52 protein-coding genes (2 of these 52 cut by a window edge) are annotated in these 57067 nt (G+C 70.1%); 31 read left to right on the top strand and 21 right to left on the bottom strand.

The annotated features are described in order from the left end of the window. Positions 1–136, bottom strand: partial view of a DUF6542 domain-containing protein gene (locus ACIBJH_RS01550; protein ID WP_399114840.1) — the beginning only. The gene continues 440 nt to the left of window position 1, outside the view; 136 of the gene's 576 nt are visible here — the first part of the coding sequence; it begins with the start codon at positions 134–136; its stop codon lies beyond the left edge, outside the window. 209 nt (positions 137–345) lie between these two features. Here ACIBJH_RS01550 and ychF point away from each other — a divergent pair, with 209 nt between their 5' ends. Beyond that, positions 346–1434: a redox-regulated ATPase YchF gene (gene ychF / locus ACIBJH_RS01545; RefSeq protein ID WP_399114839.1), complete on the top strand. Its 1089-nt coding sequence runs from the start codon at positions 346–348 to the stop codon at positions 1432–1434. Between the two features lie 135 nt (positions 1435–1569). On the opposite strand, the gene ACIBJH_RS01540 is transcribed toward ychF, so the two are convergent. The 4 genes from ACIBJH_RS01540 to ACIBJH_RS01525 all read right to left on the bottom strand — a co-directional run bounded on the left by ACIBJH_RS01540 (position 1570) and on the right by ACIBJH_RS01525 (position 2875). Beyond that, the gene (locus ACIBJH_RS01540) at positions 1570–1833 is read right to left on the bottom strand and encodes a type II toxin-antitoxin system RelE/ParE family toxin (RefSeq protein WP_399114838.1); all 264 of its coding nucleotides are present in this window, start codon (positions 1831–1833) and stop codon (positions 1570–1572) included. Continuing rightward, positions 1826–2092 carry a type II toxin-antitoxin system Phd/YefM family antitoxin gene (locus tag ACIBJH_RS01535; RefSeq protein ID WP_399114837.1) on the bottom strand — a complete coding sequence of 89 codons (267 nt, stop codon included), beginning with the start codon at positions 2090–2092 and terminating at the stop codon, positions 1826–1828. Before ACIBJH_RS01535 ends, ACIBJH_RS01540 begins: the two co-directional genes overlap by 8 nt. Before the next feature lie 139 nt (positions 2093–2231). Next, on the bottom strand, positions 2232–2582 hold the full coding sequence (locus ACIBJH_RS01530) for a hypothetical protein (RefSeq protein ID WP_399114836.1): 351 nt from the start codon (positions 2580–2582) through the stop codon (positions 2232–2234). Continuing rightward, entirely contained in the window at positions 2573–2875 is a 303-nt protein-coding gene (locus ACIBJH_RS01525; RefSeq protein ID WP_399114835.1) for a hypothetical protein, read from the bottom strand. Before ACIBJH_RS01525 ends, ACIBJH_RS01530 begins: the two co-directional genes overlap by 10 nt. Positions 2876–4218: 1343 nt before the next feature. Here ACIBJH_RS01525 and ACIBJH_RS01520 point away from each other — a divergent pair. The 8 genes from ACIBJH_RS01520 to ACIBJH_RS01485 all read left to right on the top strand — a co-directional run bounded on the left by ACIBJH_RS01520 (position 4219) and on the right by ACIBJH_RS01485 (position 11532). Then, positions 4219–5310, top strand: coding sequence for an ATP-grasp domain-containing protein (locus tag ACIBJH_RS01520; RefSeq protein WP_399114834.1), 1092 nt, complete (start codon positions 4219–4221; stop codon positions 5308–5310). Positions 5311–5591: 281 nt separating this feature from the next. Beyond that, positions 5592–6953 carry an ATP-binding protein gene (locus tag ACIBJH_RS01515; RefSeq protein WP_399114833.1) on the top strand — a complete coding sequence of 454 codons (1362 nt, stop codon included), beginning with the start codon at positions 5592–5594 and terminating at the stop codon, positions 6951–6953. Then, the gene (locus ACIBJH_RS01510; RefSeq protein WP_399114832.1) at positions 6950–7375 is read left to right on the top strand and encodes a roadblock/LC7 domain-containing protein; all 426 of its coding nucleotides are present in this window, start codon (positions 6950–6952) and stop codon (positions 7373–7375) included. The genes ACIBJH_RS01515 and ACIBJH_RS01510 overlap by 4 nt, the downstream gene beginning before the upstream one ends. Next, complete coding sequence (locus ACIBJH_RS01505; protein ID WP_399114831.1) at positions 7372–7728, top strand: DUF742 domain-containing protein; 357 nt, start codon at positions 7372–7374, stop codon at positions 7726–7728. Before ACIBJH_RS01510 ends, ACIBJH_RS01505 begins: the two co-directional genes overlap by 4 nt. Further along, entirely contained in the window at positions 7706–8299 is a 594-nt protein-coding gene (locus ACIBJH_RS01500) for a GTP-binding protein (protein ID WP_399114830.1), read from the top strand. Before ACIBJH_RS01505 ends, ACIBJH_RS01500 begins: the two co-directional genes overlap by 23 nt. Continuing rightward, on the top strand, positions 8296–9510 hold the full coding sequence (locus tag ACIBJH_RS01495; RefSeq protein WP_399114829.1) for a cytochrome P450: 1215 nt from the start codon (positions 8296–8298) through the stop codon (positions 9508–9510). Before ACIBJH_RS01500 ends, ACIBJH_RS01495 begins: the two co-directional genes overlap by 4 nt. An 8-nt stretch (positions 9511–9518) precedes the next feature. After that, the gene (locus ACIBJH_RS01490) at positions 9519–10757 is read left to right on the top strand and encodes a cytochrome P450 (protein WP_399114828.1); all 1239 of its coding nucleotides are present in this window, start codon (positions 9519–9521) and stop codon (positions 10755–10757) included. Between the two features lie 73 nt (positions 10758–10830). Continuing rightward, positions 10831–11532: a TetR/AcrR family transcriptional regulator gene (locus ACIBJH_RS01485; RefSeq protein ID WP_399114827.1), complete on the top strand. Its 702-nt coding sequence runs from the start codon at positions 10831–10833 to the stop codon at positions 11530–11532. Between the two features lies 1 nt (position 11533). Here the strand turns inward: ACIBJH_RS01485 and ACIBJH_RS01480 are convergent, their stop codons facing one another. Together ACIBJH_RS01480 and ACIBJH_RS01475 are read right to left on the bottom strand one after the other, a co-directional pair. Continuing rightward, positions 11534–12289, bottom strand: a complete 756-nt coding sequence (locus ACIBJH_RS01480) for an SDR family oxidoreductase (RefSeq protein ID WP_399114826.1) — start codon at positions 12287–12289, stop codon at positions 11534–11536. After that, positions 12274–13791, bottom strand: coding sequence for an FAD-dependent monooxygenase (locus ACIBJH_RS01475; RefSeq protein WP_399114825.1), 1518 nt, complete (start codon positions 13789–13791; stop codon positions 12274–12276). Before ACIBJH_RS01475 ends, ACIBJH_RS01480 begins: the two co-directional genes overlap by 16 nt. A gap of 57 nt (positions 13792–13848) precedes the next feature. Here ACIBJH_RS01475 and ACIBJH_RS01470 point away from each other — a divergent pair, with 57 nt between their 5' ends. The 3 genes from ACIBJH_RS01470 to ACIBJH_RS01460 all read left to right on the top strand — a co-directional run bounded on the left by ACIBJH_RS01470 (position 13849) and on the right by ACIBJH_RS01460 (position 16047). Then, positions 13849–14460, top strand: coding sequence for a TetR/AcrR family transcriptional regulator C-terminal domain-containing protein (locus ACIBJH_RS01470; RefSeq protein ID WP_399114824.1), 612 nt, complete (start codon positions 13849–13851; stop codon positions 14458–14460). A gap of 175 nt (positions 14461–14635) precedes the next feature. Then, entirely contained in the window at positions 14636–15322 is a 687-nt protein-coding gene (locus tag ACIBJH_RS01465) for a glycoside hydrolase family 11 protein (RefSeq protein ID WP_399114823.1), read from the top strand. Positions 15323–15345: 23 nt separating this feature from the next. Further along, entirely contained in the window at positions 15346–16047 is a 702-nt protein-coding gene (locus ACIBJH_RS01460) for a polysaccharide deacetylase family protein (protein WP_399114822.1), read from the top strand. Positions 16048–16073: 26 nt separating this feature from the next. Here ACIBJH_RS01460 and ACIBJH_RS01455 read toward each other — a convergent pair whose 3' ends face one another. After that, positions 16074–17519 (bottom strand): NAD(P)/FAD-dependent oxidoreductase, encoded by a 1446-nt coding sequence (locus ACIBJH_RS01455; RefSeq protein WP_399114821.1) that lies wholly within the window; start codon positions 17517–17519, stop codon positions 16074–16076. A gap of 68 nt (positions 17520–17587) precedes the next feature. Continuing rightward, entirely contained in the window at positions 17588–18004 is a 417-nt protein-coding gene (locus ACIBJH_RS01450) for an SsgA family sporulation/cell division regulator (RefSeq protein WP_399114820.1), read from the bottom strand. 208 nt (positions 18005–18212) lie between these two features. On the opposite strand from ACIBJH_RS01450, the gene ACIBJH_RS01445 reads away from it, so the two are divergent. Continuing rightward, on the top strand, positions 18213–19679 hold the full coding sequence (locus ACIBJH_RS01445; protein WP_399114819.1) for a sigma-70 family RNA polymerase sigma factor: 1467 nt from the start codon (positions 18213–18215) through the stop codon (positions 19677–19679). Here ACIBJH_RS01445 and ACIBJH_RS01440 read toward each other — a convergent pair. Further along, a complete protein-coding gene (locus ACIBJH_RS01440) occupies positions 19664–21193 on the bottom strand; it encodes a hypothetical protein (protein WP_399114818.1) in 1530 nt (509 codons plus the stop codon). The genes ACIBJH_RS01445 and ACIBJH_RS01440 overlap by 16 nt on opposite strands. Before the next feature lie 113 nt (positions 21194–21306). After that, positions 21307–22218, bottom strand: a complete 912-nt coding sequence (locus tag ACIBJH_RS01435) for a LysR family transcriptional regulator (RefSeq protein WP_399114817.1) — start codon at positions 22216–22218, stop codon at positions 21307–21309. A gap of 99 nt (positions 22219–22317) precedes the next feature. Here ACIBJH_RS01435 and ACIBJH_RS01430 point away from each other — a divergent pair, with 99 nt between their 5' ends. After that, positions 22318–23148, top strand: coding sequence for an oxidoreductase (locus ACIBJH_RS01430; RefSeq protein WP_399114816.1), 831 nt, complete (start codon positions 22318–22320; stop codon positions 23146–23148). A 52-nt stretch (positions 23149–23200) separates the two neighbouring features. On the opposite strand, the gene ACIBJH_RS01425 is transcribed toward ACIBJH_RS01430, so the two are convergent. After that, positions 23201–25804 carry a discoidin domain-containing protein gene (locus ACIBJH_RS01425; RefSeq protein ID WP_399114815.1) on the bottom strand — a complete coding sequence of 868 codons (2604 nt, stop codon included), beginning with the start codon at positions 25802–25804 and terminating at the stop codon, positions 23201–23203. A gap of 335 nt (positions 25805–26139) precedes the next feature. Next, entirely contained in the window at positions 26140–27324 is a 1185-nt protein-coding gene (locus tag ACIBJH_RS01420; protein ID WP_399114814.1) for a serpin family protein, read from the bottom strand. 127 nt (positions 27325–27451) lie between these two features. Here ACIBJH_RS01420 and ACIBJH_RS01415 point away from each other — a divergent pair, with 127 nt between their 5' ends. The 6 genes from ACIBJH_RS01415 (at position 27452) to ACIBJH_RS01390 (ending at position 34259) form a co-directional block, all read left to right on the top strand. Then, entirely contained in the window at positions 27452–28786 is a 1335-nt protein-coding gene (locus ACIBJH_RS01415; protein ID WP_399114813.1) for a DUF4190 domain-containing protein, read from the top strand. A 147-nt stretch (positions 28787–28933) separates the two neighbouring features. Then, positions 28934–29686, top strand: coding sequence for a GntR family transcriptional regulator (locus ACIBJH_RS01410; RefSeq protein ID WP_399114812.1), 753 nt, complete (start codon positions 28934–28936; stop codon positions 29684–29686). Between the two features lie 345 nt (positions 29687–30031). Next, positions 30032–30223, top strand: a complete 192-nt coding sequence (locus tag ACIBJH_RS01405) for an SPOR domain-containing protein (RefSeq protein ID WP_019072018.1) — start codon at positions 30032–30034, stop codon at positions 30221–30223. 22 nt (positions 30224–30245) lie between these two features. After that, positions 30246–30686, top strand: a complete 441-nt coding sequence (locus ACIBJH_RS01400) for a (deoxy)nucleoside triphosphate pyrophosphohydrolase (RefSeq protein WP_399114811.1) — start codon at positions 30246–30248, stop codon at positions 30684–30686. Positions 30687–30911: 225 nt separating this feature from the next. After that, entirely contained in the window at positions 30912–31319 is a 408-nt protein-coding gene (locus ACIBJH_RS01395) for an ATP-binding protein (RefSeq protein ID WP_399114810.1), read from the top strand. 273 nt (positions 31320–31592) lie between these two features. Further along, the gene (locus tag ACIBJH_RS01390) at positions 31593–34259 is read left to right on the top strand and encodes a SpoIIE family protein phosphatase (protein ID WP_399114809.1); all 2667 of its coding nucleotides are present in this window, start codon (positions 31593–31595) and stop codon (positions 34257–34259) included. 40 nt (positions 34260–34299) lie between these two features. Here the strand turns inward: ACIBJH_RS01390 and ACIBJH_RS01385 are convergent, their stop codons facing one another. Next, positions 34300–35754: a hypothetical protein gene (locus ACIBJH_RS01385; protein WP_399115572.1), complete on the bottom strand. Its 1455-nt coding sequence runs from the start codon at positions 35752–35754 to the stop codon at positions 34300–34302. Positions 35755–35995: 241 nt separating this feature from the next. Between ACIBJH_RS01385 and ACIBJH_RS01380 the strand changes: the two genes are divergently transcribed. The 3 genes from ACIBJH_RS01380 (at position 35996) to ACIBJH_RS01370 (ending at position 38997) form a co-directional block, all read left to right on the top strand. Continuing rightward, positions 35996–37237, top strand: a complete 1242-nt coding sequence (locus ACIBJH_RS01380; RefSeq protein ID WP_399114808.1) for a hypothetical protein — start codon at positions 35996–35998, stop codon at positions 37235–37237. Between the two features lie 480 nt (positions 37238–37717). Next, complete coding sequence (locus ACIBJH_RS01375; protein WP_399114807.1) at positions 37718–38005, top strand: hypothetical protein; 288 nt, start codon at positions 37718–37720, stop codon at positions 38003–38005. Continuing rightward, entirely contained in the window at positions 38002–38997 is a 996-nt protein-coding gene (locus tag ACIBJH_RS01370) for a phosphotransferase family protein (RefSeq protein ID WP_399114806.1), read from the top strand. Before ACIBJH_RS01375 ends, ACIBJH_RS01370 begins: the two co-directional genes overlap by 4 nt. Here the strand turns inward: ACIBJH_RS01370 and ACIBJH_RS01365 are convergent. Genes ACIBJH_RS01365 through ACIBJH_RS01350 form a run of 4 tightly spaced genes read right to left on the bottom strand, consistent with a single transcriptional unit; the run spans position 38981 to position 42831 of the window. Then, positions 38981–39748: a succinate dehydrogenase/fumarate reductase iron-sulfur subunit gene (locus ACIBJH_RS01365; protein WP_399114805.1), complete on the bottom strand. Its 768-nt coding sequence runs from the start codon at positions 39746–39748 to the stop codon at positions 38981–38983. The two genes, ACIBJH_RS01370 and ACIBJH_RS01365, sit on opposite strands and share 17 nt — an antisense overlap. Next, entirely contained in the window at positions 39745–41688 is a 1944-nt protein-coding gene (locus tag ACIBJH_RS01360; protein WP_399114804.1) for a fumarate reductase/succinate dehydrogenase flavoprotein subunit, read from the bottom strand. The genes ACIBJH_RS01365 and ACIBJH_RS01360 overlap by 4 nt, the downstream gene beginning before the upstream one ends. Further along, on the bottom strand, positions 41688–42509 hold the full coding sequence (locus ACIBJH_RS01355; RefSeq protein ID WP_399114803.1) for a hypothetical protein: 822 nt from the start codon (positions 42507–42509) through the stop codon (positions 41688–41690). The genes ACIBJH_RS01360 and ACIBJH_RS01355 overlap by 1 nt, the downstream gene beginning before the upstream one ends. A 31-nt stretch (positions 42510–42540) precedes the next feature. Continuing rightward, positions 42541–42831, bottom strand: a complete 291-nt coding sequence (locus ACIBJH_RS01350; protein WP_399114802.1) for a hypothetical protein — start codon at positions 42829–42831, stop codon at positions 42541–42543. Positions 42832–43123: 292 nt separating this feature from the next. Between ACIBJH_RS01350 and ACIBJH_RS01345 the strand changes: the two genes are divergently transcribed. Then, positions 43124–45307: an ABC transporter family substrate-binding protein gene (locus ACIBJH_RS01345; protein WP_399114801.1), complete on the top strand. Its 2184-nt coding sequence runs from the start codon at positions 43124–43126 to the stop codon at positions 45305–45307. 88 nt (positions 45308–45395) lie between these two features. Here the strand turns inward: ACIBJH_RS01345 and ACIBJH_RS01340 are convergent, their stop codons facing one another. Further along, a complete protein-coding gene (locus tag ACIBJH_RS01340; protein WP_200713304.1) occupies positions 45396–45980 on the bottom strand; it encodes a hypothetical protein in 585 nt (194 codons plus the stop codon). A 301-nt stretch (positions 45981–46281) separates the two neighbouring features. On the opposite strand from ACIBJH_RS01340, the gene typA reads away from it, so the two are divergent. From typA to ACIBJH_RS01310, 6 genes are all read left to right on the top strand, one after another. Further along, positions 46282–48189: a translational GTPase TypA gene (gene typA / locus ACIBJH_RS01335; protein WP_399114800.1), complete on the top strand. Its 1908-nt coding sequence runs from the start codon at positions 46282–46284 to the stop codon at positions 48187–48189. 837 nt (positions 48190–49026) lie between these two features. Next, complete coding sequence (locus ACIBJH_RS01330; protein WP_399114799.1) at positions 49027–50061, top strand: ABC transporter permease; 1035 nt, start codon at positions 49027–49029, stop codon at positions 50059–50061. A 124-nt stretch (positions 50062–50185) separates the two neighbouring features. Further along, entirely contained in the window at positions 50186–51991 is a 1806-nt protein-coding gene (locus ACIBJH_RS01325; protein WP_399114798.1) for an ABC transporter substrate-binding protein, read from the top strand. A gap of 93 nt (positions 51992–52084) precedes the next feature. Continuing rightward, positions 52085–53065 carry an ABC transporter permease gene (locus tag ACIBJH_RS01320; protein ID WP_399114797.1) on the top strand — a complete coding sequence of 327 codons (981 nt, stop codon included), beginning with the start codon at positions 52085–52087 and terminating at the stop codon, positions 53063–53065. Between the two features lie 8 nt (positions 53066–53073). Beyond that, positions 53074–54135 carry an ABC transporter ATP-binding protein gene (locus ACIBJH_RS01315; protein ID WP_399114796.1) on the top strand — a complete coding sequence of 354 codons (1062 nt, stop codon included), beginning with the start codon at positions 53074–53076 and terminating at the stop codon, positions 54133–54135. Between the two features lie 11 nt (positions 54136–54146). After that, positions 54147–55268, top strand: a complete 1122-nt coding sequence (locus tag ACIBJH_RS01310; protein ID WP_399114795.1) for an ABC transporter ATP-binding protein — start codon at positions 54147–54149, stop codon at positions 55266–55268. Between the two features lie 51 nt (positions 55269–55319). Here ACIBJH_RS01310 and ACIBJH_RS01305 read toward each other — a convergent pair whose 3' ends face one another. Next, positions 55320–56081: a class I SAM-dependent methyltransferase gene (locus ACIBJH_RS01305; protein ID WP_399114794.1), complete on the bottom strand. Its 762-nt coding sequence runs from the start codon at positions 56079–56081 to the stop codon at positions 55320–55322. Positions 56082–56219: 138 nt separating this feature from the next. On the opposite strand from ACIBJH_RS01305, the gene ACIBJH_RS01300 reads away from it, so the two are divergent. Beyond that, entirely contained in the window at positions 56220–56606 is a 387-nt protein-coding gene (locus tag ACIBJH_RS01300) for a VOC family protein (RefSeq protein WP_201054267.1), read from the top strand. 134 nt (positions 56607–56740) lie between these two features. Here ACIBJH_RS01300 and ACIBJH_RS01295 read toward each other — a convergent pair whose 3' ends face one another. Beyond that, positions 56741–57067, bottom strand: the 3' portion of a protein-coding gene (locus ACIBJH_RS01295; protein ID WP_399114793.1) for an ABC transporter ATP-binding protein. It continues 720 nt past the right edge of the window; only the last 327 of its 1047 coding nucleotides appear in the window; the start codon falls outside the window, past its right edge; it ends in the stop codon at positions 56741–56743.

Below are 57067 nucleotides of genomic sequence, written 5' to 3'. Positions count from 1 at the left end.
CGGTGCCGCGAACCTGGGGTCCGGGCCGGGGCGTACGGGCCGGGCCGCCGTTCGGGCCCCGGCCCGCCTGCGGGGGCAGCGGCGGGGCCCCGCGTCTCGCGCCGGGCTGTGGGGGTCGTGTCCTGTGTTGCTCCACTGGACCAACTTAGGTCGGTTTATGTGCCGAATAGGCCCTGAGACACGCCGATGAGCAGAGCTTGGCCAGGTGTTCGACGCGGAGCCGGGGCGGGGCGGCTCACGCCGTAGACTGGTTGATCGGCCCCGGGCCCAGTCCCTGTCGGCCCGCGGTCCCCCTCCACTGCTCCTCCATCGCTCTCACGCCTCTCACGTACGGGAAGTCGCAACGTGTCGCTCACGATCGGAATCGTCGGTCTGCCGAATGTCGGCAAGTCGACCCTGTTCAACGCCCTGACCAAGAACGACGTGCTGGCGGCCAACTACCCGTTCGCCACGATCGAGCCGAACGTCGGCGTGGTCGGCGTCCCCGACCCGCGCCTGACGAAGCTGGCGGAGATCTTCTCCTCGCAGAAGATCCTCCCGGCGACCGTCGACTTCGTCGACATCGCGGGCATCGTGAAGGGCGCCTCCGAGGGCGAGGGCCTGGGCAACAAGTTCCTCGCCAACATCCGTGAGTCCGACGCGATCTGCCAGGTCATCCGCGCCTTCAAGGACGAGAACGTCGTCCACGTCGACGGCAAGGTCTCGCCCAAGGACGACATCGAGACCATCAACACCGAGCTGATCCTCGCCGACCTGCAGACCATCGAGAAGGTCCTGCCGCGCCTCCAGAAGGACTCGCGCATCAAGAAGGACGTCGTCCCGAAGGTCGCGGCGGTCGAGGCGGCGAAGGAGATCCTGGAGAAGGGCGACACCCTCTTCTCGCAGGGCATCGTCCAGGGCTCGGGCAAGGAGGAACTCCTCCACGACCTGCACCTGTTGACGACCAAGCCCTTCCTCTACGTCTTCAACGTCGACGAGGACGAACTGGTCGACGAGGACTTCAAGACCGAACAGCGCGCCCTGGTCGCCCCCGCCGAGGCGATCTTCCTCAACGCCAAGCTGGAGGCGGACCTCGCCGAGCTGGACGAGGAGGACGCGATGGAACTCCTGGAGTCCGTCGGCGCCGAGGAGCCCGGCCTCGCCACCCTCGCCCGCGTCGGCTTCGACACCCTCGGCCTGCAGACGTACCTCACCGCCGGCCCCAAGGAATCCCGAGCCTGGACCATCAAGAAGGGCGCCACCGCCCCCGAGGCCGCCGGAGTCATCCACACCGACTTCCAGAAGGGCTTCATCAAGGCCGAGGTCATCTCCTTCTCCGACCTGGTGGAGATGGGCTCGGTCGCGGAGGCCCGCGCGAAGGGGAAGGCGCGGATGGAGGGCAAGGAGTATGTGATGCAGGACGGGGATGTGGTGGAGTTCCGCTTCAACGTGTGAGCGGATGAAGCAACACCACGTCGCTGATCCGGCAAACATGCATGTCGGAAGGGGTTGGGCTCATGGGAGCCCAACCCCTTCGTCGATCCCGTGCTGGATCGGTGCTGGATTCTCTGACCTGGCGTCAGAGGTTTGTCAGCTGCCGTAGACCGTGGAGCGATGCCCCACATGGACCACCCACACCACCAGTTCGCCGTTGTCGACGGTATAGATCACTCGGTGGTCACCGACCCGGAGGCGACGCCTGTCGGGCTGGGACACGAGGGCGGTGGTGTTGAAGCCGAATGGTTCAGTCTCCAGCTCGGTCAGCTTGGCCAGGATGCGTAGCGCCGTGTCACGGGGAATCTTTCGGAGCTCAGCCTGAGCCTCGGGCCGGAAGACGGTGCGGTACTCACTCACTGCGTGCCAGCGTCTCCTTCATGACGTCCTCGATGGGGACGCCACCAGCTGGGTTCGCCATGCGCTCGTCGATGATCCGGTTGATCTCGCGCTCTTCCCACTCCTGGTACTTGCGCAGCGTCTCGATCGACACGACGGCTGCGACCTGCTTACCGCGGCGGGTGATCACGGTGGGTACGTCGTCGCGGTCGGCCCGTTCGACCACATCCGCCAGATGTGCGCGGACCTCGCGGATGGACTCTATGGGCATCTGTGTCATGCACCAAGAGTACATAGTGTTCCATGTGTACACAAAGGAGTGGCCCTGCGTGCGTGAGCCTGCCTGGGCTTTCAGACTGTGCTTGCGAGTCCCCGACTCAACCCGATCTCCGGCGCGGTACCGCGACTCGGTCGTCACGTCAGCCGGGTGATTCCACGGAGGCCGCTCCCCGGCGATCGAACCAGAGCGCTGTTTCGGCCACGGTGGTCACGATCAGCAGCGCCAGACAGCACGCGAAGCCGATCAGTCCGGCCTCCAGCCAGTAGATCCCACGCCAGTCCACGCACTCCAGGGCCGGTGAGCAGCCGACGGTTCCGGGACTGATCTGTGGTCCCTTCTCGCGGTACCCGATGAGGAGGCAGGCCACCGAGACGACGGCCGCGGCGGACAGCAGGCACCACCGGATCCGCCGTGTTCCCCACCACGACAGGATCCAGCCGACGACGGTCACGGCCGGCAGGATCCACACGTATCCGCTGACTATTGCCACGCTGCATCGGTCCGTGACATCGAGTTCCGGCGCCTCGGATCGAGCCGGTCACCGGGCTTGAGCTTCACCGTTGTGCTCCACCTGGTGTAGTACCACCGCTTTTCGTTCCCCCACTCGTGGCGGCCCCAGACACCGCCCACGGTGACGGTTTCGGCCAGCGTGACCGTGCAGGTCGCGAGCGTCGTCCTGGGGTCGGTGGTGATCGTGCTTGTCGTGCGCAGTCGGCGGTCGTCGACGGTGGCCATCGCGGCGGGCGGCGGGGAGCGGAGCCGAGGGTCGTAGGTGACGGTCACTTCGGTCCCGGCCGGAAGACTCGCGCCCGCGTGCTGACCTGTACGGCCAACTGTCCGGGGGACGCCGCCGGTTGGGCACCGACGCCGGCAAGGACCGCGACCGGGCTCGCGCCGACCGGCACCGTTTGTAACAGCTGGGCCTCCCGGTAACTGTGTGGTTACAGATCGCTTGACGTGTCCGTGGCCGGAGTTCCATGCTGAGGGCGAAAGAGTAGACTGATCGGTCTCGATCGGCGTCTGAAACCTAAGAAAGTATCGGACATTTCCCCTCACGTGAGACGAAGGTGTCGACATCCATTACCATTCAGCCCGCCTCCCGGTCGATGGAAGTGCCCGTTTTTGCACGGGTTCCAGGGTGTTGTGGAATGCCGGGATATGGTCGACGACTGTGGAACCGGATGAGACTGTTCAGTCTCCTTGAGGTGGAATGGTCTTCTCACGAGGAGTCGGCCAGACGGCCAAGGCCCCGAGCCGCGACAGCGGCACCAGGGGACCGCATGCTCCCTGACCCCGACGACCGGCCCCTGACCGGTCGGCGCACACAGCACCGCGGGACGGGCATGGGCCACGGCCACAGTGCGCGACCCCGTTCCGCCGGACCTGCCCGGCACCGCACGAACACACACCCCCGCACCCAGGAGACCGCCGTGCCCTCGCCACCCACCGTCCGAGACCACGACACCCCTTGCGACCAGCCCACCACCGGCAACCCGTACCGGACTCGCCCGGCGCGGCACGAACCGCGGACGGCAATGCCTCCGCCGCGAGCCGGGCCGCCCCGAACGGACGGCATCACCACCGGAATCAGGCAACAGCCGGGCCACCGTCCGCATCCCCGGCGCACAGTCACCACCCGAGACACCTGTGCCGCCGGTTCACCGTCGCGCCAACGCCCCGGACGCTCCCGCCGACCCGACAGTCCCTCATCGGGCAGGTCGGCGCAGGCATCGTGCTCGACCTCGCCGACTCGCCACACCTGCCCGTTCATGCCGAGACCCGAGGGTGGATCGACCTGCTGCTGAGACCGGAACCGCGCGCCCATGCGTACGTGCTGTTCCGTCCCCGGCGCCAAGCCCGGGAACTCAACGCTGCGGGGCCGCGGCCGGACGCGCTCCGGACCGCCCCGACGACCGCTGCGGACCGGTCCCGACCACCGCTCCGGTCTCACCCTCATCGCTCCCGTCCTCAGTACTCCCGTTCAGCCGACTCCGACTCCGACTCCGATCCCGCACCCTCCACCCCGGTCCGACGATCCCCACTCCAAGGACGACGATGGCACTCAACGCAGCAGCTCACCCCCTCCTGGTTCTGAGGGCGGGCCTTCAGGCCTACAGCGACAGCTCGTGGCGATCGATCCCGCCGACCGTGAGGCCGCCGCGGCGGCCGTCGACCAGGTCGCCGCACACACGCCGCTCGCCGAGGTCCGCACTCGCATGGAGGACCGCGTGGAGCTGACGACACGGCCGGTGACACAGCTCCGATTACCCGGCAGTTGCCCGTTGCCGTCGGCAGTCTGTCGGCACAAGGACCACGGGCGGTTCGGTGACCATGGCGTGTTCCACGTCCGGTCCGTCCCGGCCTGCGACGAGGACACAGCGGTCGAGCAGGCCCGGCGGCTCGGCTATCCGGTCGTCGTCAAGCCCGGAGGCCGGGCGGGCAGTGCCGCGACACTGCGGGCGGACAATGACGCGGAGGTCCGCCAGGCCTACCGGCAGGCGGGCTGGGAGACGCTCTTCGGGCTGGAGGATCCGGGTGTCGTCGGGGTTCTGATCGAGGAGTGCCTGGCCGGATCGGCGATCGGTGCGGAAATCGTCGTCCTCGACGGCGGCTTCCACATCGTCGCGGTCACGCGCGCGCAACTGGGGCCGGAACCGCACCACTTGAAGACCGGCTACACCGTCGACGCACGCGATCCGCTGCTCGACGCTCCTGAGGTGACGGAGGCGGTCGACCACGCTGTGCGCACCCTGGGCATCGAACGGGGCGTACTGCACGTCGAGTTGCGGCTGACCGCGCCAGGGCCCGCACTGACCGAGGCCGACGCGAGCCCGGACGGCGACCTCGTCCCGCTGCTGGTGGAACTGGCCACCGGCATCGACCTCCGGGCGGCGACCGCCGCCCTCGCCGTCGGCACCAGGCCCGACCTGGCACCGACCCGCCGACGGGCCGCCGCCGTGCAGTTCCTCTACCCGGCGGCCGCCGGCCGCCTCGGCCCCGTCCCTCCCCTGACCGCGCTGCGCGCCCGGCCGTGGCTGGAGCGGCTCGTATGGACCCGTCGTACGGGCGAGCAGGTCACCGCCCCGCCGCACACCTCGATCGCGGACCGGCTGGCCCACTGGGTGGTCACCGGCGACACCACGACCGAGTGCCGGCGGCACCTCGCCGACGTACTGTCCCAGGTCGCCGATCCCGTGGGACGGACCACTCCACACTGACCGACCCATGCCACGCCTTCCCGCCCATCGGAGCACGCCTTCATGGCCATCACCACCCAGGTCGCCGTCCCGTGCAACGGCGACAGCCCGTCCCCGCGGCCCCTGGCCCGGCACGGCTCGCGGACGACCGCCGGCATCCCGGTGACCGCGCGTCCACGCGCTCACCCGGACACAAAGGCGGCTGATCCACACACCGGCCCGGTCGTGCGCCGCCGTGCGCTGCCGCCGATACGCCCGGAACCGGCTTCCGACCCCGTCGACACCCGCATGCGAGGTTTTTGATGAGCTTTTGGATACAGGCCGGCGCGACAGCGGTGCCGTGGGTGGCGGCCCTGGCAGGCGGTTCCGCGGCATGGCACTACCGCGGCAGCGCCGGCGCGCACGAGCGTGCCGCGGAGCGGTCGCGCCGGCAGAGCCAGCTGCTCGCCGAGCAGCTGCGCGCCGTAGAGGAGGCGGTCGGGACGCTGGCCCGGGATGTCGTTCCCGCGCTGCGGGCGCAGGCCGCGGGCGGGGGGCGGCAGGACGGCTTCCCGCTCTCGCTGCCGGGCGAGCTGATCGGCTCGCCCGTCGCCGACCAGCTGGGAAAAGTGGCCGAGGCGGTGGCCCAGGCCGTTCGGCAGGTGCGGCACGAGTCGGACATCGCCGGCAGTGCGCAGGTGGCCGAGGTGCAGCGGGCCGCCGAGGCCGCGGCCGCCGAGTCGCGGCGGACCGCCGAGGAGACCACGCGGGCGGCCGTGCGCGGCGTGGCATCCTCGCTGGTCGCCATCGCGTCCCGGCTGAGCAGGCAGGTCAGCGCGGGAGTCCGCAAGCACGCCGGTGACGAGGCGTACGCATCCCTGGTGACCATCGACCGGCACGGGCAGCAGCTGCTGCTCGCCGCCCAGAGCTATGTGGTGCTCAGCGGCGGCAAGTTGTCCCGCCGCTGGCCGGACTCCTCGGTCACCGACGTGGTGCGGGCCGCCATGGGACATCTGGACCAGTTCGAACGGATCGAGCACGAGGAGTCCGACACCGCGGTGACCGCCCGTGCCGTGGGTCCGGTCATCCACGCACTCGCGCTGCTGCTCGACAACGCCCTGCGGTATTCGCCGCAGACGGCCCGGGTGGAGATCCGTCTGCACGAGGGACATCACGGCATGACCGTGGCCATCGACGACGCCGGACTGGGCATGAGCCTGGAGCAGTTGCGGGCGGCGCGCCGGATTCTGTCGGCGGACCAGCTCAACGACGTCACCCGGCTCGGCGCACAACCGAGCGTCGGATTCCGCGTGGTCGCCGCTCTGGGCCGCGACTACGGGTTCCAGGCCGACGTGGAGGCGCCGAACCACTACCACGGGGTGCGCGCGCTGCTCTTCCTGCCGAACGCGCTGCTGACCACGCTGACCCCGGACACCCCTGTGGCACCAGTGTCACCGGCACCGGCACCGGCACCGGCGGCAAGGCCGGCGGCCACCACCGCGAACGGCCTGGCGGTACGACAGCGCCGCACACACGCGAGTACGACAGGCCCTGCCATCGAGCAGGACGAACACACCCCTGCCCAGCCGGGCCGTCCCGAGGTGGCCGCGGCATGGGCGCGGGGGATCGCCCGGGCGCGCAGCGCTTCGACGCCGACAACAAGTAACGGGGAACGTCCTTCATGACCTACTTCACGTCCACGCACGCCAACGCTCTCGGCTGGCTGCTCGACGCCGAACTCGGCAGCCTCGACGGGGTCAGGTGCGCCGTCCTGATCAGCTCCGACGGTCTGCTGTTCTCCCGGACGGACTCCCTGACGCAGGAGGAGGGCGAGAAGCTGTCCGCCATGGGGTCCGGCTTCCTCGCGATCGCGCGGGAGTACGACAACCACTCGGCCGGCGGCGGCGTCCGCCAGGTGCTGGTCGAACTCGACGCCCACATCTGCCTGATCGGACAGGCCGGCACCAACATGCTGCTGCTGGTGGAGACCTCCGGCCCCGACGCCGACGTCGCCACGATCGCCCAGCAGATGGCGGCGCTCGCCCAGCGCGTCGGCCACGAGATGGCGGTCGCCGACAGGCAGCCGGTGGAGGCCCCACGGACATGAGCGGTCCGCGGCGAGACCCGGACATGATCCGGCCCTACGTCCGTACCGGCGGGCGAGTACGCCCCACACGGACGGACGTACGGCTGGAGACCCTGGTGAAAGCCGCCGGCGTCCCGAACGGCACTCTGCCGCCGGACGCCCGCCGAGTGCTGACCCTGGTCGGCGATGCCCCGGGCGCGCTCGCGGTGGCGGACATCGCCGCGGCCCTGGATCTGCCCCTGTCCACGGTCCGCATCCTCGTCTCCGACCTGCTGGACAGCCGCCATCTGGCCACTCCGGTCGACGTCCGGTCCGGCCGGCCCGACATCAGCATCTTGCAGGAGGTACTGCGTGGGCTCCGCGCCAAGGTATGAACCCGTCCCCACGACCGCCGTGCGCTCGGCGAAGATCGTCGTCGCGGGCGGCTTCGGGGTGGGCAAGACCACCTTCGTCGGTGCCGTCACCGAGGTGGCGCCGCTGCGCATGGAAGAGCCGATCACCGAGGCCAGTGCCGGCGTGGACGATCTGCGCGGCACGCCCCACAAGACCACCACCACCGTCGGGCTGGACTTCGGCCGCGTCCACATCAACGACGACCTCGTGCTCTACGTGTTCGGCACGCCCGGACAGGCCCGGTTCAGATGGCTCTGGGCCAGCCTGACCGAGGGCGCGCTCTGCGCTCTGGTCCTTGTCGACACCCGCACCCTTGAGGCCTCCCACGAAGTGCTCGACCTCGTGGAAGAACTCGGCGTGCCGTACGCGGTCGCGGTCAACCGCTTCGACGGCGCGCCCAGTTACCCGGCCGCGGAGGTCCGCCAGGCCCTCGCCCTGGAGGACGGCATCCTGCTCACCGAATGCGACGCCCGCGACCGCCGCTCAAGCCTCCTCGCCCTGATCGAACTCATCGAGCACCTGGCCACCCGTCATCTGGAGCCCCAGCCGTGACCCCGCCCCGCGCACAGACCGACAAGCCCCTTCCCCCTCCCTTCCCGCTGTACGAGGAGGAGTTCGCCGCCGACCCGCACAGCGCCTACGCGCGCATGCGCACCGACCACGGCCCCCTCGTCCCCGTCGAACTGGCGCCGGACGTGCCCGCGACGCTGGTGATCGGCTACGCCGAAGCCCTGCAGGTCCTCCGTGACGAATACCGCTTCCCCGCCGATCCGCGGGCGTGGCAGCGGACGGTCCCCGACAGCTGCCCGGTCAAACCGATGATGGAGTGGCGCCCCAACGCCATCCGCTCCCAGGGGGCGGAGCACGCCCGCTACCGCGAGGCGAACACCGCCGCCATCGACGCCGTCGACGAGCACAAGTTGCAGGACCTGGTCGAGCGGATCTCCCACCGCGCCGTCGCCGGGTTCCGCCAGGCCGGCCAGGCCGATCTGCTGACCCAGTTCGCCTGGCCGCTGACCTTCCAGGTGCTGAGCGACCTCCTGGGCTGCCCCGACTCCATCGGGCACCGCATCGCCGACGGCATGAACAAGCTCTTCGACGGCGGCGACACCGCCATCCGCGGCAACGAGATCCTCGGCCGGGCGGTGGCCGAACTCGTCGCGCTCAAACGGCACCGCCCCGGGCCCGACATCACCTCACGCCTCATCGCGCACCCCGCCCGGCTCGACGACACGGAGATGAGCCACCAGATCGTCACGCTCTACGGCGCCGGCATCGAGCCCGTGGTCAACCTGATCACGAACACGGTGCTGACGCTGCTGACCGACGCCGACTTCTCCGGAGACGTCCACGCCGGCGACGCCTCCGTCCGGGAGGCCCTGGACTTCGTCCTCTACCGGGACCCTCCGCTGGCGAACTTCTGCTTCGCCTACCCGCCGCACCCGGTCAGTCTCGGCGGATACTTCCTCCCCGCCCACCAGCCGGTCGTCATCTCCATGGCCGGCTGCAACAACGACCCCGCCCTGGGCGACCCGCACAACGCCTCCGGCAACCGGGCCCATCTCGCGTGGAGCGCAGGACCGCACGCCTGCCCCGCCCGCTCCCAGGCCTACCTCATCGCCGAGGGCGCCATCACCCACCTGCTCGACGCGCTGCCCGAGATGGAACTCGCGTGCGCCCCGCGGGAGCTGACCTGGCGCCCGGGTCCTTTCCACCGGGCCCTCGCCCACCTGCCCGTCGTCTTCCCCCGCGTCGACCAGTAAGGACCGCAATGCCTCCCCAGCACTCCGAGCCCGTCGTCCTCGACCCCACCGGCGCCGGCCGGCGCGCCGAGCACGCGCTGCTGCACGCCCACGGATCCACCGCCCTCGTCGACATCCTCGGCGTGACCGCCCACGCCGTCAGCGACCCGGCCCTGCTGAAGGAACTGCTGACCAGTCCCGACGTCTCCAAGGACGGCCGCGCGCACTGGCCGCGCTTCGACGAGGTCGTCCGGACGTGGCCGCTCGCCCTGTGGATCAATGTCGAGAACATGTTCACCGCGGCCGGCGGCGATCACCGCCGACTGCGCCGGATGATCGCACCGGCCTTCGCGGCCCGCCGTATCGCGGCCCTCACCACCATCGTGGAGAGCACCGTCGACGGCATCCTCGACACCCTGGGAACCCGTCCCGCCGGCGAGATCACCGACCTCCGCCAGCAGCTCGCCTACCCGCTCCCCATCACGGTCATCGGCCACCTCCTGGGCCTGCCCTCCGATCAGTTGGACGGCTTCCGGACCATCGTCGACGGAGTCTTCGACACCACCCTCACCGGCGTCCAGGCGGACGACAACAACCGCGCCCTGTACGGGGTCATCACCCAGCTCGTCGCCGCCAAGCGGGCCGCACCCGGCGAGGACCTCATCTCGCACCTGATCGGTGTCCGCGACAGCGAGGGCGACGGCGACGGCCTCACCGAGGCCGAACTGCTGGGCACCATCGTGCTGGTGCTCAGCGCCGGCTACGAGACCACCGTCAACGTCATCGACCAGGCCGTCAGCCTCCTGCTGACCCACCCCGAACAGCGTGCCCTCCTGGCCGCGGGCGACGCCGACTGGAGCGACGCCGTCGAAGAGACACTCCGCCTCGAACCCCCCGTCACCCATGTGCCTCTGCGGTACGCGATCAACCCCATCGACCTGCCGGACGGTACGTCCATCGCGCGGGGCGACGCCATCCTGGCCTCCTTCGGCGCGGCCAACGTCCACCCCGACTGGCACGGCGAGACCGCGGGCGACTACGACATCACCCGCGCGAACAAGGATCACCTCGCCTTCGGCCACGGCATGCACTTCTGCCTGGGCGCGACGCTGGCCCGCCTGGAGATCACCACCGTGCTACGGGCGTTGTTCGACCGGTTCCCCGAGATCGAACTCGCCGTGCCCGCCGCCGAGCTGAAGCCGCTGAACTCCCTCATCAGCAACGGACACCAGGCACTGCCCGTCCGCCTCCGCCCGGCCACGGCGTGAGATACCTTTGCCCATTCCGATAGGGCTCACCGGCGGCGACTCTGCGGGTGGGGGAGAGGAGGGGATCGATTCAATGACTGAGCAGCCTGAGCAGCAGAAGCCGCCTCGAAAAATCCAGAAGCGTACGATCGACGGCAGAGAGCGCATCATCAATTCCGCGGCACGGAAATTCGTGGAGGAGGGCTACAAAGGGGCCAGCCTCAGCGACATCATCCTTGATGCGGATTCCAATAAGAGGTTCTTCTACAATCAGTTCTCCGAGGGGAAAAGAGACGTAGCCAGAGCCATCATGGCGAACACTCTGACCATGAACGGTCTCGTGCCGCAGCGATTGAAAATCCAGGAAATCTACGATATCGGCATGATTTTAGCGTACCGAGTGGCCCGCGAGGATGCCCTCCTCGCCGCCGTGAAGCTTTCGTTCGAGTTCGGCTCCTATGAGGAGTACGGGACTCCGTGGGGCGACTGGGTCGCCTTCAATACCGGCCAGCTTGAGGATGCCCAGCGACAGAAAGAGATCCGGCCGCATGTCGTCCCGGCGGAGCAGGCCCGTCAGCTGTCCGGTTTCTGGTCCGGGCTGGTGCTCACCGCGATTGTCGTCGACGGCGGTCTGCACGAGGTCGAGGCGCACATATCGCGGGGATATCAGAATCTGATGGCCGCGATCGCGGTACCCGAAGTCCTCCCCTTCGTAGACTTCTCGGTGGACCGCGGCGAGAAGCTCTACGTAAGTTTCCTGGAAAGCCAGGCACAGAAGGAGTCCGCCGAGGAGTGAGTCAGAATCCCCGCCGTACCCCGCCGTCCACCGACAGCATCACCCCGGTGATGTACGAAGCCGCCGGTGACAGCATGAACGCGCCCGCGCGGCCGAACTCCTCAGGGGCTCCGTAGCGGCGGAGCGGGATGGCGGACTCGTTGGCGGCGCGCTTCGCGGCGGGGTCGGGGGCGAGGCCGTCGAGGTCGCGCATGCGGTCCGTGCCGATGCGGCCGGGGAGCAGGCCGAAGACGCGGATCCCGCGGGGGCCCAGTTCGTCCGCGAGGGACTTGGCGAAGCCGGCGAGTCCGGGGCGCAGGCCGTTGGAGATGGTCATGCCGGGGGTCGGTTCGTGTGCCGTGACGGAGAGGACGAGGCCGATCGCGCCGCCCTCCCTGAGTTCCGTGGCGGCTGCGCGGGCGAGGCGTACCGCGCCGAGGAACACCGACTCGAAGGCCTCCTGCCACTGTTCGTCGGTGTTGTCGGCGACATTGCCCGCGGGCGGCCCGCCGACGCTGACGAGGATGCCGTCGAACGCGCCGAACAACTCCCGTGCGGTGGCGATCAGTTGCCGCGGTGCCCGCGGGTCGGCGTTGTCGATGCCGACCCCGGCGGCGTTCGGGCCCAGTTCGGCCGCCGCCTCGACGGCGCGCTTCTCGTCGCGGCCGGTGACGACCACCTTGGCGCCGTCGGCGATCAGTTCACGGGCGACGGCGTGGCCGAGGCCGCGCGTGCCACCGGTGACGACGTACACCCTGTCCTTCAGTCCGAGATCCATGAGTGCGGTCCCTTTCCGTGTGACTGGCGGGCGAGGGTCGTGGCGACGACCGAATCCACCTGTGCCGCCAGCTTGATGTCGTCCTGTTCCGTCCAGGCCCACGCGACATGTCCGTCGGGGCGGATCAGCGCGGCGCGTACGTCCTCCCAGGCGTCCCGGGTCCGGTCGGGCGCGCCGCCGTGCACGGTGATCCGCTGCTCGGCGCGGTCGGCGAGCGCGCCGTCGGCCGTGAGGTCCAGCAGGAGGTACGCGTCCGCCCGCAGCGCGCCGAACAGGGTGCTGTCCGTGCCGGGGAGGGCGAGATCGGGGGCGCGGGTGCCGGTCACCGGGTGGGCAGCGGGGTCGGTGCTCGGGTAGGCGACGTCGAGCGCGGTGAGGCGGCCGGCCAGTACGTCGCTGAACTCCCTTGATGCCGGGACCATTCGGCTCAGCAGGTCGCGCAGGGCGAGTCCCTCGGGCGTGAACGCGTGGAACAGGTAGGTCTGCGCGCGGCTGTGCTCCATCAGCTGCTCGCCGACCGGGTGGCGGTCGGTGTGGTAGGTGTCCAGCAGTCCGTCCGAGGCCCAGCCGTCGATGGTCGCGGCGAGTTTCCAGCCGAGGTTGAAGGCGTCCTGGAAGCCGACGTTCATCCCGACGCCGCCGGTGGGGTAGTGCTGGTGGGCGGCGTCGCCGGCGAGTACGACGCGGCCACGCCGGTAGTGGGTGGCGAGGCGGGTGGCATTGCCGTAGCGGGAGAGCCAGGACGGGTCGCGCAAGCCGAAGTCGTCGCCGGCGATGTCGACGACCTTCTGCCGCAGTTCGTCCATGGTGAGGTCGCCGGGCCACTCGGTGGTCGCGCTGTCGGGGCTGGTGCCGGCGATGCGCCAACGGTTGTCGGGCAGCGGCACGATCATCAGGCCGCCGCGCTCGGTGAAGCGGTTGAAGCCGGGTGCCGGCGGGTTGTCGAAGAGGACGTCACCGAGCCAGCCGAGGTAGCGGGAGTCCGTGCCGGGGAACTCGATGCCCGCCGCCTCGCGCACGGTGCTCCGGGTGCCGTCGCAGCCCGCGAGGTATTCGGTCCGGATCTCGTACGGCCCCTGCGGTCCTTCCACTTGGACGGTCACCGAGTCCGGGTGCTCGGTGAGGCCCGTGACGCGGTGGCCGCGCCGGATGCTCGCGCCGAGCCCGAGGGCGTACTCCTCGAAGAGCGCCTCGGTGCGGGCCTGGGGGATGAAGAGCGTGTAGGGGAAGGGGGTGTCGAGGACGGAGAAGTCGAGCCGGTTGGCGAGGTTGGCGAAGTGGCCGGTGGAGATCTTCAGGCTCTCGTCGAGGAAGCGCTGATGGATCCCGCGTGAGGCCAGTACCTCGATGCCGCGCGGGTGCACGGTGAGCGCCTTGGAGCGCTGGTCGATGTCGGTGCGCGTTTCCAGGACGGTGACGGAGATGTCGTTCAGCCGCAGTTCGGCGGCGAGCCAGAGCCCGACGGGTCCGCCTCCGGCGATGACGACCTGCTGTGTTTCCACGGGACCACCCACTTCTTGGTCGCTGACCAATGCTTGTGAGTGCAGTAAACTAGGTCGGTGACCAATAGGCAACAGGGCGACCGACTCGATCCGGCCATCGTGATTCGCGCGGGACTGGACCTCCTGGACGAGAAGGGCCTCGACGCGGTGTCCACGCGCGCGGTCGCCGACCGGCTCGGCGTGCGGATCAACACCGTGCAGTGGCATGTGAAGACCAAGGCCCGGATGCTCGACCTGATGGCGGACGCCGTACTCGGCGAGATCCCGCTGACCGACCTGCCGGCCGAACCCGCCGAACGGGCCCGCGAGTTGGCCCGGCGCTTCCGGCGCGGCCTGCTGTCCCACCGCGACGGCGCGGCCCTGGTGGTCGGCACCTACCCCGCCGAACCGGGCACCCTGGCCTTCGCGGAAGCGCTGGTGGAGGCGCTGCTCGCGTGCGGCCTGGGCGACCGCGAGGCGGCCTGGACCTCGTGGGCGGTCATCTACTTCGCCCTGGGTCTCACTCAGGAGGAACAGGCCGTCGACCACCGTCCGCTGGGCGACATCCTGGCCCGCGCGATCTCCCGGACGACCCACCCCGCACTGCACCGCGTGGCCGGGCATCTCGCGCCGGGGTCCTTCGACGAGCGGTTCGAGTTCGGGGTGGCGGCGATCCTCGCGGGGCGGTGAGGGGCGCTCGCGCCGATTCTTCGAAACATTCGCTCGAAACATTCGAGTACGGGCCCGGTCGGCTGGGTGAGCTGCTGATTGTCAGTGATCTCACCTGCCCATACGTCAGCGAATATTTCGTACCCAGCACCGAAACCATTGACAGTTGACAGGGACGTACCAACACTGTCGCGGCATGGAGAACACACCCGCACGCACGACAAAACGCTTACGGCTGTCCATCAGCGGTGCCTGCACCCTGCTGCTCGCCCTCCTCGCGGCGATGACCCTGCCCGGCACCGCCAGTGCCGCCACCGTGATCACCACGAACCAGACCGGCACCAACAACGGCTACTACTACTCGTTCTGGACCGACTCCCAGAGCACGGTCTCCATGACCCTCAACTCCGGGGGCAACTACAGCACCACCTGGAAGAACACCGGCAACTTCGTGGCGGGCAAGGGCTGGAGCACCGGCGCCCGCCGGACCGTGACGTACTCGGGCAGCTTCAACCCGTCCGGCAACGGCTACCTGTCGCTCTACGGATGGACGTCGAACCCGCTCGTCGAGTACTACATCGTCGACAACTGGGGCACCTACCGGCCCACGGGCACGTACAAGGGCACCGTCACCAGTGACGGCGGCACCTACGACATCTACAAGACCACGCGGTACAACGCCCCCTCGGTGGAGGGCACGAAGACCTTCGACCAGTACTGGAGCGTCCGGCAGACCAAGCGCACCGGCGGCACCATCACCACCGGCAACCACTTCGACGCCTGGGCCCGCGCCGGAATGCCGCTGGGCAGCTTCAGCTACTACATGATCCTCGCGACCGAGGGCTACCAGAGCAGCGGGAACTCCAACATCACGGTGGGCTGAACCGGTTCGGGAGGACACCTCGCATGAAGTCCGCACCGCACGTCTCGTCACGATCCCGGGTGGCCACGCCGGTCACCAGGCTCGCCGTCGCCGCCCTGGTCGCCGCGGGCACCCTCGCCGTCGGCGTCAACACCCCCGCGCGGGCCGCCACTTGCGGCGGCTACGTCGGGCTCACCTTCGACGACGGCCCGTCCGGCAACACCCCCGCCCTCCTCAACGCGCTGAAGCAGAACGGGCTTCGGGCCACGACGTTCAACGAGGGCCAGTACGCGGCCACTTACCCCGCACAGGTCAGAGCCGAGGTCGCCGCCGGCATGTGGGTCGGCAACCACAGCTACACCCACCCGCACCTCACCCAGCAGACCCAGGCGACGATCGACTCGGAGATCTACCGCACCCAGCAGGCCATCGCGGCCGCGGGCGGCGGCACGCCCAGACTCTTCCGCCCGCCGTACGGCGAGACCAACGCGACGGTGAAGGCCGTAGCGGCCAAGTACGGTCTGACGGAGATCATTTGGGACGTCGACTCGCAGGACTGGAACGGCGCGAGCACCGACGCGATCGTCGCCGCGGCCGGCCGCCTCACCGCCGGCCAGATCATCCTGATGCACGACTGGCCGCCCAACACGGTCGCGGCGATCCCCCGCATCGCCCAGGGCCTGACCGCCCGCGGCCTGTGCGCCGGAATGATCTCCCCGCAGACCGGCCGCGCCGTCGCTCCCTGACAGGGGCGCCAACGGGGGTACCCCGCCTATGAGTTGAGCCCGGGCAGCGTGATCCCGGCCTCCGCCAGCAACCGTCGCTCCCCGACCGTGAACGTCGGCCCGTCGAGCTGTGGCCGTAGCGGTCCGGGCAGCGCGGCCGTGATGACGCCAGGCCGGAGGAGGGCGGTGCCGGGGGACTTGAGGGTCAGGACCTCCGTCATCGCCGTCGCCACGTGGTACGAGCCTGTCGCGGTGTGGGAGAGGCGGCTGACGTAGCGCTGGAGGAGGCGGTCGGCCGGGCCGGCGTTCTTGCCTGTTGTGGTCGTGTAGTGGATGTCCTGGCCCACGGCGAGGCTCCAGGCGAGTTCGACGGGGGCGGCGATGGCCCGCTGGGCCGCGCGGGACAGGCCCCTGCCGAGGCCCAGGGAGGACAGTCGGTTGCGCAGGGCCACGGCGCCCAGGGCCGCCACCGACATGCCGTGGCCGTAGACCGGGTTGAACGCGGCGACCGAGTCGCCGAGGGCGATCAGGCCCTCGGGCCAGGACTTGAGGCGTTCGTAGTAGTGGCGGCGGTTGACCGTGCTGTGGGTCATGACGACGTCGGTCAGCGGTTCCGCGTGCGCCAGGAGGTCGGCGACGAGCGGGTGGCGGAGGGTGCGGGCGTAGTTCTCGAACTCGGCCGCGTCGCGCGAGGGTTGGCCGCCCGGGGTGCCCATCAGGCTGACGTGCCAGCGGCCGTCCTCGATCGGGACGATGCCGCCCGCGCGGCCGGGTTCGCCGCTCCGGGGGTCGGCCTGGACGCTGATCAGGGGCCAGTTCCGGGTGGAGACGGGGGCTCGGTAGATACGGCTGGCGTAGGCCATGCCGGAGTCGATGCGGGCCTCGGCCGGGGCGGGGACGCCCAGTTCGGCCAGCCAGCGCGGAGTGCGGGCCGCCTTTCCGGAGGCGTCGACGACCAGGTCCGCGGTGAGTTCGCTCTCGGTGCCGTCGGCCGCGCTCAGCCGTACCCCGGTGACCCGGCGCGAACTCCCCAGCAGGGCCGTGACCGTGGTGTGCGCACGTACATGGATGCGCGGGTCCTTCAGCACGTGCCGGCGTACGACGGAGTCGGTGAGGTCCCGGCTCGCGGCGATGAGGTAGTGGCTGTCCCGCTTCCAGCGGCGGTACCAGCCCGCGGGGGAGAAGAGCACCATGTTGGTCGTCATGGGTACGCGGTTGGCGCCCGCGGCGAGCAGTTCGGCGATCGAGCCGGGCAGCAGTTCGTCGATCGCGTCCGCTCCGCCGGACAACAGCACGTGGAAATGGGCCGCTTGGGGCACGCCCGGGCGTGACTCGGGGCCCTCCGGCAGCTCGTGCGCCTCGATGATCTCGACGCTGTCCACATGGTCCCGGACGGCGGCTGCGGCGAGCATCCCGGCGAGACTGCCTCCGACGACCACGGCACGGGTGGACGTCCGGGACAACTGGGGCAGCCGCTGCGGCGATTCACTCATGAAGGGAAGATAACAAGCCCAATTCGCCCGCCACAGAGGGCAGTTGGCCACCTGGTCCGGCTCTCGCGTCACGCGCCGTCGAGCAGCGAGGCGAGTCCTCGGTCGAGGGACGGCTCCAGGGCCTCCCGGCCCGGTTCGGTCACCCGGTAGGTGCGGCGCAGGAAGTGGTGCAGGGCGACCGTGTCGAAGCGGATCATCGCGATGCCCTCCGCCGAGTGGAACTCGACCGCCGTGTGGGCGGGGCCGTACGGCCTGATGTGCACGTTGCCCATTCCGGCGGGGGTGTCGAGACCCTCCTCAAGGAGTGCCCGCGCGAAGGTCCAGGTCACCTTCTTGCCGTCGAGCGATATCCAGGCGGGGAAGAGGAGTTGGACGGCGAAGGGGTCGCCGGAGGAGTAGCGGAGCGTGACCGTCACGGCCAACTCCTGGTCGTCGTCGGCGAGCAGGCGGGCACCGGTGGGCTGTTCCAGGGTGATGGGGCTCATGGTCGGTCTCCGATTCGGGCGGGGCGGCGGCCGTTGTGCCGACGCACCCTGCTTGATCACGCGGAGAGGCCTTTGATTACGCCATCGCGCAAAGTGATTTATGTGACCTGTGTCACCTTGGGTGACGGCTGCAACTTTAATTGAAAGTTTCGCCATCTAGGGTACGAACCCCTGTCCCCGCCCCACTGGCAACTGGAGCGTTGCTGCCATGAACGACGGCCCCACCGCCGCATACGCCCGGATCTACGAGGAGCAGCAGCCGCGCCTCGTCGCCTACGCCCGCTCGCTCACCCGTAACACCTGGGTCGCCGAAGACCTCGTCGCCGAGGCGCACTTCAGGGTGTGGCGCAGGCTGTCCGCCGGGCACGAGATCGACAACGTACCGGCGTACCTCATGACCACGGTGAAGCATCTCGCGAGCGCGGCGGGGAGCGCGGCACGCGAGACGCCGCTCGATCCGCAGGTCGGCGAACGGGTCGGCGAGCGGGTCGGTGCCGATCCCGGGCAGCTCCACGGGGACGATCCGGCCGAGCAGGTGTCTTCAACTGACCTGCTGGTGAGGGTACTTGAGCAGTTGCCGGAGCGCTGGGTGAAGGCGCTGTGGCTGGCCGAGGCGGAAGGGCTGCCGCTGGCGGCGATCGGACCCCAGCTCGGCACCAAGCAGGGGGCCACGGCCGTACTGCTGCACCGCGCGCGGGAGGGCATGCGGCAGGCGTTCCTGCGGGCGCAGACCGGTGCTCCGGACGATCCGGCGTGCCAGGTGCACTGGGCCCGGATGCCCGCGTATGTGCGCGGCGGCGCCACCGAGCGGCAGTCCGAACGGCTCCTCGGCCATGTCGACGCGTGCGACGACTGCCGGGCCCGGCTCGCGGCCCTGATGCGCGCCAACGACCGGCTGCCCGCGCTCGTGGCACCGGCCCTGCTGGTGTTCGCGCTCGGCGGCGCGGGGAAGTTCCTGCTGGCCTTCGGCGCGGGATCCGCGGGCGCGGTCACCGCGGCGAGCGCGCACGGCGGACTGCTGCACGGCGTACGGCACGCGGCGGTCGGCGCCTCCAAGACCCAGGTGGGGGCGGCGGTCGGCGCGGCCGTCGCGGGCGCCGTCGCGGTGATCGTCGTCCTCGGCGGCGGCGACTCCGCCGAGGTCCCGGTGGCGAAGGGCCCGGTGGCCGAAGTCCCGGTCACCCAGGCGCCGGTGGCATCGCAGCCGGGGGCGGGGAAGCCCACGAAGACGCCGGGCGGCGGCGGTTCGACCGTGTCGGCACCGGACGGGTCCGCGACCGCCGTACCTCCGGCCGTACTTGGCGACAGCGGACCCGGGACGGTCGCGATACCCGTGGGCGACAGCAGCCCGACACCTGCTCCTACGGCCCCGGTCGAGACGCCGACTCCCACGCCCACTCCCGAGCCCACACCGCCGGTGACTCCGGAGCCGACACCGACTCCGACGCCACCGGCTCCCACGGATCCGGAGCCGACGCCCACGGAGCCGACGCCCACGTACCCGGCTCCGAGCGATCCCGTGAAGGAGCCCCCGGAGCCCACGACCCCGTCCGAACCGTCACCCGAACCCTCCGTCGTGACCCCGACTCCCGCCGAACCCACGCCTGTTGAGACCCCGGGCGGCGGCGGCCGTCCCTGTGGCCGGATGGCCGAGGTGGATCAGCCGATCGCGTAGGCGCGGTAGACCGTCTCCGTCGACGTGCCACCGGCGGAGTCGGTCACCTGCGAGCGCAGGGCGACCGCGCCGGACGCCGGGTTGTGCACGGCGGCCTTCCAGGAGGAACCGGAGCGGGTGACGGACACGGCCTTCCAGGTCGTACCGCCGTCCGAAGACGCCCAGACCTTCAGGGACTTGACCGTCGACTTGGTGAACTTGACGTCGGGGCCCTGGGATCCGCGGCCCGCGCTGACGGTGACCGACGTGATGCTGCTCGGTTTCGCCCGGTTGCGGCTGTCGAGACCGGCCGGCAGGAAGCGGGTCATGAAGACGGGGGCGACCACCGACTTGGCCGGGTCCGCCTTGAACCGCCAGTCGAGGGTCACGCGCGAGGACAGCATGCCGGACGGGAAGGTGATGCCCGGACGGTAGCGGTGGGCGTCGACGGTCAGCCGGTAGGTGCCGGCCGAGGTGATGCGGGCGGCGAAGGCGTCGCTGGAGTTGCCCCAGTTGGTCAGGGTCTGCTTCTTGACGGTGGTGCTCCCCTTGGACAGGACCACCGTCTCTTTCGTCGGGTCGGAGCCCCAGACGCCCACGTCGGGGTCGCCGATCAGCGCGTCCGGGATGAAGTTCACGGACTTCTGCCAGACCATCGGCAGGTAGTGCATGGGCCCCCATGCGGCACGCCCGAAGGACTGGGTGAAGCTCTGCCCGGCCTTCAGCGTCCTGGTCGCCGGGAAACCGCCGCTGACGACATCGCCGTTGTTCGCGATCACGTCGCCGCGCGGCTGCCAGGTCCCGGGCGTCACATGGACCGTGGTGCTGAACGGCGCGCTGTCGTCGCGGACTTCGGAGTACAGGTCGGTCGTGCAGTCGTCGGTCTTGGGCGCGGCCTGGAGGGCGGTGTCGGTCTGGGTGCCCATCTGCGTCCCGGCGCGCACCGAGAACCGCAGCGTCGCCAGCTGCGACCGCTTGAACGAACCGCCGGGTGCGGCCGGGATACCGGTCGTCTTCTTGACCGCGACGTAACTGTCGTTGCCCGACCACTGCGCCAGGTACCCGAACTGGAGCAGCTTGGAGGAGTTGGGGATGGCGTAGAGGGCCCCCGCGTCGTTCCAGCCGCCCGCGCTGTACGCGGAGGGCATGTCCAGGTTGGCGGCACACACCTGCGCGCTGATCCGGGCCGGCCCGGTCACATCGGCCGGGGTGTCCAGCGACACCTTCACGGCCTTGCCCTTGCGGGCGTCCAGCGTCACGGACTTGGCGCCCGACACCGACACGACCGTCGCGCCGATGGTGTCGGTGCCCAGACCGTCCGTGGCGCTCTCGTAGATGTCGGTCATCGCGAGGTACTTGCCCGCGGGCAGGCTGAGCTTCTTGCCGGACTTGACGGTGCGTCGCTCACCCGACGACGCGTTGACGACGACCACCGTCGTCGCCACCTTCGCGCCGTGCCGCCCCAGCGTGGTGACGGTCAGCGAGCCCGACGCCGCCTGCGCGGAAGCGGCGGGAACGACCAGTGGCGCGAGCATGGCCACCCCGACGAAAGCGAACGGTATGCGTCTTGTACGTCCGACACGACCCGCGCCCATGACTACCCCCAAGATCCGGACTCCCCAAAGCCGACTCATAGTAGCCAGGTGCCTCACCCCCCGCTCCTGACCCCCCGGCAAGCCTCCGCGTACGCCCTCACCAGCGGCCGGCCGCCGTTCTCGCGCCGCCACGCGAGGGCGTACCGGCTCGGCGAAACGCCGTGCACCGGACGGGTGGTGACACCGCCGAGGGTGATCAGATGCGCGTTGCCCGCGGCCACCAGGCAGATGCCCAGACCGGCGACCAGCGCCTCGTACGTCTCCTCCGTGCTCGCGATCTCCGCCCCGATGCGCGGGGGACGGCCACCGCGTTCGGCGAGGGCGAGCCAGTGGTCGCGCAGCGGGCCCGCGTCGGGCGGCAGGGCGAGGAACGGCTCGTCGACGAGGTCCGCGAAGTCGACCTCGGCGCGGGCGGCCAGCGGATGCGAGTCCGGGAACGCGACCAGGCGCGGCTCCTCGGCGACCACCGTCCAGTCGTGGCGCTCCGCGTCGGGCAGCGGCAGCCAGACGAACGCCACATCCGTGACGCCGTCCGCGAGGCCCGCCGTCGGATCGTCCCAACCGACCTGGCGCAGCCGCACGTCGGCCTCCGGACACGCGGCCGTGAACCGGGAGCGGATCGCGGGCAGCAGACCGCCCCGGCCGGGGCTGGTGCTCATACCGACCACCAGGGTGCTGCGTCGGGCCGCGCTGACCTCCGCCAGCGCGGACGCGCCCTCCGCCCAGAGGGCCAACACCCGCTCGGCGTACGGCAGTAGGGCCGTCCCGGCGGCGGTGAGTGTCACGCCCTGCCGGTCGCGGCGGAACAGTTCGGCACCCAACTGCCGCTCCAGCGCCCGGATCTGCTTGCTCAGCGCGGGCTGCGACACGTAGAGCTTCTCGGCCGCGCGCGTGAAGTGCAGTTCCTCGGCGACCGCGACGAAGTAGCGCAGGTCCCGCACATGGACGTCCCTCGTCATAGCCATCGGTTATGAGCTTAGGTCTTGGACGCGTCGCAGGGGGCGGGAGCAGGCTGGTCCGCAGATGACAACACGGATCTCGAACGGATCTCAAGGGGAGACGTCATGAACAAGGTGTGGCTCGTGACCGGCGCCAGCAGCGGGTTCGGGCGGGCGATCGTCGAGGCCGCGCTCGCCGCCGGTGACGTGGTGGTCGGCGCGGCCCGGCGGACCGAGGCACTGGACGACCTGGTGGCCGCCCACCCCGACCAGTTGGAGGCGCTGCGCCTGGACGTCACCGACACGGGGGCGGCGGAGGCGGCCGTACGGGACGTGGTGGCACGGCACGGGCGGATCGACGTCCTCGTCAACAACGCCGGCCGTACCCACGTCGGGGCCTTCGAGGAGACCACCGAGCAGGAACTGCGGGACCTGTTCGACCTGCATGTCTTCGGTCCTGCCGCGCTCGCGCGCGCGGTGCTGCCGTCCATGCGGGAACGGCGCTCGGGGGCGATCGTGCAGATGAGCAGCATGGGCGGGCAGATGTCCTTCGCGGGCTTCTCGGCGTACAGCGGAACGAAGTTCGCGCTGGAGGGACTGTCCGAGGCGCTCGCCGACGAGGTCGCCGAGTTCGGCATCAAGGTCCTGATCGTCGAACCGGGCGCCTTCCGGACCGCCCTCTTCGACACCGGCCGGGCCGGGGTCAGCGCCGACAGCGGTGTGTACACCAAGGTCACCGAGACCCGCGGCTTCGTCTCCGGCGGCGACGGTGCCCAGGCCGGCGACCCCGCGAAGGCCGCGGCCCTCATCCTCGCCGCCCTCGACACCGAGGACACCCCGCTGCGCCTGCCCCTGGGCGACGACGCCGTCGAAGCCGTCCTCGGCCACCTCGACCAGGTGCGCGGCGACATCGCGGCGTGGGAGAAGCGGACGCGGGCTACGGGGTTCGACGCCTGACGGAGAGCCACCTCGGACGCCAACTGACTCTCCCCGTCAGGTCAGTTGGCCGTCACGAGCGCACATCGAGTTCGGCGAGCGCGGCGCCCTTGCCGCCGCGCACGGTGACGCGGACGTACCGGGCGGGCGTTCCGTTCGGGGTGTGCCACGCGCGCCCGTCCGTCGAGACCTCGACCGTGTACGACCCCGGGCGCTTCGTCCACGTGGGCCGGGCCGTCCCGACCCGCACCGGGCGGCCCAGGTCGGTGGTGAGGGAGGCGCGGTCGGTGGCCGGGGACCAGGTGGTCGCGGGGCTGCCGTCCACGGCGGCCTCCGGGTAGCGGCCGGACTCCGAGGAGGTCGCCGTCGCGGGGCGGCAGCGGGCCAGATCGGTGGTGGGGGTGAGGTCGGGCCGCCGGGTCTTCAGGGTGACCGTGCCGGAGAGGGTGCGGCGGCCCTCGGGGGTGTCCAGCACGAAGGGCGCCCCGGAGCGCAGCCGTACGGTCGTCGTCTTCGCGCCGATCGCGATGTCGTACGTACGACCGCGCCAGCGCAGGCCCGACAGGCGTACCCCGTCCGAGAGTTGGGGCGGGAGGCTCGGGTCGAGGTGGAGGGTGTCGGGGCGCAGGCGGAGGCCGGTCAGGCCGTGGGTGAAGATCTGGAGATAGCCGCCCTTGCCGGTGAGGAAGTCCTGCGCGGGGGAGCCGGCGAGGGGGTCGGAGGCGCCCGCCTTGTCGCCGCGCGACTCCGAGAAGAGGGCGAACGGGCCGCGGGCGAAGGGCTGGTAGGCCCGCCGGAGGTAGGTGTACGCGGCGCAGCCGGGCTCGCCGACGGCCGCCGCGTCGATCGCGTGGACGGCGTCGGTCATGGCGGGGCCGTCCGGGTCGGTGCGCTGGGCGTAGTGGTCGAGGGTGGCGGCTCCGGCACCGGCCGGCATGGGCCACTCCAGCGGGTAGATCAGCAGCACGGTGTCGGCCTGCTTGATCTGCGAGCCGTTGTAGCCGTCGTACTGGAGGAAGATCTTGCGCTTCGGGTCGTACGGGATGCGGAGGTGGTTCGCGATGGTGAGCCAGTCGGCGGGGGCGGGCCGGCCCAGGGTGTGGGCCGCTTCGGTGGCGGCGCGGAGGGCGGTGGCGGCGACGGCGTTGGTGTAGACGGCGTCGTTCACGCCGTTGCTGTACTCGTCGGGGCCTGCCACCTCCTTGATGGAGTAGGAGCCGTCGGTGTTCTTGGTGACCCGTGAAGTCCAGTACTGGGCAAGGCCGTTGAGGAGGGGCCAGCCTTCCGTGCGGAGCCAGGTGCGGTCGCCGGTGGCGAGGTAGTACTGGCGGGCGGTGAGGGCGATGTCGCCCTGGAGGTGGTTCTGGGTGAGGCAGTGCGGGGGCTGCCAGCTCTGGCACTCGTTCCAGAGCAGACCGTGGCTCGCGCTGGTCCACGGGAAGAACAGGCCCTTCACCGCGGTCTTCGCGGCGTTCTCGGCGGCGGCCGTGCGGGTGCGGTAGCGGTAGTCGAGGACCGGGCGGGCGAGGTCGGGGTGGGTGGTGAGCAGGGACGGGAACATCCAGGTCTCGGCGTCCCAGAAGACCATGCCCGCGTAGTTGTCACTGGTCAGACCGGCGGGCGCGATGCTGTTCCGGGCGCCGGGGCGCAGCGCGGACAGCAGCCCGTACTGGGCGGAACGGGCCCAGAGTTGCAGATCCGGATGGCCGGGCACCTCGATGTCCGACGACCACAGCGCCCGCCACGCGGCGCTGTGCGCGGCGAGCAGCGCGTCCCACCCGCGCCGCGCGGCCCGCCCGGCGGCGTCCTGGGCGGCGGCCCGGGGATCGCGGGAGGTGAGGGAGGTGTCGACGCCGACGTACTTGGTCGCGGTGTAGGTACGACCGGAGCGGACGGGCAGCACGGCCGTCTGACTGGCACTCAACTTCCCTTCCCGGGCCGCGTGTTGACGCCGTCCGGGCGCGTCCAGCACGGAGGCCAGCGCGCCGTCGACCCCGGTCCCGTCCGTGCGGAACGCGACGCCGATGGTGTGCGCGCCCGTCGGTCCGCCGGTCGTCTGCGTGACCCGGCGGGCGCCGCGGCCGTCGAGGCGGTCGGTGAGGGTGAGTTCGCCGTCCCAGTGCGGAGTCACGCGCAGGTGCACCGCGCCGGTGTGCTCGCTGTCGCGGGAGGTGAGGACGTCGTAGACCAGGTCGGTGCGGCGGCCGTCCTTCGTCGTCCAGGTGAGGGACGTACGGACGTAGCCGCAGCGGAGGCCGAGGGTCTGGCGGTACCCGGTGATCCGGCTGCCGCCGCCGTACGTCTCGGCGCCCGCCGTCACATCGAGGCCGGTCCAGGTCGGGAGGGCGGCGAGGGCCTCGCGGCCCGCGGTGTTCGCGGGGCCCCGGGCATAGAGGCCGGAGACGAACGCGCCGTCGTAGCGCGGGGTGTAGAGCGGCCAGCCGGTCTTCTCGCCGGACGCCGCGTAGCCCGCGCCGACGGGCGGGACCCGAGTGCCGAGATAGCCGTTGCCGACGTACGGGTGATAGGTGTCGGCCGGGTCGATCCGGGTGGCCGAGGGCGCCCAGCCGGACGCCCCGCAGTCGTCGCGGGGGCCGGGCGCGGCCGAGGCCGGGGTCAGGGGGAGGAGCAGAGCGGCGGCGAGGAGCGGGAGCAGCAGACGGGGTGGCTTGGTCACCGTTCGACGATGGGGTGCAGGGGGGGACGGGGGCGGGAAGCGCGCGGGGGATTACCACGTACGGAGCGCACCGGGCCCTGAGCCTGTCCGAGCCCTGGTACGGCTTCGGCGCCCAACTGCGCGCCCCGCAGCCTTCGCGGGGCGAGGGATGGACGCGGCCGACGCCAGGGTCAGGGGGGAGCAGCAGACGGGGTCGCTTGGTCACCGTTCGACGATGGAGTGCACGGCGGGACGGGGCGGGAAGCGCGGGGGATTACCACGTACGGAGCGCACACGCCCGGAACGCATCCGGCCCGAGCCCGCCAGGCCCCGACCTCGCCTTGCCCGAGCCCGCCCTACCTCTGGTACGGCAGTGGCTCGGTGACCCAGCCCGCTGTCAGGACGAGGCGTGACTCGCGGTGTACGGCCAGGAAGCCGAAGGGGCGGTCGAAGCGGGCCGTGACGACCGTGGTCGTGCAGCGGAGGTCGGGCCGGGCACCGCCGGGGGCGGGGGCGATCGCCGTCACCGCTCCCGCGCGGAAGCCGAGCGCGCCGAACTGTGCCACCGCCGACTGCTCGGCCTTGCCGACGGCCAGCGGGTCGGGGCTGATACCGGGGAAGTGGCCGTCGCCCGTGTCCATGGCAGTGGTGAGCCCGAACAGGCCGTGCCGGTCGAGGAGATCGTGTCGCGCGCTCATGTCGTACGCCACCGTTGTCACGGACAGCTCCGGCGGCTGCGGTGTGGGGCAACGCCGTTGCTCGATGCGCAGGCCCGGTCCCACGTCGCCGTAGGGGAGTTGGCCGCTGGGCACGACCGGGATCCGGCCAGCCAGGGCGGCCACGCCCGTGACCAGCACCTGACCCGGGGTCAACCGCTGTTCGCCGAGCAGGAGATGGACGTCGATGCCGTTGTCGCCGGGGACCTTCAGCTCGGTGACGTAGCCGTGCGGGCCGCTTGCCACACCGGCCCGGTCGAGGCGGACGCCGGTGCGGCGCAGGCCCGTCAGCCGCCGCCCCTGCCAGGGCCCGGCGTCCGGGCTGAGCATCAACTCCTCGAAGGGTCGCGCCCATTCGGTGCGCAGCGCGAGCGCGCTCGCCAGCACCATCACCACGTCCGCGTCCAGGGCGAGGGGCATCCGCTCGATCAGCCCGTCCGTCCGCTCGGCCGCCCACGCGTCCAACGCCCGCTGCCCGGCCGGGAGATCGTCGGTGAGCACTCCGTGCGTGGCCGCGGGCAGCCCGGCCCGCCACTCCTCGCGCAGCGCCAAGTCGTGCCTGGTCCACAGTCCGAGCGCGGAGCACAGACCGGGCATCGAGCCCATCGCGGCCAGCAACTCCCGTGCGGCGACGGCGGCTTGGTCGGCGGGCAGGCCCACCGCGTCCGCGAGTTCCGCCCGTGCCGCGCCCCACGCCCCGTCGGCGAGGAGGGCCAGCAGTGGCCACACCCCGGCCGCCGAGAACACCGTGCCCCCGCAGGCGGCCCCGGCCCAGCGCGCGGTGAGCGCGTTCACCGCCCGGACCGTCGTCTTCGAAACCCGCATTCCGCCCCCGGTCACCGCGTGCTTAACATGCGCGAGTCGTACGTCAGTTCCGCGTCTGAAGATCTCCGGCTCCGCAGTGAAGCCCGTCCGCCGAAGATCCCCCGCCTGAACCAGGAGCACGGTACCCGTGTCCATACCCCCGCCGCCGGACCCCGAAGGCCCCCAGGACCAGCCTCCGGGCCCGGCTCCTCTCCCCCAGGCGCCCGCCACCCCGTACAACCCGTACGCCCCGCCGCCCGAGGACGCCCCCGGGACGGCACAGCCCCAACCCCCTTACGGGGCACAGCCGCAGAGCCCGTACGCGCCGCCGCAGACCCCGTACACCCCGTACCCCCAAGGTCCCCCGTCCCCCTACACCCCCTACGGGCCCCAGCCCTACCAGACCTGGTCCCAGGGCTACAGCCCGTACAACCACCCCGCGCCCCTCAACGGCATGTCCGTCGCCGCCCTGGTGCTCGGCATCCTCTGCTGCGTCCCGGGCGTCGGACTGGTCCTCGGGCTGATCGGGCTGAACCAGACGAAGAAGCGGGGCGAGCGCGGCCGGGGCATGGCGGTGGGCGGCATCGTGCTGTCGTCGTTCGGGCTGGTGCTGTGGACGCTCGGGGTGGCCGGCGCGGCGACCGGCCTCTTCGACGACGTCGAGGCCGGCGGGAGCAACAGCGCGAGCGCCTCTCCCGGGAAGGGCCAGTGCTTCGACGCGCCCAGCGGTTCGCTGGAGGGCATGGCGTACGACTTCGACGTGGTGTCCTGCGCGGGCGAGCACGACGGCGAGGTGTTCGCCGTGGTGCGGATGAGCGGCGACTCGTACCCGGGGGACAAGAAGGTCACGGCCACCGCGGACGACAGGTGCTACGCGCTCCAGGACTCCTACGCCATGGACGGCTGGGCCGTACCCGACGACGTGGACATCTACTACGTCACCCCGACCGAGCAGAGCTGGAGCCTGGGCGACCGCGAGATCACCTGCGCGTTCGGCAACAAGGACGAGGAGGCGAGTCTGCCCGGCGGTTCGCTGCGCAACGACGCCACGACCCTCGACGCGGACCAGGTCGCGTATCTGAAGGCGGCCCACGTCCTCAACGCGGCGCTGGACTCGGCGCCCGACGCGCGGTACGTCGAGGACGACCTGCCGGGGCACAGGGCGTGGGCGGGCCGGGTCTCGACCGCACTGACCGAGCAGGCCGACCTGCTGGAAGGCCATCAGTGGCCGAGTGCCTCGGCGAAGCCGGTCGCGGACCTGGTCAAGGACCTGCGGGCGGCGCAGAAGCAGTGGGCGAAGGCGGCCGGTGCCTCCGACGCCGACGAGTTCTACGGGTACTACGACAAGGGCGCCGAACTCATCGACCCCCATCTGTCGGTCACCGCCCGCAAGGCTCTGGGGCTCGCCACGACCCCGCCGCCGTACGACGAGAGCGACAGCGGAGGGGACGGCGGGGGAGGCGATACCGGTCTGGAGGTGTGACGGCCTCTATAGCGGGGAGAAACTGCCTGGGTAAAGCCCACGCCGGGCACAAGTCATCACATCGAGTGATTCTCTGGCCCTTGCTTGCATGGCACAACCCACGGTTGCCAGGCTGTTGCTGTCTGTACAACCTGATGGGAGCGGCCAGTGACATTCGGTGAGCAGCCGGCGTATCTGCGCGTCGCGGGTGATCTCCGCAAGAAGATCGTCGACGGCCAGCTGCCCCCGCACACCCGGCTGCCCTCGCAGGCCAGAATCCGCGAGGAGTACGGCGTCTCGGACACGGTCGCCCTGGAGGCCCGCAAGGTGCTGATGGCCGAGGGGCTGGTCGAGGGACGCTCCGGCTCCGGGACCTATGTGCGCGAGCGTCCCGTGCCGCGCCGCATCGCCCGCTCCGGGTTCCGGCCGCCCGCCGGTGCGACACCGTTCCGACAGGAGCAGGCCGACGGCGAGGCGCGCGGCACCTGGGAGTCCAGCAGCGAGCAGACCGAGGCGGGCGGCGCGATCGCCGAGCGGCTCGGCCTCCAGGCCGGCGAGCGCGTCATGCGCACGAAGTACGTGTTCCGGGACGCCGGCGAGACGATGATGCTCTCCACGTCCTGGGAACCCCTCGCGGTGACCGGCCGTACGCCCGTGATGCTGCCCGAGGAGGGACCGCTCGGCGGCATGGGGGTCGTCGAGCGGATGCGGGCCATCGACGTCGTCGTGGACAACGTCACGGAGGAGGTCGGCGCCCGGCCCGGCCTCTCCGAGGAACTCCTCGCGCTGGGCGGGGTCCCCGGGCATGTGGTCCTGGTCATCCAGCGCACGTACTACGCCTCGGGGCGCGCGGTGGAGACGGCCGACGTGGTCGTCCCGGCCGACCGCTACCGGATCGCTTACCACCTTCCCGTGAAGTAGCGCGCCGAGTAGCACGTTGGGTGCATTCCAGGTGAAGTAGCGCTACTTTCCCGGCACTTGACGCCGGAACCGGTCAATCCGCCCTGCCTTGGGGGGCGTTGGATTCCGGTCTTTCTCGCAGGTCGCTCGCGGGACCTGTAGCGTGCCTCCGACCGGATGCATCGAGGTGTGCCAACGGCGCGTTCGTAGTCGTGCGCCCCCTCCGTCATGGCTGGTTGCGTACCTCTTCGTGAAAAGCCGTATTCGCTGCGTGAAGGTTAGGCGTAGGCTCCGGCATATGCGGATTGCGGTTTCCTTATGGGGTGGGGCACGGCACGAACCGCGAGCGGGAAGCGGAGGGGCGCGATGAACGACGGCACGATCACTCTTCCCTGGCTCGTGATACGGCAGGACGACAACGGCAATCGCTACCGCGTGGGCAGGTACGCGACCCGCGCCGAGGCCCAGAAGATCGCGGACAGCCTCGACGACCGCAAGCACAAGCAGCTCTACTGGGTCGAGCGGATCGGGCAGAACGGGGACGCCACCCGCAACTGACGCACCCCGTAGGCTCCGGCGCATGACGACACGGATCGTGGTGGTCGGAGCCGCCCTGTTCGACGACGACCTCGACGGCGGCGGTGCCGGCCGCGGCCGCCCGCTGCTCGCCGCCCGCCGCAGCGCACCCCCTGAACTGGCCGGCCGCTGGGAACTCCCCGGCGGCAAGGTGGAGCCCGGCGAGCGCCCCGACGCCGCGCTGGTCCGCGAACTCCACGAGGAACTCGGCGTCGACGCCGAGACCGTCGCCCGCGTCCCGGGGGAGTGGCCGCTGAGGCCGCCGTACGTCCTCCAGGTCTGGACGGCCCGGCTGCTCCCCGGTTCACCCCGCCCGCGCCCCCTGCAGGACCACGACGAGCTGCGCTGGCTCGCCCCCGCGGACATCTGGACCGTCGACTGGCTCGACCAGGACGTGCCCGCCGTACGGGAGACGCTCGCGCTCCTCGACGCCGGGGCGCGCTGAACCCGTCGTAGGCAGGGGCGAGCCGGGCGTGCCGAACTCGCCGTAGTTCGTGGCGGACGGGCGCGCCGGATGCACATGGGGGGCGGGAGGGCGGAGTGCGCCGGGTGTGGTGTACGCCGTTCGTGCCACAGTGCGCCCTCCGGGGCGGTACCGGGCTCTTGATGTCGGGTATGTGCCCATTAACCCCATGAAATCGGACATGGGTGTGCTGGGCCGACCCGGGATGTGATCGGCTTGATCGACACCGAAGGCGACCGCGCCGAGTGGACCTTTCCCGCCGACCCCGGAGCCGTCCGCACCGCGCGCTCGGCCGTCCGCGGTCAACTGCGCGACTGGGACCTCGGCGCCCTCGACGACATCGCGACGCTGCTGGTCAGCGAGCTGGTGACCAACGCGCTGCGGCACGCCACGGGCCCCATCGGCGTCCGCCTGGTGCGCCCCGCCCGCCCGGGCGGCGTCCTGCTCGTCGAGGTCTCCGACCCGCTCCCCGACCCGCCCCGCGAGCGGGTCGCCCACCCCGAGGACGAGAGCGGACGCGGCCTCCAGCTGGTCGCCGACGCCTGCGTCCGCTGGGGCACCCGGCCCGGGGAGGCGGGCAAGACGGTGTGGTTCGAACTCGCGGTGCCGGAATGAACCCGGGCCGGCGCGCGGGCGCACGCTCCTGTACGAACCGGACAGCGGTGTCCATCGATTGGTCAAGGCCTGTGGCGGTTGTCGATCGGCGTGGTTCGACTGCGTGTCCGCTGGTTAGAAGACTGGGAGTGTTGTCGCGGGACGGTCCGAAATGCATCGGGATTGTCCTGTGATCGTGAACACCGTGTTGTGGGGCGCCGTAGTGCTGGATACTGCGGGCAGCCGCCCCCGGTGACCGGTGCCGGACGCGGTGAGCTGGAGGGGACGGTTCGCGTGAGCGAGATACCAGCGAAGGCCACGGAGTCCGAGGACCCGTCGGGCGGCGCGAGGGCTGATGCCGTGGGCTTCGCCGACGTGCCCTCCGTCGACGCCATGTCCGTCGGCGACGCCATGTGGCAGAGCAGCCCACCCGGCTCGATCTACGACTACATCAAGGTCGCCTCCTTCTCCATCGGCCCCGACGGGCTGGTCGACCAGTGGAGCCTGCGGGCCGAGCAGCTCTTCGGGATCTCCACGGAGCACGCGGTCGGCATGGACCCCATCGAGGCGTTCGTCGACCCCGAGCTGCGAGAGCACGGCCAGCGGAAGATGGCCGAGATCCTCGACGGCCGGGAGTGGACCGGAGTGGTGCCCTTCCGGGTGCCGGAGACCGAGGCGGGCGATCCGGGCAAGGAGGGCCTCGCCGAGGTCTATGTGATGCCGACCCGGACCGAGGAGGGCGAGCGGGCCGCCGTCTGCATCGTCGTCGACGTCCGGATCCTGCGCCGTATCGAGACCGATCTCGCCGCCTCGCAGTCGATATTCGGTCAATCTCCGTTCGGTTTCCTGCTGATCGACCCCGACCTGCGGGTCCGGCGCGCCAACCAGCAGATCGCCAACACCTTCGGCGGTACCCCTGACGACCACCGGGGCAACAGCGTCCAGGACTATCTGCAGAGCCCCGAGGCCGAGCGGGTCACCGCGACCCTGCGCCGGGTCCTGGAGACCGGCAACTCGATAACGGACATGCATGTCACCGGATTCGTGCCCGGCTCCGAGGAGCGCCGGCACTGGTCCATCAACCTCTACCGCGTGCACAGCGGCAGCGGGCGCCCCATCGGCATCGCCTGGCTCGGCACCGACGTCACCGCCCGCCGCGCCGCCGCCCGCGAGGCCGCCTCCGCGCGGCGCAATCTCGCCCTTCTGAACGAGGTCGGCGCCCGCATCGGGAACTCCCTCGACCTGGAGACCACCGCCCGCGAACTCCTCGACATCGTCGTCCCCGGCTTCTGCGACCTGGCGACCGTCGACCTCTACCAGGGCCTCCTGGCCGGCGACGAGACCCCGCCCGGCCGGGCCGACGGCAGCGCGGAAGTGCGCCGGGTGGCCTTCGCCAGCGCGGTCTCCGACGCCCCCTTCGTCGGCGGCGGCGCACCCGTCGCCGTCAACGCGGTCCACCACTACCCCTTCAACTCGCCCTGCGCGGACGCCCTGCGCACCGCCCGCCCGCAGTACGTGCCCGCCGAGGAGGGCGGCCCCGTCCAGTCCACGCTGGCCGTGCCGATGGTCGCCCACGACACCGTCGTAGGACTCGTGCAGTTCGCCCGTACGAAGGGCAGCGAGCCGTTCGGCGACCGGGACCGGGACCTCGCGGTGGAGATGGCGGCACGGGCCGCCGTCTGCATCGACAACGCCCGCCTCTACCGGCGCGAGCACGAACGGGCGTTGATACTGCAACGCTCGCTCCTCCCGCCCGGCGACCCGGAGGCCTCAGGGCTCGACATCGCGTGCCGATACCTCCCCGGGAACGCGGCGACGGAGGTCGGCGGCGACTGGTTCGACGTCATCGAACTCCCCGGCCACCGCACGGCGTTGGTGGTGGGAGACGTGATGGGCCGCGGTCTGCGCGCGGCGGTCGCGATGGGCGAACTGCGCACGGCGGTACGGACGTTGGCGCTGCTGGACCTCGAACCGGCGGAGGTGTTGTCGGCCCTGGACGAGATCGCGCGCGGACTCGGCACCCCCGGCGGCGTCCAGCAGGCCACCCGCGCCGCCCGCCGCCCCCGCGAGGCCGACCTCTCCGAGGTGTACCTCGCGACCTGCATCTACGCGGTCTACGACTCGGTGACCAGGCGCTGCACCTTCGCCAACGCGGGCCATCTCCCGCCGGTCCTGGTCGAACCCGGCGAGGCGGCGCTGATGCTCGACGTGCCGCCCGGCATGCCGCTCGGCGTCGGCGGCGAGCCCTTCGAGGAGGTGGAGGTCGAACTGCCCGAAGGCGCACTGCTGGCGCTCTACACGGATGGACTGGTCGAATCCCGCGACCACCCCCTCGACGAGGGCCTCCAGGCCTTCGTGGGCGCCCTGACCGACCCCAACCGCCCCTCGGACGACGGACCTCCGTCGACGGCGGCGGCACTGAACGCCGAGACCCACCGTGACCTGGAGGACGTCTGCGACCACGTCCTCAGCACCCTCGACACCCACCACGGCGAGGACGACATCGCGCTGCTGATGGCACGTGTCCAGGGGCTGCCCGAGGACTCCGTCGGCGACTGGACGCTGCCGCGCGAGCCGCGCAGCGTGGGCCGCGCCCGCGAGTACGCGCGCGCCCGACTCCAGTCCTGGGACCTCGAACCCCTCATCGACACAACGGAGTTGCTGGTCAGCGAACTCGTCACGAACGCGCTCCGCTACGGCGAGGGCGAGATCAGGCTACGGCTCCTCCTGGACCGCACCCTGGTCTGCGAGGTCTGGGACGCGGGCCTGGTCCAGCCACGCCGCCGCCGCGCCCGAGACACGGACGAGGGCGGCCGGGGGCTCCAGTTGGTCGGTCTCCTGTCGGCGGCCTGGGGCTCACGCCGGACGCCACGCGGCAAGACGGTGTGGTTCGAACTGCCGCTCCCGGACGGGGAGACCGGGATGGTGGATCCGGCGGAGGCGTTGCTCAGTCTGTTCTGACGGCTCCGGATTCTGAGGGAGTCGGGGGCGGGGGGCGGGTCTACCCCGGGTCGGGTTCCCCGCGCTTACGGGTGTCCGGGCCGCCGAAGGCAGGCGGTGGGCCGCCGTCCGGGTGCTCGCCGAGCAGGACTCCGCCGAGGACTGTTCCGGCCGTGTGTTCGGCGGTGCCGGAGTACGGGTTGCCGTGCACACGGACGTCTTGCTCGGCCGACTCCCGTGCCGCCAGCGCGGGTTCGTGGGACGCGGCCGGGTCCGTGTCCAGGAGTCGTTCCGCTTCCGCCAGGAGGGTTCGTGCGCCGGGGCCGACCGCACCCCGGTGCGTTGCCACGAAGCCGTCCGCCGCGCGGACGTCACCACGGCCGACGAGCCACGCGGCGGTGCCGAGCACACCGTCCTGCCCGGCGCCGAGCGGCGACACGGCCCGCACGATGCTCCGCAGCGCGGCGAGGGGGTCGTACGGACGGCCGCCGGTCAGTTCCTCCCGTACGGCGGCGAGGGTGGCGTCGATGTCATGGGTCGGCCCGGTGCTCCTGGCCCTTTCCGCCTCCGCGCCGGTGAGCGCGGCCGGGAGCAGGTCGGCGGCTCCGGCGAGGGAGTCGGCGAGCTGATCCACGCCGGTCAGGAGGGTGTCGGCCTGACCGATCGCGCCCTCGGCGGCGCGCAGATCCCGCACCGCCTGCTCCGTCCGCTCCAAGTCGGCTGCCTGGCGGGCCCGGTTGAGATGAGTCGTGGCGAACACCAGCCGGTCCTTGGCCTGTTCGACGTATCCGGTGACAGCGTCGGTGGCTGACGCCGGGTAGCGGGTGTGCAGGTCGGCGAGTGCGGTCTCTACGGCTCCGGTACGACCGGTCAGTTCACGGAACCGTGTCTCCGCGACCTCCAGCGCCCCGCTCATCTCCCGCTCCAGCGCCCGGAGTTGATCGAACCCCGGGGCCGCGGCATCCAGTCGCCGCCCGGCCTCGGCGCAGCGCCCGACGATGCCGGCGAGGGCCTGGCGGCGAGCCGCCTCCTCCTCACCGCCCTCCGGGACCCCTTGGCCGTAGCGCAGGTGTATCGCGAAGGCGGCGGCGAGTTCGCGCTCGGCCTCCCGCAGGGTCCGGTGGAACGGTTCGGCGGCTGCCCGCCCGAACCGGGCCTCGGCGAAGGAGAGTTCGGCCCGGCTGGTGCGTACGCAGTCGTCGGCCTGGACGAGGGCGGCACCGGCCTGGCGTTCCAGCACGGGCAGTGGGGTCACGGGGGGCCGGGACGACACCGCGGGCGGTACTACGGGTGGTCCTACGGGTGTCACCACTCCGGGAGTCGTACGGGTACGGGCCCTACGGGTGCGCCGTACATACCCGTACCCCGCGAGTATCCCCACCCCGCCGACGGCGACGAGCGGCAGGACGAGGTCGGCGGCGGACGTCCCGTCGGCCGCTTGCGTGGACGCGGTGTCCTGCTCCGCGACGGGCCCGGCCCGGGTGGCCGCAACCGGAACCTCCGCATTGATCGTCATCACCGGCAACACCAGCCACACGACCCCGGCCGCCCCGCCCAGCACGGCGTGCGCCACCCGCACGGATATGTGAGAGGCCGCGCGTCGCGGCCGGCCGCGTATCAAGGATGACGTCACATTTCGGAGCGTATGAGCAGGAATACGCAAGCGCGACCGGGATGCGCCCGGGGTGGGACGGGGGACAGCGCCAGGGGCGAGTGAGGCGGGAGGTGTTTCGCTACGGGGAGGGGAGACGCGGGGGATGACACAGACGGAGGGCATGGACGTGGGCACGGGGGCGGACGCGGACGCAGAGGGGAGTCTTGAGGGGGAGGGGGAGCAGGAAGCCCAGGCCGGGGCGCCGACTGGAGTGCAGGCCGGGGCGCCGACCGGAGTGCAGGCCGGGGAGACGGACACGGGCGAGGGCGCGGAAACTGCGCAGGCCGCCGCACCCGTCGAAGCCGCCACGCCCACCAAGCGCACCCGTCCCCCACGGAAGTGGGTCCGTCGGACCCGTCGCACCGCCCTAGCGCTCGTTCTCCTCCTGCTTCTTCCCGCCCTCGCCGCCGAGATCGCCCTCCGCGTGAACTACAGCGGTGACCCCGTAGCCGGCACCCGCACCAGGAACCAGGACGCGATCTGGCTCGGCCACGCCTGGGTGGACGGGCGGAAGAGCGACGCGGATGTCGCCGCGCTGGCCCGTCGGCTGAAAGGCACCGGTATCCGTGACCTGTACGTCCATTCGGGGCCCCTGGAGCATGACGGCACCCTCCCTGAGGCGGACTACCCAAGAGCTACCTGGCTGATCGAGTCGGTCCACCGTGCGCTTCCCGGGGTCCGGGTCCAGGCCTGGCTGGGGGACAAGCTCGCCACCGAGAGTCCGGACGGTCTGCGGCTGGAGCGCGCGAAGACCCGTACCGCGATCGTCGCCTCCACCCGCCAGATCCTCGCCGCCGGCTTCGAGGGTGCCCACTTCGACCTGGAGCCCCTGCACTCCGGCGACCGCGACTACCTCGACCTGCTCGACCGGCTGCACGACGTCACCGAGTCCCGGAACGCCCAACTCTCCGTCGCCGCCCACCAGATCGACCCGCTCCCCGCCTTCCACTCCTTCTGGGGCACCCTCACCGACCACCCCAAGTGGTGGTCGCAGGCGTACTTCGGCCAGGTCGCCCGCCGCGTCGACCAGATCGCCGTCATGTCGTACGACACGATGCAGCCCCTGCAGAGTCTCTACGGCGGGTATGTCGCCCAGCAGACCTCGCTCGCCCTGGAGGTCACCCCGGACTCCACCGACCTCCTCATGGGCCTGCCCTTCTACCACGAGAACCGGTTCGGTCACCGGGGCGCCGCAGAGACCGTCCCCGCCGCCGTCCGGGGCGTACGGCTCGGCCTGTCCCGTACGGACGCGGACCGCGCGAACTTCGGTGTCGCCCTGTACGTGGACTTCGCGGCGACGGAGGCGGACTGGACGGCGTACCGGGAGGGTTGGGTGAGGCGCTGAGCCCACGCCCAACTCTCCTGCGTAATAACGGACATGACGGGGGATCAGCGGCGCCGCACTCGGCCGGCTGCCAGAGCCGTCCTTGGGAACGCAGGGCGTAGTGCGTGCGGGCCTTGACGGTGCCCGGGGGATGTCGAGCAGTTCGGCGATCTCCGCTGGGGGGCAGCCCCGGTAGTAGGTCAGGTCAGGGCGAGGATCTGCGTTGCTGAGCGGTCAGCCGCGGCCGAGCGCCTGGGCCTGCCGTTCAGCACCTACAGCGGCATCCTGTGGCGCCACGAACTCGACGGAGAACCTCTCACCCGCCCCTGAACACGTACGACGGTCACGCGGCCCTCCCTTCTCCCGCCCGTCCGAAGCGCGTACCGACACCGTCCCCCTGACACCTGCTCACTTCCCGGACCGGATGACTGCTTGATGTAAAACGGGTGCTGTTCACAGCCGCGCGTGCGACGATCCGTCCCATCCGACAGGGGGTGGGCGATGCTGTTGACATGGCTGGCCGCGGCGGCCTTGCTGCTGCTGGCGGCACTCGGGGTCTTCACGGCGACGACCGGCTGGATGCCGCCGATGGCGCGAGGCGGAGTCGTACGGCCCGAGTTGTGGGGGCTCGGTGCGCTGACTTCGGCGCTGGGCATGGGGACGGGCCTGTCCGTGCACTGGTGGGCGGATTCCCTGGCCATGGACGATCTGGGCGGCGCCACGGCGTTCGCACTGATCATCCTCGGCGGTGTGATGCAGTGGCGTGCGCAGCGCCCCGGGACCCTGTGACCGCCACCCGCAAGGAACTCACCCGCGCCGACCTGACCCCGCTCTCCCGTGCCGCCCTCGGCCGCGCCCCGGCGACCGTCTCCCGCGTCCGGGGCGGTTCGAAGAAGGGCGTCTACCGCCTCACCTTCGAGGACGGTACGACCGCGGTGGCCTATGTCTGGTCGCCGGACGAGGACCTTTGGGACGCCGGCCCCGGCGACCCCCGCGACCCCTTCTCCCACGCCTCCGGCCTCACCCTCTTCACGGCGGCGGCCGACCGTCTCGCCGCGGCCGGCGTCCGCGCGCCCCGGCTCCTGCACGCCGACTCCACCCACGCCCACCTCCCGACCGACGTGGCGCTCGTCGAGGACCTTCCGGGCGGCACCCTGGAGGACCTGCTGGAGGGTGATCCGGCCGCCGCACCGGAGGCGCTGGAGCGGATGGCGGCCCTCCTCGCCACCCTGCACACCTGCACGGCCCCGCGCTTCGGGAAGGTCGGGGTCGTCGACAACGGCGGTTCCTCGTACGGGAGTTCATGCGAGGAGATCGTCGTGGCACGCGCCTTCGGCGACCTCGACGAACTCCCCGCCCGGGACCCGCGAGCAGCCGCGGCCCACCCTCAACTGGCCGACGCCATAAGGACGTTGGCCGCCCGCATCCGCCCGCGCGACGAGCCCCCCGCCCTCGTCCACGGCGAACTCGGCGGCGACCACGTCCGCGTGACCGCCGACGGCGACCTCGCGCTCATCGACATCGAAGGCCTGATGTACTTCGACGTCGAATGGGAGCACGTCTTCCTCCGCCTGCGCTTCGGCCACCACTACGACGCCCTGCGCGTCGAGGGCCTGGACGAGGACCGCCTGCGCCTCTACCGCCTGGCCATGCATCTCTCCCTGGTGGCGGGCCCGTTGCGCCTCCTGGAGGTCGGCGACTTCCACGACCCCGAGTTCATGCGGGGCATCGCGGAACACAACCTCGGCCAGGTCCTCACTTTCCTCAGGCACGCCTCCTGATCTTCGAGCCCAGCCACACCAGCGGGTCGTACTTGCGGTCAACCGCCCGTTCCTTCAAGGGAATCAGCGCGTTGTCCGTGATGTGGATGCCTTCGGGGCAGACCTCGGTGCAGCACTTGGTGATGTTGCAGTAGCCGAGGCCGTGTTCGTCCTGGGCGGTCTTCTTGCGGTCGAGGCCGCTCTCGGCCGCCGCGTCCAGCGGGTGCATGTCCAACTCCGCGACCCGCATGAGGAATCGGGGACCCGCGAACGCCGTCTTGTTCTCCTCGTGGTCACGGACCACATGGCAGGTGTCCTGGCACAGGAAGCACTCGATGCACTTGCGGAACTCCTGCGAGCGGTCGACATCCTCCTGCATCATCCGGTACTCGCCGGGCGCGACCCCCTCCGGCGGTACGAACGCCGGAACCTCCCTGGCCTTCTGGTAGTTGAAGCCGACGTCGGTCACCAGGTCCCGTACGACGGGAAAGGCACGCAAGGGCGTGACCGTGATGGTCTCCTCGCGGGTGAACACCGACATGCGGGTCATGCACATCAGCCGGGGCCGGCCGTTGATCTCCGCCGAGCACGAACCGCACTTGCCCGCCTTGCAGTTCCAGCGCACGGCGAGGTCGGAGGCCTGGGTGGCCTGGATGCGGTGGATGATGTCGAGGATGACCTCGCCGTCGTTGACCTCGACCTTGAAGTCCTCCAGGCCGCCACCCTTGACGTCCCCCCGCCACACCTTGAAGCGGGCCTCGTAGCTGCTCACTCGTAGAGCTCCTCTTCGGCGAGGTACTTGACCAGCTCTTCCTTCTCGAAGAGGGCGAGCAGGTCGGCGCGGATGGGGTCGGTCGTCTCACGGGTCAGGCTGATCTGGGCGGACACCGGGTCCGTCGCCCCCAACCCGCCTGTCGGGTCGGTGAGTTGGCAGATCAGGTTGATGCGGCGCCAGTCGCGGTTCATGCCGGGGTGGTCCTCGCGGGTGTGTCCGCCGCGCGACTCGGTGCGCTCCAGGGCGGCCCGGGCCACGCACTCGCTGACCAGCAGCATGTTGCGGAGGTCGAGCGCGAGGTGCCAGCCCGGGTTGAACTGCCGGTGGCCCTCGACTCCCGCCCGGCGCGCCCGTACCCGGAGATCCGCGAGTTTCTCCAGCGCCTGTTCCATCTCGCCCTCGCGGCGGATGATGCCGACGAGGTCGTTCATGGTCTGCTGGAGTTCCTGGTGGAGGGCGTACGGGTTCTCCGGTGGACGCCCGTTCTCCTTGCCGGGTTCGGGGCCCTCCGCCGAGAAGGGGCGCAGTGCCTCCGCCGCCGCGAGGTCCACCTCGGTGTCGTCGACCTGCGGGCGGCTGTCCGCCAGGTCGGCCGCGTGGTCCGCCGCGTGCCAGCCCGCCCTGCGGCCGAACACCAGCAGATCGGAGAGGGAGTTGCCGCCCAGCCGGTTGGAGCCGTGCATGCCGCCGGCCACCTCACCGGCCGCGAACAGCCCCGGTACCCCGCGTGCCGCCGCCGTGTCCGACTCGACCGCGATGCCGCCCATCACGTAGTGACAGGTCGGCCCGACCTCCATCGCCTCCGCGGTGATGTCGACGTCGGCCAGCTCCTTGAACTGGTGGTACATGGACGGGAGTCGGCGCCGGATCACCTCCGCCGGCATCCGTGTCGACACGTCCAGGAAGACCCCGCCGTGCGGTGAGCCGCGGCCCGCCTTCACCTCGGAGTTGATGGCGCGGGCGACCTCGTCGCGGGGGAGCAGCTCGGGGGGACGGCGGTTGTGGTCCGGGTCCTCGTACCAGCGGTCGCCCTCGGCCTCCGACTCGGCGTACTTCTCCTTGAAGACGTCGGGGATGTAGTCGAACATGAACCGCTTGTTCTCGGAGTTGCGCAGCACCCCGCCGTCGCCGCGCACCGACTCGGTGACGAGGATGCCCTTGACGGACGGCGGCCAGACCATGCCGGTCGGGTGGAACTGCACGAACTCCATGTTGAGCAGGGGCGCGCCCGCGAGCAGTGCCAGCGCGTGGCCGTCGCCCGTGTACTCCCACGAGTTGGACGTCACCTTGAAGGACTTGCCGATCCCGCCGGTCGCGATCACCACGGAGGGGGCTTCGAGGACCATGAAACGGCCCGTCTCGCGCTCGTAGGCGAAGACCCCGGAGACGCGGCTCCCGTCCTTCAACACCCTTGTGACCGTGCACTCCTGATAGACCTTCAGACGGGACTCGTACTCACCCGTCTCGCGAAAGTCCTCCTGCTGGAGCGACACGATCTTCTGCTGGAGCGTGCGGATCAGTTCGAGTCCCGTGCGGTCGCCGACGTGGGCGAGGCGCGGGTACTCGTGGCCGCCGAAGTTGCGCTGGGAGATCCGGCCGTCCTGGGTGCGGTCGAAGAGGGCGCCCCAGGTCTCCAACTCCCAAACCCGGTCCGGGGCTTCCTTCGCGTGCAGCTCGGACATGCGCCACTGGTTGAGGAACTTGCCGCCGCGCAGGGTGTCGCGGAAGTGGACCTGCCAGTTGTCGCCGGAGTTGACGTTGCCCATCGCCGCCGCGATGCCGCCCTCGGCCATCACCGTATGGGCCTTGCCGAACAGCGACTTGCAGATCACCGCCGTACGGGCCCCGCGCTCGCGCGCCTCGATGGCGGCCCGGAGGCCTGCGCCACCGGCACCGACCACGACGACGTCCCACCCCTGTCGCTCGACCACGGACATCAGAAGAACCTCGGATCATCGAAAGCGCCTGAGGCGACCAGGTACACGTAGAAGTCCGCGAGCGCCACGCTGATCAACGACGCCCAGGCGAGCTGCATATGACGGTTGTTCAGTTTCCCGACGAACTTCCACGCCTTGTAGCGCACGGGATGCTTGGAGAAGTGCTTGAGCTTGCCGCCGACGATGTGCCGGCAGGAGTGGCAGGAGAGGGTGTACGCCCAGATCAGCACGATGTTGGCCAGGAAGACGAGGGTGCCCAGGCCCATGTGGCCCCAGTGGTAGTGCTCGTCGCGGAAGGTCAGCACGGTGTCGTAGGTGAGCGTGCCCGCCACCAGGAGGGCCGCGTAGAAGAAGTACCGGTGGACGTTCTGCAGGATCAGCGGGAAACGGGTCTCGCCGGAGTACTTCTTGTGCGGCTCGGCCACCGCGCAGGCCGGGGGAGAGGCCCAGAAGCCGCGGTAGTAGGCCTTGCGGTAGTAGTAGCAGGTCAGGCGGAAGCCGAGCGGGAAGATCAGGATGATGATGGCGGGGGAGATGCCCCACCAGCTCCCGAAGAGGTCGGCGTTCGGGCCCGCGTGCATGGTGCCGCACCGCTCGGCCAGACAGGGCGAGTAGAACGGCGAGACATAGGGCGCCGAGTAGTAGTTCGAGTCCGCGAAGGCCCGCCAGGTCGAGTAGACGACGAAGGCGAGCAGTCCGGCGGCGGTGACGGCAGGGGCCAGCCACCAGCGGTCGGTCCGCAGATGCGGGGCGTCGATGGCGGCGCGCGTACCGGTGCGTACGCCGCCGCTGTTCGTATGTGGTTCCGTACCAGTGGCCAACTTGAAGACTCCGGTCGGTTTCTAGGGACGCTCAGTGGCCGGGGCCGTGATGGGCGCCGAGTCCCTCGTCGTCCGTGTCCGTCCACAGGCTGTTGTCGTACGGGGCGTCGGAGATGGGGACGAGATCGGGGCGCTTGGGGCGCTCGATCCCTGGTGCGGCGTCGCGCAGCAGCGCGACGCTCTCGCGCAGGCGGTCGGCGTCGGCCTTGACCCTGCGCATCTCCAGGCCGCCGCTGCCGAATTGGTTCTCCAGCCGTCCCACCGACCTGAACAGGTCTTCAAGACAGCGTTGGACTGATGTCAGTTCGTCGTGCACGGACATGACGTGACCTCGCTTCCGTGGGCGTCGGCCCTGGACGGCAACGTTCATGCGCCTGCGAGTGTTGCGCGTCACACCTGCCGGTGGGAAGCGGTGTGCACGGATTGGCCGGGGTGCGTTGGTGTGTACGGGGGCAGATTCGAACATTGCGCCGCACGGGTGGGCTTCCCGACGCCCCTCGCCGTGTCGTCCCGTAAGGCCGAACCGTTTCCTCTTCAGTGGCCGCGTAGATCTGATCAGCTCCATATACCACCAAAAGCGATCAGAAGCCCGCGGCTTACCGGAGGTAGCAGTGATGTCCCACGACGGCGTCAGACTGCGCGCGGTCATGCGCTCGGTCGCCTTCCTCACCGCGGGCGCGCTCGCGGTGCCCACCCTCTCGGCGTGCAGCTCGGACGACGAGTCGGGCAAGCCGCTGGCCGGACAGGACATCGCGCCCGTGGCGCGCGACCTGGTCGCCGACGGCGGCACCCTGCGCTGGGCCGTCGACGACGTGCCCGAGACCCTCAACGCCTTCCAGTCGGACGCCGACGACGCCACCACCCGCGTCGCCCAGGCCGTCCTGCCCGCCATGTTCCGGCTCGACGCGCAGGGCCGCCCGCAGCGCGACGCCGACTACCTGGAGTCCGCGAAGGTCGTCGACACCTCGCCCAAGCAGGTCGTCCTCTACAAGCTCGACCAGCAGGCCGTGTGGAGCGACGGCCGCGAGATCGGCGCCGCCGACTTCGCCGCCCAGTGGCGCGCCCTGTCCGGCAGGGACTCCGCGTACTGGACCGCGCGCAACGCCGGCTACGACCGCATCGAGAAGATCGAGCGCGGCGCCAACAACCTTGAGGTCAAGGTCACTTTCAGCAGGCCGTACGCCGACTGGAAGTCACTGTTCTCACCGCTGTACCCCAAGGACGTCATGGGCACCCCGGATGCCTTCAACGACGGGGCCCGGCGCAAGCTGAAGGTCACCGCCGGCGCGTTCGCCGTGCAGAAGGTCGACCGCAAGGACAAGGAGATCGTCCTCGCGCGCAACCCGCACTGGTGGGGCCGGCCCGCGAAGCTCTCCCAACTCGTGCTGGCCGCCGTACCCCTCGACAAGCGGGCCGCCGCGCTCGCCGACGGCACCGTCGACCTCGCCACCATCGACCCCGTCGACGCGAGCCGGATCGCGCTCGCGAGCCGCGCCAAGGGCACCGGCACCCCGCTCCAGGGCGCGAGCGCGAGCGCCACGGGCGACCCGGAGAGCAAGGACGAGAACAAGGGCGAGAGCCCCAAGGAGAAGAAGCTCAGCAAGAAGGAGCGCAAGGCGCTCGCCAAGTACCTGCGCCAGCAGGACGAGTTGAGGGCCTTCACCGTCCGCCGCTCCTTCGAGCCCGCCTACACGCAGCTCGCCCTCAACGGCTCCGAAGGCCCCCTCGCCGACGAACGCGTCCGGCGTGCCGTGGCCCGCGCGCTCGACCGGGAGGCACTCGCCAAGGTCGTCCTCACCCCGCTGGGCCTGCCCGCCGTGCCCGTCGGCAGCCATCTCGCGCTCGCCGGACAGGCCGCGTACGCCGACAACAGCGGCGCGCTCGGCGACCACGACACCGCGGAGGCACAGGCGCTGCTCACCGACGCCGGCTGGGTGGCCGGCGGACCGGTCAAGGAGAAGGGCGAGAAGGCGGCCGGCGCCGAGGGGAAGAAGGGCAAGAAGGCCGACGACGAGGCCGCGTCGGAGGGCGGCTCCGACGGGCAGTACATCGTCGGCGAGGACAACAAGGACCCGCAGGACCACACCAAGAAGCACGGGCACGGCGACGAGGGCTCCAAGCACCTCGCCGACGGCAAGCAGTACGACGGCCGCAAGGTGAAGCAGGGCGGGGCGCCCGGCGCGTACGCCCCGAAGGGCACGGCCGCCCCTGCCGGCGCGAAGACCGGCACGCTCGCCAAGGACGGCAAGCCGCTCACCCTCCGCTTCGTGCTTCCCTCCGGGACCGGCTCGGAGTCGCTGAGCGCGGTCGCCGACAGCATCTCCCGCATGCTGGAGAAGGTCGGCATCCGCACGGAGATCACCAAGGTCTCCGACGACAGCTACTTCAAGGACCACATCGCGTCCGGGCAGTACGACCTAGCCCTCTACTCCTGGCCCGCGTCCGCCTACCCCGCCACCGACGCCCGCCCGATCTTCGCCAAGCCGGTCCCGGCCGCGGACGGCTCCCTGAACGTCGAGCAGAACTACACCCGCGTCGGCACCGACCAGGTCGACCAGCTCTTCGACCAGGCCGCCTCCACCCTCGACGAGGACGAGTCCGCCGCCCTGGTCCGCAAGGCCGACGCCCGTATCTGGGCGGCGGCCGGCTCCATCCCCCTCTACCAGCGCCCCCAGCTCACCGCCGCCCGCAGGACCATCGTCAACGCGGGCTCCTTCGGCTTCCAGACCCCGGTCTACGAGGACATGGGCTTCCTGAAGAAGGGGGCCCACCCCTCGGCGAGCCCGTCGGGCCGATAGCGGTCCCGCGCGCTCAGCGGCACGGGAGTCGTACAACGCGAACGTGGCCGGACCTCCGCCGAGGTCCGGCCACGTTCGCGGTCTCAGATCAGCAGTAGGCCTTCGCCGCCCGCTTGGCGGTTCCCGACGCCGGGCTCTCGGTGCACTTGACCGCGCCCTCGGTCTGGATGTTCCAGCTGTGCCCCTTGCCGGAACCCTTGTTGATGAAGCCCGTTCCCCCGTTGTTGCAGGTCTTGGCGTCGTACCAGCCGGACGCCTTCTTGACCCCGCTGAAGACGACGTAGGTCCCCGGCTTGTTGAAGTTGAAGGTGACCGACTCGCTCGTCTCCTTGGTCTTCTCACCGGACTTGGTGAGCGTCCCCGAGATGTGGGCGTCCATGCTGGAGATCACCCAGCTCGCCGAGTAGCTGGCACCGGCCGTCACCTCGCGTCCGGAGGTGACCGTCTTGCGGTACGTCGCCGTCTTCGTGTACGTCCCCGTGCTGTCCTGAGCGATGTTGATCTGCTTGGCGTGGGTGATCACCCAGGCGTTGCTCAGACTCGTCCAGGTGGCGGCCTTGTGCCCCGGTTCGCAGATGACGGGCCGTGCGCTGGCCGCCGAGACCGGTCCGAGCACGACCGAAGCGGTCGCGAGCCCGGTGACCGCCGCGAGAGACAGAAGTCTCTTCCCCATGGTTTTTCCCCGTTTCCGAAATTGGCATGGCCGTCCCACGGGACGGCTGTGCCACGGCATTGCCCCGCCATCGGCAGGGCCACGTCAAATTACATCGGCGCGGTCAGTGGGATCCAAGGGACTTGAGCGAGAATTGAGGTGTACGGGGGCGTCCGCGACAGCCCTGCGGCAGCCCTGCGGAGGCCCCTTCCCCGTACGCCACGTACGATGGGGTAAGGCCGTGGCGTGTCCAGCCCGGCAGGGTCCGCGTAACACAGACGTACGCGCAGGCCTTCCTCACTCTCCGGGAGTACGCCGCAATATGGCCACGCGCCACGACATCCGCAACGTCGCAATCGTCGCCCACGTCGACCACGGGAAGACGACCCTCGTCGACGCCATGCTGAAGCAGGCCGGTGCCTTCGCTGCGCACGCCGCCGAATCGCTCGACGACCGCATGATGGACTCGAACGATCTGGAGCGTGAGAAGGGCATCACGATCCTGGCCAAGAACACGGCCGTGAAGTACCACCCCAAGGATGGCAGCGATGTCATCACCATCAACATCATCGACACCCCGGGCCACGCCGACTTCGGTGGCGAGGTCGAGCGCGGTCTGTCGATGGTGGACGCGGTGGTGCTGCTCGTCGACGCCTCCGAGGGCCCGCTGCCGCAGACCCGCTTCGTGCTGCGCAAGGCGCTCCAGCAGCGCCTGCCCGTCATCCTCTGCATCAACAAGACGGACCGCCCGGACTCCCGGATCGACGAGGTCGTCAACGAGACCTACGACCTCTTCCTGGACCTGGACGCGGACGAGGAGCAGATCGAGTTCCCGATCGTCTACGCGTGTGCGCGGGACGGCGTCGCCTCGCTGACCAAGCCGGAGAACGGCACGGTCCCGCAGGACAGCGACAGCCTGGAGCCCTTCTTCTCCACGATCCTGTCCCACGTCCCGGCCCCCGAGTTCGACGAGGAGGCCCCGCTCCAGGCGCACGTCACCAACCTGGACGCGGACAACTTCCTCGGCCGTATCGCGCTGCTCCGCGTCGAGCAGGGCGAGCTGCGCAAGGGCCAGACCGTCACGTGGATCAAGCGCGACGGCACCATGTCCAACGTGCGCATCACCGAGCTGCTGATGACCGAGGCGCTCACCCGCAAGCCGGCCGAGATGGCGGGCCCCGGTGACATCTGCGCCGTGGCCGGTATCCCGGACATCATGATCGGCGAGACCCTGGCCGATCCGGAGAACCCGATCGCGCTGCCGCTCATCACGGTCGACGAGCCGGCGATCTCCATGACCATCGGTACGAACACCTCGCCGCTGGTCGGCCGCGGCGGCACCGGCAAGGGCGCCTCCGCGAAGGCGGCCGTCAAGGACCGCAAGGTGACGGCCCGTCAGGTCAAGGACCGCCTGGACCGCGAGCTGATCGGTAACGTCTCGCTGCGCGTCCTCGACACCGAGCGTCCCGATGCCTGGGAGGTGCAGGGCCGCGGTGAGCTGGCGCTGGCCATCCTGGTCGAGCAGATGCGCCGCGAGGGCTTCGAGCTGACCATCGGCAAGCCGCAGGTCGTCACGCAGATCATCGACGGCAAGGTGCACGAGCCGGTCGAGCGCATGACGATCGACGTGCCCGAGGAGCACATGGGCGCGGTCACGCAGCTCATGGGTGTCCGCAAGGGCCGGATGGACAACATGTCCAACCACGGCTCGGGTTGGGTCCGCCTGGAGTTCGTCGTCCCCTCCCGCGGTCTCATCGGCTTCCGTACGGAGTTCCTCACCGGTACGCGCGGCACGGGCATCGCCCACTCCATCCACGAGGGCCACGAGCCGTGGTTCGGTGTGCTGACGACCCGTAACAACGGCTCGCTGGTCGCCGACCGCGCCGGTGCCGTCACCGCGTTCGCGATGACGAACCTCCAGGAGCGCGGTGTGCTGTTCACCGACCCCGGCACCGAGGTGTACGAGGGCATGATCGTCGGCGAGAACTCGCGCGCCGACGACATGGACGTGAACATCACCAAGGAGAAGAAGCTCACCAACATGCGCTCGGCCGCCGCCGACTCCTTCGAGGCGATCGTGCCGCCGCGCAAGCTCTCCCTGGAGCAGTCCCTGGAGTTCTGCCGCGACGACGAGTGCGTCGAGGTGACCCCGGAGGCCGTCCGCATCCGCAAGGTCGTCCTCGACCAGAAGGAGCGCGGCCGCTCCGCGAGCCGCGCCAAGCACGGCTGACGCACCGCCACGGCCCGACCGAGCCCGGGCACTCCCTTCTGGGGGTGCCCGGGCTCGGTGCGTTGGCCGCGCCCGGCACAAGTGCACGACGGGCTACACAGGGTTTTCCCTATGATTTCGCCATGGACACCCCGGGACCTGTGCCCATGGTTGTGTCTCGGTAAAGTCGTCCGAATGCGGACCGGCGTTTCCGGCCGTCCGACGCTCTTCCGGCCTGCGACCTGGAGGTTGATCCTCCGGCCGCCGGAAGCAAGCGATTTTCTCCTCCGTTCGTCCGCAATGCGGAGAGCCGTGTCCGAAAGTTGTGTAACAAGTCCGTTTCGCAGGCATCTTTCGCCAAACCCTTTGTCCGGATTTTGGAAGATGTGAGCGTCAGCTGTGACTGAATTGAGATTTAAAGACAGTGGTCGGCACCTGGCGCATGGCAGATAGTTAGCCGCGTAACGCTCGGGTCAATGGGTCACCGCGCCGTGGGGACGGCGCCGACTCGCGAGCACCAGGGGGTGTCTGACCCTCCGTCAGGGGTGACGGGGGAAAGGCGTCAACCCCCTCCTGTTGGTGAACACGTGGAGTCATGAGGAGGAGCCCCATGCGTGGTGTCATGAACGCCAGGTGGGACACGCCGTCCGTCAGTAGCAACTTCGGCCGCCCATGCGGAGATTGGCTCTGAGGAGTCGGCCGGCAGCCTAGTGCAGCCGCTCAACTACGCGCGTCCGGCTGCGGGATCTCCCGCCGCCCGGCACGTATCGAACCTCTCTCCTGGAACCGACCGGCGATCGCGCACACCCTGCGCGGATCGCCCGCTCGGCACACCCACACCTGTGAAATGGGCGAACAGTGACAAGTCCTATCGACATTGAGGGCGGCGGAACCTCGGTCGTCGTCGACGGCGAACCAGGGCCGAAGACCCAACCCGAGGTCAAGAAGCTGGAGGGCCGGTCGCCCGGCCAGCTGATGTGGATCCGCTTCAAGCGCGACCGCACCGGCGTCGTCTCCGCCTACGTGGTGGGCTTCTTCTTCCTCGTCGGACTCCTCGCTCCGCTGATCTCGAAGCTGTACGGCAAGGACCCGTACACCGTGTACGCGGACGAACGCCCCGAGCTCTTCGACAGCGCGGGTGTGCCGCTGCAGCCCAACGGCGGGATCAGCAGCCAGTTCTGGTTCGGCCTCGAACCGGGCAACGGCTACGACGTGTTCACCAAGCTGATCTACGGCATCCGCACCTCGCTGATGATCTCCGTCTGCGTGACGATCGCGACCGTGCTCACCGGCATCCTGCTCGGTGTCGCGGCCGGCTATCTCGGCGGACGGTCCGACTACTTCATCAGCCGGGTCATCGACTTCCTGCTGGCCTTCCCCGCCCAGCTCTTCTTCATCGCCAGCATGCCGGTCGTGGTCTCCCTCTTCGTGAGCCCGACCGACGAGACACCGACCTACGTCCGTGTCGTGGCCCTCATCGCGGTGCAGTGGTTCCTGGGCTGGATGAGCCTCGCCCGGATCCTGCGCGGCACCAGTCTGGCGCTGCGCGAACGGGAGTTCATCGAGGCGGCCAGGGTCAGCGGCGCCTCGCCCTGGCGGATCATCAGCAAAGAGATCCTGCCGAACGTGGTCACGCCGATCCTCGTGCAGTCCACGTACATGCTGCCCAACTTCGTGACCGCCGAGGCCGGACTGTCCTACCTGGGCGTGGGCATCGTCGAACCGACGCCGGACTGGGGACAGATGTTCTCCAAGGCGTCCACCGAACTCGTGATGTCGAACGACATCACCTACATGTTCTTCCCGGGCGTCTCGATGATCATCTTCATCGTGGCCTTCAACCTGCTCGGGGACTCGGTCAGGGACGCCTTCGATCCCAAGACGGCACGCTGACCGTCCGTTGGTGGGCGTCCGCGCCCGATACCGCACGGCAACACAGCACAGCAAACCAGCACGGCGATCCAGCACGGGAATTCCTTTGTGCACTGGTGACACACAGATGGGTGGAAACTGAGTGATGAGTAGGGGCGGACGCCACGTATACGCCGCGCTCTCCGTGCTCGCGGCCGGGGCTCTTGTGCTCACCGGTTGCAGCAAGGGCGGCAGCGACGCGAACGACAACAACAAGCAGGACAAGGAGAACGCGGCAAGACAGCAGAAGTCGATCAAGTTCGGCAACGTCGCGGACTCCACCGGACCGGCCGCGGCCGTACCGGGCGCCAAGGCGGGCGGCACGATGGAGGTGCTCCAGCGTGACAGCTACGCCCACCTCGACCCGGCCCAGATCTACGTCTCCGACGAGGGCTCGCTGGCGACCCTGATCCACCGGGGCCTGACGGGCTACAAGGCGAGCAGCAACGGCAAGACGCACGAGGTCGTCGGTGACCTCGCCACCGACTCCGGCACCCCCTCGGACGGCGGCAAGACCTGGAAGTACACCCTCAAGGACGGCATAAAGTTCGCGGACGGCACTCCGATCACGTCCACGGACTTCCGCCAGACCTTCGAGCGGCTCTTCGCGACCTTCGTCAACCAGGGCCCGACCTACCTCCAGCAGTGGATGGCCGACACCTCCGGCGTCGACTACCGCAAGCTCCTGCCGGACGGCCCGTACAAGGGCAAGCACCTGCCGAGCACCGTCCTGGAGACCCCGGACGCCAAGACCGTCATCTTCCACTTCAAGTCCCCGCACGCCGACCTGCCGTACGCCCTCGCCATGGCGGGCTACGCCGTCGTGTCCGCGAAGGGTGACACCCAGGTCAAGTACGACAAGGCCCCGGTCACGAGCGGCCCGTACAAGATTCAGTCGTTCAAGTCCGGCAAGTCGATGGTGCTCGTGAAGAACACCAACTGGGACCCGAAGACGGACCCGATCCGCAACCAGTACGTGGACCAGTTCAACTTCACGTTCAACCAGCAGTACGAGACCTCGACGAAGGCGCTCCTCGCCGACAGCGGCGCCGACCAGGCCGGCCTCAGCTTCAACAACCAGGTCGACGCGGGCAACCTGTCCAGCGTGCTCAAGGACCCGAAGCTGAAGTCCCGCACGATCTCCGGCTACCAGCCGTACGTCGGCCAGATGAACATCAACCTGAGCCACACGGCCCTGAAGGACAAGACGGTCCGCGAGGCCATCGCCTACGCGCTGCCGGTCACGCCGTTCCTCCGCGCCTACGGCGGCACCGACGCCATGGAGACCGCGGGCGGCACGATCAGCCCGACCGTCTCCGGCTACAACGCCGCGTTCGACCCGTGGGGCAAGAAGAAGAACCCCGCCGGTGACCCGGCCAAGGCCAAGGCGCTGCTGAAGAAGGCCGGCAAGCTCAACATGAAGCTTACCTTCGGCTACATCAACACCCCCGAGGGCCAGCAGTACTCCACCGCCATGGCGGCGGGCCTGAAGAAGGCCGGCTTCGACGTCCAGCGCCAGGAGATCCCGGCCGAGACCTACTACGACCAGGTCAGCAAGCTCAACAACAACTACGACATCTTCCACAGCGCGTGGGGTGCCGACTGGCCGTCCGCCTCGACCGTCATCCCGCCGCTCTACGACGGACGCGTCATCGCCGACGGTGCGCAGAACTACCCGCAGGTCAACGACCCCAAGGTGAACGCCGACATCGACGCGGCGAACAAGATCACCGACCCGGTCAAGGCCGCGGCGGCCTGGGAGAAGATCGACGAGTACCTCGTGAAGGACGTCGTCGCCTTCGTCCCGACCGCGTACTACAAGCAGACCCAGATCGCCGGCTCCAAGGTCGGCGGCCTCGTCTACGACGACGTCATCGGCGGCGTCGACCCGCGTCGCCTGTTCGTCAAGTAACCGCCGTCCGTCCGGCACCCGGTGCTCCCGTCGCCTCCGCGGCGACGCACCGGGTGCCGGGCGGCCCGCCGACGTCAGAGAGCTGCCCCTGTCATGCTGCGCTTCCTCGTCCGCCGGTTCCTCGGCGCCGTCGTCATCCTGTTCCTGCTGAGCATCGTCACGTTCGTGTTGTTCTTCGGGATGCCACGTGATCCAGGGCTGCTGATGTGCGGCAAGACCTGCAATCCGACCAGTCTCGCGAACATCCACCATGTGCTCGGTCTCGACAAGCCGATCACCACGCAGTACTGGATCTTCCTCAAGAACCTCGTCGTGGGCAGCAACGGCTTCGCCCAAGGCCCGTGCCCCGCCCCGTGCTTCGGGTACTCGTACCACACCAACGACCAGGTCTGGGCCACGCTGACCGACCGGCTGCCCACCACCATCTCGCTCACCCTCGGTGGCGCGTTCTTCTTCCTGGTCATCGGTCTCGGCACCGGTCTGCTGGCCGCCTGGAAGCGCGGCACGCTCATCGACAAGACGGCCACGGCCGGGGCGATGGTGCTCAGTTCGATGCAGATCTACTTCCTGGGACCACTGGCACTGGCGCTGCTCGTCTACCAGACCCACATCTTCGACAAGCCGGCGTACAACGACTTCACCGCGAATCCGATCACCTGGTTCTCGGGGCTGATCATCCCCTGGGTGGTGCTGTCCACGATCTTCGCCGCGCAGTACACCCGTATGGCGCGCTCGGCGATGATCGAACAGCTCCAGGAGGAACACGTCCGTACGGCCAAGGCAAAGGGGATGTCCCGCAGATACGTCTTCTTCCGCTACGCCTGGCGCGGCTCGCTGATCCCCATCGTCACCATCTTCGGCATCGACCTGGGCGCGCTGCTCGGCGGTGCCATCATCACCGAGTACACCTTCAGCCTGCCGGGTCTCGGCCAACTCGCCGTACAGGCCGTGTTCTACAGCGATCTGCCGCTGCTGCTCGGCGTGATGATCTTCTCCGCCTCCATGATCCTTCTCTTCAACATCATCGTCGACGCCTGCTACGCCTTCATCGACCCGCGCGTGCGGCTGGCCTAGGAGCACTCGTGACCACATTGACCAAGGAAGCCGGCGCTCCCTCGCCGGCCGACGCGGGTGCCCTTCTCTCGGTGCGGGACCTCTACGTCAGCTTCAAGACCGAGGACGGCATCGTGCGCGCCGTGGACGGTCTCTCCTTCGACGTCGCGCGTGGCAAGACCCTCGGCATCGTGGGGGAGTCGGGCTCAGGTAAGTCCGTCACCAACCTGACGATCCTCGGCCTGCACAACCCGATGTTCACCACCGTCGAGGGCGAAATCCTCCTGGACGGCCAGGAGTTGACCAGCGCCCGCGAGCCCGACCTGGAGAAGATCCGCGGCAACAAGGCCGCCATGATCTTCCAGGACCCGCTCACCGCGCTCTCCCCGTACTACACGGTGGGCCGCCAGATCGCCGAGCCGTACATGAAACACATGGGCGCCTCCAAACGGACCGCGTGGGACCGCGCCGTGGAGATGCTCGGCAAGGTCGGCATCCCCAACCCGAAGGAACGGGCGAAGGACTACCCCCACCAGTTCTCCGGCGGTATGCGGCAGCGCGCGATGATCGCCATGGCGCTGGTCTGCGACCCCGACCTGCTGATCGCCGACGAACCCACGACAGCCCTCGACGTCACCGTCCAGGCCCAGATCCTCGACCTGCTGAAGGACCTGCAGCAGGAGTTCGGCTCGGGGATCGTCTTCATCACGCACGACCTCGGCGTGATCGCCGACATGGCCGACGACATCATGGTGATGTACGCGGGCGGCGCGGTGGAGTACGGCACCACGAACGAGGTCCTCCGCTCACCCCAACACCCCTACACCTGGGGCCTGTTGAACTCCATGCCACGGCTGGACTCGGACCTGAGCGCGCCGCTGGCCCCCATCCCCGGCACCCCGCCGTCCCTCCTGAACCCGCCCTCGGGCTGCCGCTTCCACCCCCGCTGCACATTCCAGGACCGGGTCGGCGGCGCCCGCTGCGTGAACGAACGCCCGCTGCTCGCCCCCGGTCGCGCCTCGGCGTGCCACCTGACGGCGGAGCAGAAGCAGACCATCTTCATCGAAGAGATCAAGCCCCGACTGGGCTAGGAGGAGACGTCATGACAGAGGACCTCGTCCTGCCCGCCCCGCGCGACGCGGTACCGGAAGCCTCCGGCGACCCGTTGCTGGTGGTGGAGGGCCTGACCAAACACTTCCCGATCAAGGGCGGCTTCCCGATCCGCCGTACGGTCGGCGCCGTCCAGGCCGTCGACGGCCTCGACCTGACCGTGCACGTGGGCGAGAGCTTCGGCCTGGTCGGCGAGTCGGGCTGCGGCAAGTCGACCACGGGCCGGCTGATCACCCGGCTCCTGGAGCCGACCCAGGGCAAGATCTCGTACCGCGGCCAGGACATCAGTCACGCCAGCCGAAAACAGCTGGCGCCGATCCGGTCCGAGATCCAGATGATCTTCCAGGACCCGTACTCGTCCCTGAACCCCCGGCAGACGGTCGGGAAGATCATCTCGGGCCCGATGGAGATCAACAACATCACCCCGTCCGGTGGCCGCGAGGGCCGCGTCCGGGAGCTGCTGGAGATCGTCGGCCTCAACCCCGAGCACTACAACCGCTTCCCGCACGAGTTCTCCGGCGGCCAGCGCCAACGCATCGGCGTGGCAAGGGCGTTGGCCCTCGAACCGAAGCTGATCGTCGCGGACGAACCGGTCTCGGCCCTGGACGTCTCCATCCAGGCACAGGTGGTGAACCTCCTCCAGGAGGTCCAGAAGGAACTGGGCATCGCCTTCCTCTTCATCGCCCACGACCTCGCGGTCGTACGGCACTTCTCGCACCGGGTCGCGGTGATGTACCTCGGCAAGATCATCGAGGTCGGCGACCGCGACTCCATCTACACCCGCCCCCGGCACCCCTACACCCACGCCCTGCTGTCCGCCGTCCCCGAGGTGAACCTCGGCGACGAGGACACGGTGGGCCGTGAACGGATTCGTCTCGCCGGTGACGTCCCCTCCCCGATCTCTCCTCCCTCCGGCTGCCGTTTCCGCACGCGTTGCTGGAAGGCGCAGGACAAGTGCGCGGCCGAGGAACCGCCACTGATCCAGATCGAGGGCAATCGCGCGGCCCACCTGACGGCCTGTCACTTCCCGGAGGAACCGACGATCGAGGCCCGGGACGAGGACATCGTGCTGGACCCGGCGCTGACGGCGCTGGAGGAGTCGGCGGACGAGTAGCAGAGGTGCCGTCGGGCCACTCGCCGCTCCGCCAGTGGCCCAACGGCGATGTCACGAGGCCTGGTTGGAGTGGCCCACCGGTTCGGCCACGGTGACGATCTCGGGGGCGGCCGGGGTCAGCGGCCCCCGCCCCCAGTCGCCGTACCGCTCGACGACGACGAACCCGGCCTCGTGGAGGAAGCGGTCCAGGGCGTCGGTGCCGAGGAACCGCAGGGTGCTCCGGTCGACCTGCGGCCGCTCCCAGCGGGCACCCTCGAAGGTCTCGGTGAACGTCACGCGTTCCCCGCCCGCCGCCACGGACTCGACCTCGTGCCACACCCGTACGACCCCGCCGTCGCCGTCGGAGATCTCCCGCACCCGGTCCGGTGTCCACCGCTCCCAGGCCCGCGCCCCCGGATTCCGCGTCTCGAACACGAACCGCCCGCCGGGAGCGAGCGCGGTGTGTACGGCGGCCAGCGCGAGGCGCAACTCCTCGTCGCCGAGCAGCACTTGGAAGGCGTGCCCGGTCATCACGGCGAGTTCGAACTCGCCGCGCCACACCCGCGACCGCAGATCCCCGAGCACCCACTCGACCGTGGGTTCATGGGCCCGCGCCCGTACCAGCATCGCGGCGGCGGGATCGAGTCCCATGAGCCGCCCCGGGTGCCCTTCCCGCCGGGCCCGTCCGAGCAGGCGCCCCGTGCCGCACCCGATGTCGAGCACGGCACCGGCGGACAACACCAGTTCGAGATAGAAGTCGTCGCCGGGCCCCCAGGGGTTGAGGGTGTCGTACAGCGCGGCGAGCGAAGGATCCGTGAACGAACGATCGACCACTGCGGCAGCTTGTCACACGGGAGGCAGCCGGACGGTGCGCCCGTGCGTTTCTTGCTGACTTCCGAACTTCCGCCGGCCGTAAGGGCGCAGTGTTTTAACCGGTCGACATCGGCGCCGCCCTCCGGGATGCTCGGCGCGATGACAAATGCCCTGAACCCCAGTATCCGTACCCTCACCTTCGACTGCACCGGCGACCCCTATGAACTCGGCCTGTTCTGGAGCGAGTTGCTGGGGCGGCCGTTGGCCGACGACGACAAGCCCGGTGATCCGGAGGCGGTGATCGTGGACCCCGGCGGCGGTCCGACGCTGCTCTTCGTACGCGTACCGGAGGCCAAGGCGGCGAAGAACCGGGTCCACCTGGACCTGCAGCCGCACGGACGGACCCGCGCGCAGGAGGTCGAGCGGGCACTGGAACTCGGCGCCACGAAGGTCGCCGACCACACGCGTCCGGACGGCGGCGGCTGGGTCGTGCTCGCCGATCCCGAGGGCAATGAATTCTGTGTGGAGCGGGGAGAGTTGGGCTGAGCCCCCGGGAATGGCGAAGGCCCGCGCCTGGGTGGGCGCGGGCCTTCGTCCCCTGGAACCGGACGTTCATGGGCTCGGGTCAATGGGCCGGTGAAAGTCCGTTCCTGAAGGGGGCGGCTGACTAAAGGGGTGTGTCAGGCCGCCGCCTCGGGGTCCTTGGCGAGACGGGGTGCCGGAACCGTGTCCGCCGTCTCGGGGTAGTGGCACGCGGTCAGATGGCCGGGCTTGTTGCCCTCGACCATCACCAGGGGGGGAGCCTCCGTCGCGCACTTCTCCGTCGCCTTCCAGCAGCGGGTGCGGAAGCGGCAGCCGGTCGGCGGGTTGATCGGCGACGGCACATCGCCGACCAGCCGGATGCGCTCCCGGGCCGGCGTCTCGTCCACCGTGGCCTCGGGCACGGCCGACAACAGGGCCCGCGTATAGGGGTGGCGCGGGTTGCCGTACAGGTCGTCGCGGTCGGC

The organism is Streptomyces sp. NPDC050548 (assembly GCF_044457385.1).
Taxonomy (GTDB): Bacteria; Actinomycetota; Actinomycetes; order Streptomycetales; family Streptomycetaceae; genus Streptomyces.
Note: the sequence above shows the minus strand (reverse complement) of the source record. Positions and strands in the feature narration are given on the sequence as shown.

Excerpts from the sequence above, each read along its gene's own strand:
- ACIBJH_RS01320 (WP_399114797.1), top strand. The coding sequence starts at position 52,085 with ATGCTGCGCTTCCTCGTCCGCCGGTTCCTCGGCGCCGTCGTCATCCTG.
- ACIBJH_RS01510 (WP_399114832.1), top strand. The coding sequence starts at position 6,950 with ATGACCTACTTCACGTCCACGCACGCCAACGCTCTCGGCTGGCTGCTC.
- ACIBJH_RS01400 (WP_399114811.1), top strand. The coding sequence starts at position 30,246 with ATGACGACACGGATCGTGGTGGTCGGAGCCGCCCTGTTCGACGACGAC.
- ACIBJH_RS01340 (WP_200713304.1), bottom strand. The coding sequence starts at position 45,980 with ATGGGGAAGAGACTTCTGTCTCTCGCGGCGGTCACCGGGCTCGCGACC.
- ACIBJH_RS01345 (WP_399114801.1), top strand. The coding sequence starts at position 43,124 with ATGTCCCACGACGGCGTCAGACTGCGCGCGGTCATGCGCTCGGTCGCC.
- ACIBJH_RS01445 (WP_399114819.1), top strand. The coding sequence starts at position 18,213 with ATGAACGACGGCCCCACCGCCGCATACGCCCGGATCTACGAGGAGCAG.
- ACIBJH_RS01325 (WP_399114798.1), top strand. The coding sequence starts at position 50,186 with ATGAGTAGGGGCGGACGCCACGTATACGCCGCGCTCTCCGTGCTCGCG.
- ACIBJH_RS01435 (WP_399114817.1), bottom strand. The coding sequence starts at position 22,218 with ATGGCTATGACGAGGGACGTCCATGTGCGGGACCTGCGCTACTTCGTC.
- ACIBJH_RS01430 (WP_399114816.1), top strand. The coding sequence starts at position 22,318 with ATGAACAAGGTGTGGCTCGTGACCGGCGCCAGCAGCGGGTTCGGGCGG.
- ACIBJH_RS01490 (WP_399114828.1), top strand. The coding sequence starts at position 9,519 with ATGCCTCCCCAGCACTCCGAGCCCGTCGTCCTCGACCCCACCGGCGCC.
- ACIBJH_RS01385 (WP_399115572.1), bottom strand. The coding sequence starts at position 35,754 with ATGACGATCAATGCGGAGGTTCCGGTTGCGGCCACCCGGGCCGGGCCC.
- ACIBJH_RS01360 (WP_399114804.1), bottom strand. The coding sequence starts at position 41,688 with ATGTCCGTGGTCGAGCGACAGGGGTGGGACGTCGTCGTGGTCGGTGCC.
- ACIBJH_RS01420 (WP_399114814.1), bottom strand. The coding sequence starts at position 27,324 with ATGCGGGTTTCGAAGACGACGGTCCGGGCGGTGAACGCGCTCACCGCG.
- ACIBJH_RS01375 (WP_399114807.1), top strand. The coding sequence starts at position 37,718 with ATGCTGTTGACATGGCTGGCCGCGGCGGCCTTGCTGCTGCTGGCGGCA.
- ACIBJH_RS01450 (WP_399114820.1), bottom strand. The coding sequence starts at position 18,004 with ATGAGCCCCATCACCCTGGAACAGCCCACCGGTGCCCGCCTGCTCGCC.
- typA (WP_399114800.1), top strand. The coding sequence starts at position 46,282 with ATGGCCACGCGCCACGACATCCGCAACGTCGCAATCGTCGCCCACGTC.
- ACIBJH_RS01455 (WP_399114821.1), bottom strand. The coding sequence starts at position 17,519 with ATGAGTGAATCGCCGCAGCGGCTGCCCCAGTTGTCCCGGACGTCCACC.
- ACIBJH_RS01405 (WP_019072018.1), top strand. The coding sequence starts at position 30,032 with ATGAACGACGGCACGATCACTCTTCCCTGGCTCGTGATACGGCAGGAC.
- ACIBJH_RS01440 (WP_399114818.1), bottom strand. The coding sequence starts at position 21,193 with ATGCTCGCGCCACTGGTCGTTCCCGCCGCTTCCGCGCAGGCGGCGTCG.
- ACIBJH_RS01480 (WP_399114826.1), bottom strand. The coding sequence starts at position 12,289 with ATGGATCTCGGACTGAAGGACAGGGTGTACGTCGTCACCGGTGGCACG.
- ACIBJH_RS01485 (WP_399114827.1), top strand. The coding sequence starts at position 10,831 with ATGACTGAGCAGCCTGAGCAGCAGAAGCCGCCTCGAAAAATCCAGAAG.
- ACIBJH_RS01465 (WP_399114823.1), top strand. The coding sequence starts at position 14,636 with ATGGAGAACACACCCGCACGCACGACAAAACGCTTACGGCTGTCCATC.
- ACIBJH_RS01505 (WP_399114831.1), top strand. The coding sequence starts at position 7,372 with ATGAGCGGTCCGCGGCGAGACCCGGACATGATCCGGCCCTACGTCCGT.
- ACIBJH_RS01515 (WP_399114833.1), top strand. The coding sequence starts at position 5,592 with ATGAGCTTTTGGATACAGGCCGGCGCGACAGCGGTGCCGTGGGTGGCG.
- ACIBJH_RS01350 (WP_399114802.1), bottom strand. The coding sequence starts at position 42,831 with ATGTCCGTGCACGACGAACTGACATCAGTCCAACGCTGTCTTGAAGAC.
- ACIBJH_RS01460 (WP_399114822.1), top strand. The coding sequence starts at position 15,346 with ATGAAGTCCGCACCGCACGTCTCGTCACGATCCCGGGTGGCCACGCCG.
- ACIBJH_RS01310 (WP_399114795.1), top strand. The coding sequence starts at position 54,147 with ATGACAGAGGACCTCGTCCTGCCCGCCCCGCGCGACGCGGTACCGGAA.
- ACIBJH_RS01535 (WP_399114837.1), bottom strand. The coding sequence starts at position 2,092 with ATGACACAGATGCCCATAGAGTCCATCCGCGAGGTCCGCGCACATCTG.
- ACIBJH_RS01380 (WP_399114808.1), top strand. The coding sequence starts at position 35,996 with ATGACACAGACGGAGGGCATGGACGTGGGCACGGGGGCGGACGCGGAC.
- ACIBJH_RS01300 (WP_201054267.1), top strand. The coding sequence starts at position 56,220 with ATGACAAATGCCCTGAACCCCAGTATCCGTACCCTCACCTTCGACTGC.